This is a genomic window from Promicromonospora sp. NPDC050880 (genome assembly GCF_044456525.1).
In the GTDB taxonomy this organism is placed as follows: Bacteria; Actinomycetota; Actinomycetes; order Actinomycetales; family Cellulomonadaceae; genus Promicromonospora.
On record NZ_JBITFV010000003.1, the window covers coordinates 338362 to 395698 of the forward strand.

Annotated in this window: 51 protein-coding genes and 1 riboswitch (2 of these 52 running past the window's edge); of the genes, 31 read left to right on the forward strand and 20 right to left on the reverse strand. The window is 72.1% G+C overall.

Annotated features, from left to right (window positions below; genetic code table 11):
• Positions 1-545 carry the 5' portion of an ion transporter gene (locus ACIBBF_RS08230; protein WP_397412344.1) on the reverse strand. It extends 304 nt beyond the left edge of the window, so 545 of the gene's 849 nt are visible here — the first part of the coding sequence; its start codon is at positions 543-545; its stop codon lies off the left edge, out of view.
• A 204-nt stretch (positions 546-749) separates the two neighbouring features.
• Between ACIBBF_RS08230 and ACIBBF_RS08235 the strand changes: the two genes are divergently transcribed.
• Positions 750-1016: a GlsB/YeaQ/YmgE family stress response membrane protein gene (locus ACIBBF_RS08235; RefSeq protein ID WP_397412346.1), complete on the forward strand. Its 267-nt coding sequence runs from the start codon at positions 750-752 to the stop codon at positions 1014-1016.
• A gap of 53 nt (positions 1017-1069) precedes the next feature.
• A complete protein-coding gene (locus ACIBBF_RS08240; RefSeq protein WP_397412348.1) occupies positions 1070-2002 on the forward strand; it encodes a hypothetical protein in 933 nt (310 codons plus the stop codon).
• 97 nt (positions 2003-2099) lie between these two features.
• On the opposite strand, the gene ACIBBF_RS08245 is transcribed toward ACIBBF_RS08240, so the two are convergent.
• The gene (locus ACIBBF_RS08245) at positions 2100-2831 is read right to left on the reverse strand and encodes a C40 family peptidase (protein WP_397412350.1); all 732 of its coding nucleotides are present in this window, start codon (positions 2829-2831) and stop codon (positions 2100-2102) included.
• A 1-nt stretch (position 2832) separates the two neighbouring features.
• Positions 2833-3029: riboswitch (cyclic di-AMP (ydaO/yuaA leader) on the reverse strand.
• A gap of 165 nt (positions 3030-3194) precedes the next feature.
• Here ACIBBF_RS08245 and ACIBBF_RS08250 point away from each other — a divergent pair.
• Complete coding sequence (locus ACIBBF_RS08250; protein ID WP_397412352.1) at positions 3195-4088, forward strand: hypothetical protein; 894 nt, start codon at positions 3195-3197, stop codon at positions 4086-4088.
• Positions 4089-4242: 154 nt separating this feature from the next.
• Positions 4243-5304: a S8 family serine peptidase gene (locus tag ACIBBF_RS08255; RefSeq protein ID WP_397412354.1), complete on the forward strand. Its 1062-nt coding sequence runs from the start codon at positions 4243-4245 to the stop codon at positions 5302-5304.
• Between the two features lie 70 nt (positions 5305-5374).
• Here ACIBBF_RS08255 and ACIBBF_RS08260 read toward each other — a convergent pair whose 3' ends face one another.
• From ACIBBF_RS08260 to ACIBBF_RS08270, 3 genes are all read right to left on the reverse strand, one after another.
• Positions 5375-6040: a C40 family peptidase gene (locus ACIBBF_RS08260; RefSeq protein ID WP_397412356.1), complete on the reverse strand. Its 666-nt coding sequence runs from the start codon at positions 6038-6040 to the stop codon at positions 5375-5377.
• Positions 6041-6387: 347 nt separating this feature from the next.
• On the reverse strand, positions 6388-6840 hold the full coding sequence (locus ACIBBF_RS08265; RefSeq protein WP_397412358.1) for an SRPBCC family protein: 453 nt from the start codon (positions 6838-6840) through the stop codon (positions 6388-6390).
• Between the two features lie 1224 nt (positions 6841-8064).
• Positions 8065-8709 carry a SigE family RNA polymerase sigma factor gene (locus ACIBBF_RS08270; RefSeq protein ID WP_397412360.1) on the reverse strand — a complete coding sequence of 215 codons (645 nt, stop codon included), beginning with the start codon at positions 8707-8709 and terminating at the stop codon, positions 8065-8067.
• Positions 8710-8791: 82 nt separating this feature from the next.
• On the opposite strand from ACIBBF_RS08270, the gene ACIBBF_RS08275 reads away from it, so the two are divergent.
• The 3 genes from ACIBBF_RS08275 (at position 8792) to ACIBBF_RS08285 (ending at position 11770) form a co-directional block, all read left to right on the forward strand.
• Complete coding sequence (locus tag ACIBBF_RS08275; RefSeq protein ID WP_397412362.1) at positions 8792-9901, forward strand: DNA glycosylase AlkZ-like family protein; 1110 nt, start codon at positions 8792-8794, stop codon at positions 9899-9901.
• 67 nt (positions 9902-9968) lie between these two features.
• On the forward strand, positions 9969-10487 hold the full coding sequence (locus tag ACIBBF_RS08280; protein WP_397412364.1) for a GNAT family N-acetyltransferase: 519 nt from the start codon (positions 9969-9971) through the stop codon (positions 10485-10487).
• Between the two features lie 92 nt (positions 10488-10579).
• Positions 10580-11770 (forward strand): cytochrome P450, encoded by a 1191-nt coding sequence (locus tag ACIBBF_RS08285; RefSeq protein ID WP_397412366.1) that lies wholly within the window; start codon positions 10580-10582, stop codon positions 11768-11770.
• A gap of 45 nt (positions 11771-11815) precedes the next feature.
• Here ACIBBF_RS08285 and ACIBBF_RS08290 read toward each other — a convergent pair whose 3' ends face one another.
• Complete coding sequence (locus ACIBBF_RS08290; RefSeq protein ID WP_397412368.1) at positions 11816-13099, reverse strand: cytochrome P450; 1284 nt, start codon at positions 13097-13099, stop codon at positions 11816-11818.
• Between the two features lie 132 nt (positions 13100-13231).
• On the opposite strand from ACIBBF_RS08290, the gene ACIBBF_RS08295 reads away from it, so the two are divergent.
• Entirely contained in the window at positions 13232-13474 is a 243-nt protein-coding gene (locus ACIBBF_RS08295) for a hypothetical protein (protein WP_397412370.1), read from the forward strand.
• 93 nt (positions 13475-13567) lie between these two features.
• On the opposite strand, the gene ACIBBF_RS08300 is transcribed toward ACIBBF_RS08295, so the two are convergent.
• The 5 genes from ACIBBF_RS08300 to ACIBBF_RS08320 form a co-directional block, all read right to left on the reverse strand.
• Positions 13568-14074, reverse strand: coding sequence for an FBP domain-containing protein (locus ACIBBF_RS08300; protein ID WP_397412372.1), 507 nt, complete (start codon positions 14072-14074; stop codon positions 13568-13570).
• Positions 14075-14495: 421 nt separating this feature from the next.
• Positions 14496-15314: a MerR family transcriptional regulator gene (locus tag ACIBBF_RS08305; RefSeq protein WP_397412374.1), complete on the reverse strand. Its 819-nt coding sequence runs from the start codon at positions 15312-15314 to the stop codon at positions 14496-14498.
• A 38-nt stretch (positions 15315-15352) separates the two neighbouring features.
• Positions 15353-15889: a VOC family protein gene (locus ACIBBF_RS08310; RefSeq protein WP_397412376.1), complete on the reverse strand. Its 537-nt coding sequence runs from the start codon at positions 15887-15889 to the stop codon at positions 15353-15355.
• 88 nt (positions 15890-15977) lie between these two features.
• On the reverse strand, positions 15978-16340 hold the full coding sequence (locus ACIBBF_RS08315; protein WP_397412378.1) for a DUF3817 domain-containing protein: 363 nt from the start codon (positions 16338-16340) through the stop codon (positions 15978-15980).
• 65 nt (positions 16341-16405) lie between these two features.
• Positions 16406-17335 carry a DMT family transporter gene (locus ACIBBF_RS08320; protein WP_397412380.1) on the reverse strand — a complete coding sequence of 310 codons (930 nt, stop codon included), beginning with the start codon at positions 17333-17335 and terminating at the stop codon, positions 16406-16408.
• Here ACIBBF_RS08320 and ACIBBF_RS08325 point away from each other — a divergent pair.
• Positions 17334-18746, forward strand: a complete 1413-nt coding sequence (locus ACIBBF_RS08325; protein ID WP_397412382.1) for a PLP-dependent aminotransferase family protein — start codon at positions 17334-17336, stop codon at positions 18744-18746. The two genes, ACIBBF_RS08320 and ACIBBF_RS08325, sit on opposite strands and share 2 nt — an antisense overlap.
• A gap of 25 nt (positions 18747-18771) precedes the next feature.
• Here ACIBBF_RS08325 and ACIBBF_RS08330 read toward each other — a convergent pair whose 3' ends face one another.
• On the reverse strand, positions 18772-19101 hold the full coding sequence (locus ACIBBF_RS08330) for a TfoX/Sxy family protein (protein WP_397412384.1): 330 nt from the start codon (positions 19099-19101) through the stop codon (positions 18772-18774).
• Between the two features lie 10 nt (positions 19102-19111).
• Positions 19112-19603 carry a nitroreductase family deazaflavin-dependent oxidoreductase gene (locus tag ACIBBF_RS08335; RefSeq protein WP_397412386.1) on the reverse strand — a complete coding sequence of 164 codons (492 nt, stop codon included), beginning with the start codon at positions 19601-19603 and terminating at the stop codon, positions 19112-19114.
• A 166-nt stretch (positions 19604-19769) separates the two neighbouring features.
• Here ACIBBF_RS08335 and ACIBBF_RS08340 point away from each other — a divergent pair, with 166 nt between their 5' ends.
• From ACIBBF_RS08340 to ACIBBF_RS08375, 8 genes are all read left to right on the forward strand, one after another.
• A complete protein-coding gene (locus ACIBBF_RS08340) occupies positions 19770-22784 on the forward strand; it encodes a glycoside hydrolase family 2 TIM barrel-domain containing protein (protein ID WP_397412388.1) in 3015 nt (1004 codons plus the stop codon).
• 111 nt (positions 22785-22895) lie between these two features.
• Entirely contained in the window at positions 22896-24011 is a 1116-nt protein-coding gene (gene uxuA, locus ACIBBF_RS08345; RefSeq protein WP_397412692.1) for a mannonate dehydratase, read from the forward strand.
• 84 nt (positions 24012-24095) lie between these two features.
• The gene (locus ACIBBF_RS08350) at positions 24096-24704 is read left to right on the forward strand and encodes a DinB family protein (protein ID WP_397412390.1); all 609 of its coding nucleotides are present in this window, start codon (positions 24096-24098) and stop codon (positions 24702-24704) included.
• Positions 24701-25297 (forward strand): GNAT family N-acetyltransferase, encoded by a 597-nt coding sequence (locus ACIBBF_RS08355; protein WP_397412392.1) that lies wholly within the window; start codon positions 24701-24703, stop codon positions 25295-25297. Before ACIBBF_RS08350 ends, ACIBBF_RS08355 begins: the two co-directional genes overlap by 4 nt.
• A 112-nt stretch (positions 25298-25409) precedes the next feature.
• A complete protein-coding gene (locus ACIBBF_RS08360) occupies positions 25410-25826 on the forward strand; it encodes a VOC family protein (RefSeq protein ID WP_397412394.1) in 417 nt (138 codons plus the stop codon).
• Between the two features lie 31 nt (positions 25827-25857).
• Entirely contained in the window at positions 25858-26724 is an 867-nt protein-coding gene (locus ACIBBF_RS08365) for an alpha/beta fold hydrolase (protein ID WP_397412396.1), read from the forward strand.
• Positions 26725-26827: 103 nt separating this feature from the next.
• On the forward strand, positions 26828-27643 hold the full coding sequence (locus tag ACIBBF_RS08370; RefSeq protein ID WP_397412398.1) for a DUF1206 domain-containing protein: 816 nt from the start codon (positions 26828-26830) through the stop codon (positions 27641-27643).
• A 61-nt stretch (positions 27644-27704) separates the two neighbouring features.
• A complete protein-coding gene (locus ACIBBF_RS08375; protein ID WP_397412400.1) occupies positions 27705-28802 on the forward strand; it encodes an RDD family protein in 1098 nt (365 codons plus the stop codon).
• Between the two features lie 33 nt (positions 28803-28835).
• Here ACIBBF_RS08375 and ACIBBF_RS08380 read toward each other — a convergent pair whose 3' ends face one another.
• Together ACIBBF_RS08380 and ACIBBF_RS08385 are read right to left on the reverse strand one after the other, a co-directional pair.
• A complete protein-coding gene (locus ACIBBF_RS08380; RefSeq protein WP_397412402.1) occupies positions 28836-30002 on the reverse strand; it encodes an AI-2E family transporter in 1167 nt (388 codons plus the stop codon).
• A gap of 139 nt (positions 30003-30141) precedes the next feature.
• Positions 30142-30582 (reverse strand): ester cyclase, encoded by a 441-nt coding sequence (locus ACIBBF_RS08385; protein ID WP_397412404.1) that lies wholly within the window; start codon positions 30580-30582, stop codon positions 30142-30144.
• A 104-nt stretch (positions 30583-30686) separates the two neighbouring features.
• Here ACIBBF_RS08385 and ACIBBF_RS08390 point away from each other — a divergent pair, with 104 nt between their 5' ends.
• The gene (locus tag ACIBBF_RS08390; RefSeq protein WP_397412406.1) at positions 30687-31529 is read left to right on the forward strand and encodes a helix-turn-helix transcriptional regulator; all 843 of its coding nucleotides are present in this window, start codon (positions 30687-30689) and stop codon (positions 31527-31529) included.
• A 9-nt stretch (positions 31530-31538) separates the two neighbouring features.
• Here the strand turns inward: ACIBBF_RS08390 and dnaB are convergent, their stop codons facing one another.
• Positions 31539-32903, reverse strand: coding sequence for a replicative DNA helicase (dnaB, locus tag ACIBBF_RS08395; protein ID WP_397412408.1), 1365 nt, complete (start codon positions 32901-32903; stop codon positions 31539-31541).
• A gap of 372 nt (positions 32904-33275) precedes the next feature.
• Between dnaB and ACIBBF_RS08400 the strand changes: the two genes are divergently transcribed.
• Positions 33276-34619 carry an MATE family efflux transporter gene (locus tag ACIBBF_RS08400; RefSeq protein WP_397412410.1) on the forward strand — a complete coding sequence of 448 codons (1344 nt, stop codon included), beginning with the start codon at positions 33276-33278 and terminating at the stop codon, positions 34617-34619.
• 12 nt (positions 34620-34631) lie between these two features.
• On the opposite strand, the gene ACIBBF_RS08405 is transcribed toward ACIBBF_RS08400, so the two are convergent.
• On the reverse strand, positions 34632-35495 hold the full coding sequence (locus ACIBBF_RS08405) for a winged helix-turn-helix domain-containing protein (RefSeq protein WP_397412412.1): 864 nt from the start codon (positions 35493-35495) through the stop codon (positions 34632-34634).
• A 481-nt stretch (positions 35496-35976) separates the two neighbouring features.
• Between ACIBBF_RS08405 and ACIBBF_RS08410 the strand changes: the two genes are divergently transcribed.
• Entirely contained in the window at positions 35977-40020 is a 4044-nt protein-coding gene (locus tag ACIBBF_RS08410) for a S8 family serine peptidase (RefSeq protein ID WP_397412414.1), read from the forward strand.
• 77 nt (positions 40021-40097) lie between these two features.
• On the opposite strand, the gene ACIBBF_RS08415 is transcribed toward ACIBBF_RS08410, so the two are convergent.
• On the reverse strand, positions 40098-41189 hold the full coding sequence (locus ACIBBF_RS08415; protein ID WP_397412416.1) for an inositol-3-phosphate synthase: 1092 nt from the start codon (positions 41187-41189) through the stop codon (positions 40098-40100).
• Entirely contained in the window at positions 41186-41830 is a 645-nt protein-coding gene (locus tag ACIBBF_RS08420; RefSeq protein ID WP_397412418.1) for a PadR family transcriptional regulator, read from the reverse strand. The genes ACIBBF_RS08415 and ACIBBF_RS08420 overlap by 4 nt, the downstream gene beginning before the upstream one ends.
• A gap of 362 nt (positions 41831-42192) precedes the next feature.
• Between ACIBBF_RS08420 and ACIBBF_RS08425 the strand changes: the two genes are divergently transcribed.
• The 6 genes from ACIBBF_RS08425 (at position 42193) to rplI (ending at position 49493) form a co-directional block, all read left to right on the forward strand.
• A complete protein-coding gene (locus ACIBBF_RS08425; protein WP_397412420.1) occupies positions 42193-44784 on the forward strand; it encodes a transglycosylase domain-containing protein in 2592 nt (863 codons plus the stop codon).
• Positions 44785-44982: 198 nt separating this feature from the next.
• Positions 44983-47568 (forward strand): transglycosylase domain-containing protein, encoded by a 2586-nt coding sequence (locus ACIBBF_RS08430; RefSeq protein ID WP_397412422.1) that lies wholly within the window; start codon positions 44983-44985, stop codon positions 47566-47568.
• 202 nt (positions 47569-47770) lie between these two features.
• Positions 47771-48061: a 30S ribosomal protein S6 gene (rpsF, locus tag ACIBBF_RS08435; RefSeq protein WP_182485702.1), complete on the forward strand. Its 291-nt coding sequence runs from the start codon at positions 47771-47773 to the stop codon at positions 48059-48061.
• 110 nt (positions 48062-48171) lie between these two features.
• A complete protein-coding gene (locus tag ACIBBF_RS08440) occupies positions 48172-48711 on the forward strand; it encodes a single-stranded DNA-binding protein (protein WP_397412424.1) in 540 nt (179 codons plus the stop codon).
• 78 nt (positions 48712-48789) lie between these two features.
• The gene (rpsR, locus tag ACIBBF_RS08445) at positions 48790-49026 is read left to right on the forward strand and encodes a 30S ribosomal protein S18 (protein WP_020013532.1); all 237 of its coding nucleotides are present in this window, start codon (positions 48790-48792) and stop codon (positions 49024-49026) included.
• 17 nt (positions 49027-49043) lie between these two features.
• Positions 49044-49493, forward strand: a complete 450-nt coding sequence (gene rplI, locus ACIBBF_RS08450) for a 50S ribosomal protein L9 (RefSeq protein ID WP_397412426.1) — start codon at positions 49044-49046, stop codon at positions 49491-49493.
• 165 nt (positions 49494-49658) lie between these two features.
• Here rplI and ACIBBF_RS08455 read toward each other — a convergent pair whose 3' ends face one another.
• Positions 49659-51197: an MGH1-like glycoside hydrolase domain-containing protein gene (locus ACIBBF_RS08455; RefSeq protein WP_397412428.1), complete on the reverse strand. Its 1539-nt coding sequence runs from the start codon at positions 51195-51197 to the stop codon at positions 49659-49661.
• Between the two features lie 60 nt (positions 51198-51257).
• Between ACIBBF_RS08455 and ACIBBF_RS08460 the strand changes: the two genes are divergently transcribed.
• The 5 genes from ACIBBF_RS08460 to ACIBBF_RS08480 form a co-directional block, all read left to right on the forward strand.
• On the forward strand, positions 51258-52664 hold the full coding sequence (locus ACIBBF_RS08460) for an ABC transporter substrate-binding protein (RefSeq protein WP_397412430.1): 1407 nt from the start codon (positions 51258-51260) through the stop codon (positions 52662-52664).
• A gap of 59 nt (positions 52665-52723) precedes the next feature.
• On the forward strand, positions 52724-53617 hold the full coding sequence (locus ACIBBF_RS08465) for a carbohydrate ABC transporter permease (RefSeq protein WP_397412432.1): 894 nt from the start codon (positions 52724-52726) through the stop codon (positions 53615-53617).
• Positions 53617-54528: a carbohydrate ABC transporter permease gene (locus ACIBBF_RS08470; protein WP_397412434.1), complete on the forward strand. Its 912-nt coding sequence runs from the start codon at positions 53617-53619 to the stop codon at positions 54526-54528. The genes ACIBBF_RS08465 and ACIBBF_RS08470 overlap by 1 nt, the downstream gene beginning before the upstream one ends.
• A 53-nt stretch (positions 54529-54581) precedes the next feature.
• The gene (locus ACIBBF_RS08475) at positions 54582-55775 is read left to right on the forward strand and encodes an ROK family protein (RefSeq protein ID WP_397412436.1); all 1194 of its coding nucleotides are present in this window, start codon (positions 54582-54584) and stop codon (positions 55773-55775) included.
• 206 nt (positions 55776-55981) lie between these two features.
• Positions 55982-57337 carry the 5' portion of a hypothetical protein gene (locus ACIBBF_RS08480; protein ID WP_397412438.1) on the forward strand. 696 nt of this gene lie beyond the right edge of the window, so only the first 1356 of its 2052 coding nucleotides appear in the window; it begins with the start codon at positions 55982-55984; its stop codon lies beyond the right edge, outside the window.

A 57337-nucleotide genomic window follows, 5' to 3' on the forward strand; every position in this document is an offset into this window, starting at 1 on the left:
AACAGGGTGAAGAGCGTGGTCCAGAGGTTGCCGAAGTACTCCGGCGCCGCCTCGCCGAACAGTCCGGTCGCGATGACGGCGGACACGTACATCACCAGCACGAGCAGCGCCCCGACGGCGCCCATGCCCGGCACCGCCCGCAGCATGCCGTCGACCACGCGCCGCAGCGCCGGCACGGCCGTGACCACCCGCAGCACGCGCAGCACCCGCAGGGCACGCAGCGCGGACAGCGACTCGGTGGCCGGCAGCAGCGCGACGCCGACCACGACGAGGTCGAACACGTTCCACGGGTCACGGAAGAACCGCCGTCCCGTGGCGACCAGCCGCAGCGCCAGCTCGACCACGAAGAACGCGAGCATGGCGTGGTCGATCCCGCGCAGCACCTCGAACGCCGCGCCGGTCACCATCGTCTCGGCGCCGAGCACCAGGGCGTTGGCCAGGATCACGCCGAGCACCAGCCGGGTGAACCACCGCTGCTCGAGGAACGCCCTAAGCGCGTCCCGCCAGGTCCGCCGCCCGGCCGGCGCGCCGATCTCCCGGTTCATCCGTCGTCATCTCCTCGTGTGCCCGGAGCCCCCTGCCCCGGCCTTGCCCGCCGCGTGCCCGGCCGAACTATAGCCGCTGACGTATCACGATCTGATGCGCGTAATGTCCCGATATAGACCCGATTCGGCGGGTCCGGTGGCAAGTCGGCGGGATCAGTGCTGAGGTAGTCGCACGTAAGCCATACCACTCTGGAGGAAAACGCCATGGGCTTCTGGGCCTTTCTCATCCTCGGCCTGATCGCGGGCGTCATCGCCCGAATCATCCTCCCGGGCAAGCAGCCGGGCGGTTTCTGGGTCACGCTGCTGCTCGGCGTGCTCGGCGCCATGCTGGGCGGCTGGCTCGGTGGGCTCATCTTCAACATCAGCTTCGACGCGTTCTGGTCGTGGCAGAGCTGGCTGTTCTCGGTGATCGGCGCGATCATCGTGATCCTGATCGTCCAGGCGATCTTCGGTCGGCGTCAGAACGCTTGATCGCGGGACTCCGCACCGCGACGCACCGCGGCCGCGCCGGCACCGTCGTCCTCGTGGCGACGCTGATCGGCGCGGCCGCCGTCGCATGCACGTCCGGTGGCCCCGGGCCGTCGTCCACCCGGGGCCCTGTGCCCGACGACGTGGTCGGGCACCTCCGCGTCGCGGTGGCGCAGGGACGTGAGCAGTACGCGACCCGGGAGATCCGGCTCGAGGTCACCAACGACTCCGACGAGACCCTGACGCTGCTGTCCGGGGCGTTGCGTGCCGACGGCTTCGGGCCGTCCCACCCCACGAAGGAGGGGCGCACGCTGGTGCTGCGTCCCGGGACGACGCGCGCCGTCTACGTCGGGCTGGGCGAGGCACGCTGCACGGAGCCGGCGGGCACGCCCGCCCCGGCCGGCTCACCGCGACCGGAGCCGTCCCCCACGGTGAGCGGGGCGCCGTCCGCCACGATCACGCTCGCCCTCGGCGAGGGGGACGACGCGGGACCGCCCACGGAGGTCGTCGTCGACGACGTGGGCGACCCCGTGGGCCACCTGGCGCGCAACCACGAGGCGGACTGCGCGGTGGCCGCCGTGGCGGCGGGCGTGCGCCTCGCCGTCGACGACGAGGTGCGCGTCGAGACCCGTGACGGGGAGCTGACCGCCCTGGTCACCCTCCGGATCGAGCCGGTCGACGGCGGTCCCGCGGTCACCGTCGACCGGATCGCCGGCACCACCCTGATGAGCAACCCTGACCCGGCGGACGGCGCCTCCGGCTGGGTGGGACGTGACCTGGCGGGGCAGCGGTCCGGCGCCGTCGTGCTCGCCGTCGTCCCCGCGCGCTGCGACGTGCACGCCGTGGCCGAGGACAAGCGCGGCACGTTCCTGCCCGTGTCGGCCAGCGTCGACGGCGTCCCGCAGCGCACGGTCTACGTGCCGATGCCGGACACCGCGCGCTCCGCCTTCTACGACTTCGTCGGGGAGCACTGCGCCTGGCCCGGATGAGCCGGCCCGCCGGTGTGGCGGTGCGGGAACGCGTGAGGCGCCGCCTCCGGCACCGGGCGGGGACCCGGTACGGAGGCGGCGCCTCACGAGCGGAGCGTCAGACGACGCGGATGAAGGTCGGGCTGTTCTGCCACATCTCGGTGTAGCGGACCGGCATGCCGGCGGCCCAGGCCTCGATGATCATGCCGTCGCCCGCGTAGAGGGCCACGTGTCCGGGCGTCCAGACGATGTCGCCGGGCTCCGGGTAGGTGACCTGGTAGCCGGAGCCGAGCAGCGCGCCGGACTGGTGCGGCAGCGAGACGCCGAGCTGCGCGTACACGTACTGGATGAGGCCCGAGCAGTCGAAGCCCGCGGACGGCGAGGCGCCGCCCAGGACGTACGTGATGCCCAGGTAGTTGAAGGCGATGTTGACGGCCTGCGTGCCGACCGGGATCGGGTCCGGTGCGTCGACGGAGACGACGGCGGGGCCCTCGCCCTTCTCGCCGTCGGCACCCGTGGCACCCAGGGCTTCCATCTCGATCGGCATCTTCGCGTCGGCCGGGACGGTCACGGTGGGGGCTGCGGCCACGGCCTGCTTGGCCACGGCGGTGAGGGACTGCAGGTCGGTCGAGTTCAGCTTGGCCGTCTTGACGTCCGTCTTCAGGTCCATCGCGGGCGCCGCGTGCGCGGTGGTGGCGATGGTCGAGATGAGGACGCCGCCGGCGGCGGCGGCGATGGCGCCACGGCGGGCAACGGTGCCGGCGTTCTCGGTGGCGGTACGAGCGAGGATGGTCAGCGGTGTCTGAGCGGGCCGGCTGTCACGATGCCGGCCGCGGGTGGAGTTCGTCACCTAAGGTCTCCTGTACCGCCTGCGAGGTCAGCTGTCGGATTCGGGTGAGGAGTGCACACCCGGCCGCACGGCTACTGGGGGGTTTCCGTCCGGCTTCACCCCGAGGGCGACGATGGTGCTGTCGCCCGGAAGTGGGTCCCCCGCTCCTGTCTCGACGTCTGGTCATGAGCCGGTGACAGGATTCGGCGCCCGGCTCACGGCCCCACCGATGCGGTGGAGCAGAAGTCAAAGTACACACGTTCACCGAAAAAGTCACGATCGGGTTACGCATTACGGTCTGACCCAACGAAGGCGCAGATTTACGCCGTTTCGGTCTTCCTGCGTTATGACCGACATCACATAGATCCGCTACGGTTCGGCGGCATGGGCGACAGCGAGCATCGGATCTCCGCCTGGTGGGCCGTTCCCCTCAGCGCACTCGCCTGGTGGGCCGGAGGTTTCCTGCCGTGGATCGTGCAGGTCTCCTACCAGGTCACAGGCCTGGCCGAGGGTGTGGCGCCGGGGCCGGCCGGCTTTCTACCGCTTCCGTTCGAGGGTGACGACGGCGTGGTCGGCCTGGTCGTCATGGCCCTGATGGGCGGGCTCCTCGCGGGCGTCACCGCCCGCGTCCCGGCGTCCGCCGGCGCGGGTGCGTGCGCCGCGATCGCCGGCACCCTGCTCGCCATGGGGGCCGCGGGCAGCGCCTCCTGGTGGCTCGTCACCCGCGAGGGCCTGCCCGACGACGCCGCACCGCTCGGGATGCTCGTCGTCACCGGCGTGGCCGGTGTCGTGGGCCTCGGTGCGGGGCTGCTGGCAGGGCTCGGTCCCGGCCCTCTGCGCGGCCTCGCCCTGGCGCTGCCGGTGGTGCTCCTCGACGCCTGGGTGTGGGGCTTCGTCCCGGGCCATCCGGTGTCGCCGGTGGGCACGTGGTGGATCCTGGCCGTGGCGCTGGGAGTCGCGTTCGGCCTCGCCGTGGACAGCCGTCCCATCGAGCTGCTGGGGTGGCTGCCGACCGCCGGTGCCGTCTGGGTGCTGCAGGCGGCCGGGCCGGCCCTCCTGGCCGTGCAGGAGAACATCTGGCCGGGCTCGCCGCTGACCGAGGACCCGCTGCTGGCCGTGCGCATCGTCTGGCGTGAGATCGCACCGGCGGCGATCGACTCCGAGGGGCACCAGCTCGGCGCCTGGGTGGTCGCCCTGCTGCTGGGGGCGGCTGTCGCGGCACTGAGGCTGTCCCGGGAGGCGTCGGACGAGGCCGAGCTCACGGAGGCCTGGGCCTGACGTCGGCGCCGCGGCGGTCCCGGCCGCTACTGATTGCGATTGGGTAAATTTCACCCGCAGTGCCCGAACTGCCCTGTTCTATCCCGGTCTGCTGGCCCTAGGTTTGCCCCAGTTCGGGGGCAAACCAGTCCCTGTGCGAACAATGGGGGCATACATGAACAGGAAGTCACTCGTCGGCGCCGCCACCTCCGCGGCACTGGCCGTGGCGGCGCTGGTCGCCGTGGCGCCGGGTGCGCAGGCCGCCACCAACGACCCGTTCCGGGACAAGCAGTGGGGCCTGGACCAGATCAACGCGGAGGCCGCCTGGCCCGTCTCCACCGGCAAGGGCGCGGTGGTGGCGGTGGTCGACACCGGGGTCGACCTCAGGCAGCCCGACCTTGCCGGGCAGCTCCTGCCGGGCGCCACCTTCACCGGCTGCGCCGACGTCCGCCCCTGCGGGAACGGGGACTACCGGGGACCGGACGGGAAGAACGACGGGGACGAGCACGGGACGCACGTGGCGGGCATCGTCGCCGCCGCGGCGAACAACGGGATCGGCGTCGCCGGCGTGGCGCCGGGCGCCAAGATCCTCCCGGTCAAGGTGCTCGAGGCGGGTTCCGGCTCGTCCCAGGACATCGCGGACGGCATCCGCTGGGCCGCGGACCACGGCGCCGACGTCATCAACCTCTCGCTGGGCACCGCGCCGGGCGGGCAGCTGCTGACGATCCTGGGCGTCGACACCCTGATGCGGGACGCCATCGCGTACGCGCGCCAGCAGGGTGCGCTCACGGTGGCGGCGGCCGGCAACTCGTCGACCCCGCTCTGCAGCGACCCCGCGTTCACCAGCGTCGCACTCTGCGTCGGGGCCACGGACTCGGCCCGCGTGCACTCCTACTACTCGGAGCTCCCGATCAAGCTCGACCTGAAGAGTGTCTCGGCCCCGGGTGGCTCGGGCGGTCTCACGGGCTGCGACGGCGACGTGTGGTCCACGGTGCCGGTGGGCACGGGGTCGAGCACGTGCGGCGCGGGCAGCTACGACTCGTACGCGGGCACGTCGATGGCGACGCCGCACGTGGCGGGTGTCGCGGCGCTGCTGTACGGCCAGGGCCGGAGCATGCGCGAGGTCGAGAGCGCCATCCTGTACACCTCGCGCGACCCGCTCCTGGGGCTGGTCGGTGTGTGGACGCCGCTGTACGGCTACGGCATCGTCGACGCGGCGGCCGCCGTCGCGTACTGACGCGCACCGGTCGTGTCAGACGCCCAGGTCCCTCGCGGGGCCTGAGCGTCTGACATCACCGGGGGGTCGGTCAGTAGGGCCGGATGTAGACCGCGTAGTCCTGCCACTGGGCGGTGTGGCGCACGGGGGTGCCGTAGTTGGCGGCCTCGACCACCATGCCGTCGCCCGCGTAGAGCGAGACGTGGCCCTGGGTCCACACGATGTCGCCGGGGATGGGTGAGGCGACCTGGTAGCCCGCCGAGACCATCGAGGACGAGGAGTGCGGCAGCTCGACGCCGAGCTGCGCGTACACGTACTTGATCAGGCCGGAGCAGTCGAACCCGGAGGAGGGCGACTCGCCGCCGTACGTGTAGGCGATGCCGATGTACTGCAGGGCGATCGCGACGGCCTGGGCGCCGATGGAGCCGTCGGACGCGTAGTCCGGCGTGGCCGGCTCGGCCTCCTGGGCCACGGCCTCCGCCTCCGGCTCGGAGTACGTGGCGGTCTCCACGACGGGCTCGGGCTCGGGCTCCGGGGCGGGCGTGACCTTGACGGCCTTGCTCTCGATCCGCAGCTTCGCGTCGGTCGCGACCTGCACCGCGGGTGCCGTCGCGATCTCCGTCTTGTCGACGCTCGCGAGGCGGTGGGAACCGTCTCCCACGACGGCGTGTGCGCTGGGTGCGAGGGCCGTCGCGAGAAGTCCGGACGATGCCGCGATCAGCGCGCCCGAGCGGGCGGCCGTACGGGTCACGGTCATCAGGGGAGTGCTAGGAGCGTGAACGGCGCGGTGTCGACCGCGTCGGACGGTGGTACTCACCGAAGTTCTCCAAGTCGCCGGTTTCGCGGACCCGTACCGGTCTGGGGAATGGGGCCCGCGGCTGCGCCTCCGGTGGCGCAACGGATCCGACGCTACATACGGGTCCCCACCTTGTCTCGATCAGATAACGGTTGTTGTGAAGTATCGAGCTGTCCGAAACGCGCGTAACTTTTCGCCTCAATGCCTTTTCGCAGTTCAAGGGTCATTCTTGGTGCCGAAATGGCGTTCTGGGAGGCGTACGGAAACACCGGAGGAAATGATGTGACACGCCGGTAGCGAGCGGTGTGTCAGTCCTTTTCGCGGACTATGCGCTCCGACTCGGCCACCAGGCCGGCCAGCTCGGTGTCCACCAGCTCGCGCATCCGGGAGCCGAGGGCGAGGTTGGTCAGCCCGGCGAGCATCCCGCTCTGGGCGACGACGAGCGTCACCTCGCACGTCTCGCCGTCCTCGCCCGGCACCGGGGCGATCAGGTGGGCCGCGCCCGTGCGCACCCCGGGCGTGCTGCTCGACCAGGAGAAGCCGCGGCCCTCGGTCAGGCCGTCCACCTCCCACGTCGCGCGGGGCAGGCCGGGCTGCTCGATCTCGACCCGGGAGCCCACGGCCAACCGGGTCCCGTCGAGGATCGACACGCGCGTCATGGACCGCGTCCAGGCGGGCATGCGCTCGACGTCGGACAGGATCTGCCAGACGACGGCGGCGGGCGCGTCGACAGGGGCGCTGGTGCGGTAGGCGTGGGCCACGGGCCCAGGCTACGCGGAGACGAGGAGCGTCTCGCGCGGCCCGGGCCCGTGGCGGGCCTCCGCGTGGTCGGCCGGTCAGGGGCCGGTGGAGAGCACGATCGTGACGGGGGGCACCCCAGGTGACGAGCGCGCCCTGCGCCGGGTCGGAGGAGACGACCGTCCCGTCGGGCACGGTGTCCGACCGCTGTTCCTCGAAGGAGCAGGCGAGATGCTTCTGCAGGCAGACGACCTCGACGTCCTCGCGAGTCATCGCCGTGAGGTCGGGGATCTCGATGGCGCTGTCGGCCACGGCGTCGGGCAGGTGGGTGAGCTCGGTCGTCAGGTAGATGTCCGTGCCGTGCTTCGTGTCCCGTGTCTCGAGCGGCAGGTTGCGCGTCTCGTCGTAGATCACGGTCCGCGTCCTGTCGTCGTCGCCGTACTGGTACGTGGCGGCAGTGCCCCGGCGGTCCTCCGAGTCCCGGACGTCCTGCTCGACCTCGACGCCGTCGAGGTCGGTGAGCAGCTCCCACGCCGCGGCCCGCAGCTCCGGGGCGGCCGGTGCCTGGGTGGCCAGCCGGGCCGCGACGTCTCGCAGCTGCTCCATGCCGTAGCTCGACGGCGCGTCGACGTCGTCGTAGTGGGCGAGCAGGGCGTCGTGCAGGGCGTCCGGCTCGGTCGGGAGCGCCGCCATCTCCGCCCAGGAGTAGCTGCGGGCGTGCCCCTCGATGTTGATGTGGTCACCGAGGTGCATGAGTGCCGGGCCCTGCGCGGTGAGCTCGAAGCTGACGCCGTCGCCGTACCAGCTCTCGGTGCCCAGCACGCTGCCCAGCGGCGCCTCGGGCCCGGACCCCGCACCGGCCTGACCGGGTGCCCCTCGGGTCACGACGTGGAAGTACGTCGCCTCGCGCCAGCCCTCCGGCGGCACCACGGGCCCCATGGGCGGGTAGGTGGGCAGCTCGGGCAGGGGGTCGCCCTCGCTCGACGTGCGGGGCGGCCCGGTCGGCGACGGCGAGGGCTCGACCGGCATCGTCGTCGAGCCGCCGGGCAGGACGGTCCCCGGCTCCAGCGTGGTGGCCGCCCAGGCCCCGCCGCCGAGGGTCAGCGCCAGGGCCAGTCCGACGCCGCCCGCCCGGACGGCCCGGTGCCGCCGGGCGGCGGGGACGACGCGCGCGACGTCGACGTCGATCCGTGGCGCGACCCGCGCGACCTGCGCGCGCAGGTTCTCGGCGAACTGTTCCTCGTCGTTCATGACCCGCTCCTCTCGTGGTTCGTATGCCGTGGGGCCGCGTCGCCCGCGTCGCCCGCGCCGTCGGCCCGCAGGATCTCGCGCAGGCGGACGATGCCGCGGGACGCCGTGGACTTGACCGTGCCGACCGAGACGCCGAGCGCGTCGGCGACCTCGCGCTCCGGCAGACCCTCGAGGTGCCGGAGCACCACGATCCGGCGCTGCTTGGTGGGAAGCAGCCGGAGTGCGCGGACCAGCCGGTCACGTTCGGCGTGCACGTCGGCGGGGCTCCGGCCGTCCTGTGCCCGCTCCGGCAGGGTGTCCGCGGCCATGAGGACCTCTCGGCGCCGTCTGCGCCAGCCGTCGACCCGCAGGTTCGCCAGGACGCGCCGGGCGTAGGCGAGCGGTTCGCCGCTGCGGGCCTTGGGCCAGGCCAGATACGTCTTCATCAGGGCCTGCTGCACCAGTTCCTCGGCCTGGTGCGTGGCGCCGCACAGCAACCAGGCGGTGCGCGCCAGCGCCGGGGCGGACCGGGACATGAAGGCGGCGAACTCCGCCTCCTTGTCGCCGGCGACCACGACGTCGAACGGGCCGGCCACGGGGGCCGCCTCGCGACCGTGGACCGGGTCGGGGCTCGAGCGCCCCGCGACCATTGGCATGCTCATGCCTCCTTCACGGTCGGGGGTGGCGAAAGGTTGAGCGGGTCACCCGGCGCGGTGTGTCGGTGTGCTTCCGTATCCTCACCGCATGGCCACGCACCGGCTCACCGTCCAGCAGGCACGCCGCATCGTGCTGCGCGCCCAGCTGCTCGACGCGCACCGTCCGGTCGACCTGGTGCACCTGGTGGAGGACCTCACCTTCCTCGCCGTGGACCCGACGTCGGCCGTGGCGCCGGCGGTGGACCTCGTCGCCTGGTCGCGGCTCGGCGGGGAGTACTGGGTGGGCGCCGTCGACGACGCGATCACCGACCGCATGCTGTTCCAGCTCCGGGGCACCGTGCGGTCCATGGGCGACCTGCCGCTGTACCTGGAGCAGATGGCCCGGTGGCCGCAGAACGAGACCATGCGGCAGTGGCTCGCGGACAACGCCGGGTTCGAGCGGGAGGTGCTGGCGCTCGTCGAGGCGGAGGGCCCGGTGCTCGCCAAGGACGTGCCGGACACGGCACGCGTGCCGTACACGTGGGGCGCCGAGGGCTGGAGCAGCCGGCGCAGCGTGGCCGAGATGCTCGAGGCGCTGAACATGCAGGGCAAGCTCGCGATGGTGGGTCGCAAGGGCCGGCAGCGGTTGTGGGACCTGGCCGAGCGCGTCTACCCGCAGGTCGATCCGGTTCCGTTCGAGCAGGCGCTCACGGAGCGGGTGGAGCGGCGGCTCGCGGCCGAGGGGATCGCACGCAAGCGCGTGCAGGGGCGTTCGGGGGACGGCGCCTGGTGGGTGGACCTGCCCGGCGAGGTGGTCGAGGTGGAGGGCGTCGACGGGCAGTGGCGGGTCGACCCGGAGCTGCTGGACCGCGCGGACGACGAGATCGAGCCGCGCACCGCGCTGCTGTCCCCGTTCGACGCGATGATCGCCGACCGGACCCGGCTCCTGGACCTGTTCGACTTCGAGTACACGCTGGAGATGTACAAGCCGAAGGCGGCGCGGCGCTGGGGCTACTTCGCGCTGCCGATCCTGCACGGGGAGCGGTTCGTCGGAAAGCTCGACGCCAAGGCCGACCGCAGGAGGGGAGTGCTCGACGTGTTCGCGGTGCACGAGGACCTGCCGTTCGACGGGGCCACCATGGACGCCGTGCACGCCGAGATCGAGAGCCTCGCGTCCTGGCTGGGCCTGGGCCAGGTCGACTACGCCCGGGACTCCTGACCCCCGGTCAGGTGGTTGAAAGTTTCACAAACCACGGATGTCACGTCATGCGGCTATCATCCGCGAGGTGACGTCGCAGATGATGGTCGACCTCCTCCCCGTGGGAGAGGACGTGCTCGAGGACCTGCTCGCCGTGGCCGTGACCGAGGCGCAGCCCGGTGAGGTGATGCCGCCCACCGCGGGCGAGTCGGCGACCGAGGCCCGCACCGCCTGGACCGAGCCGCGCAAGGGCGCCTTCCGGGAGTACCACCGGCGGTGCCGGGTGAGCCTGGACGCCCCCGTGCCCGAGGTGACGTGGGCCGTCACGGCCGGCGGCAGGGTCGTGGGCGCCGCCCGGCTCGCCCTGGTCGACGGCGATCCCGGGGCGCGCGAGGTGGGTCTGTGGCTGGGCCGCTCCTCTCGCGGGCAGGGCATCGCGGGCGAGGTGGCCTACTGGGCGCTCGCCGCGGCGCGGACCATGGCCGCGGAGCGCCTGGTTGCCCGGTCGGCGCCGGGCAACGTCACGGCGCGCCGTTCGCTGCAGCGCATCGGCTTCGAGCTGGTGGAGCAGGACGGCGTGCTGATCGGGACCATCGCCGTGCCCTGATCTCCTCGCACGGTTCGACCGGGCATCATGGACAAAGCGGGCATCTCAGAAAAGACTGTGCCCCGACCGGTCGTTCGTCGTGAGGAGAGCTCGTGGAAACCCTGGTGCTGGACGCTGCCGGCAGGGCGCCGCTGGAGGAGGTGGCGCGGCTGCGTGCCAAGGGCCCCGTCACCCGGGTGGGGCTGCCGGGCGGCGTGGCCGCCTGGGCCGTGACCGACCTGGCCCTGCTGCGCCCGATGCTGGTCGACCCGCGGATCTCCAAGGACTCCCACCAGCACTGGACCGCCCTCGTCAACGGCGAGATCACGCGCGAGTGGCCCCTGTTCACCTGGGTCACCAGCAGGTCGATGTTCAACTCGTACGGGGCCGAGCACCGGCGCCTGCGCAAGGTCGCGGCGCGGGCCTTCACCGCACGGCGCACCCGTGCCATGCGACCCAGGATCGAGGCGGCGACCACTGGCGCCCTCGACCGGCTCGCCGCCGCGGGCGCCGACGGCGTCGTCGTCGACCTGCGCGAGCAGTTCGCCTACCCCATCCCGATCGAGGTGATCTGCGACCTGCTCGGCGTGCCCGACGGCCAGCGCGGCGACATGCGGCGGTACGCCGACGTCCTGATGGACACCAGCGCGACGGCGGAGCAGGCGCTCTCGACCCAGGTGGCGCTGCGCGCGCTGATCACCCAGCTCGTCGAGGCCAAGCGCGAGCAGCCGGACGAGGACCTGACCAGCGTGCTCGCCGCCGAGCTCCCCGCTGCCGAGGCCGCCGGCACGGCACAGCTCGCGCTGATCGCCGGCCACGAGACCACCGTGAACCTCCTGGCCTCGGCCGTACGGCTCCTGCTCACCCACCCCCACGTCCTGGCCGCGGCCCGCGCGGGCGAGGTGGCGTGGGCGGACGTGGTCGACGAGACCCTGCGCGTGGCCCCGCCGGTCGTCTACATCCCGCTGCGGTTCGCGGTCGAGGACCTGGAGCTCGGCGGCGTCCCCATCACCAAGGGCGACCCCATCATCGCGGCGTTCGGAGCCCCGGGCCGCGACCCCGGTCTGCACGACGAGCCCGCCCTCTTCGACCCGGCGCGCCGGGACCGTACCCACCTCGCGTTCGGCGCGGGCGCCCACCACTGCCCGGGGGAACCGCTCGCCCGGCTGGAGGCCGAGATCGCCCTGCCCGCCCTGTTCGACCGGTTCCCCGGCCTCCGGCTCGCCGACCCGGACGCCGACCTCGGCCAGGTCCCCGGCTTCGTCGCCAACGGCCCCGTGCGGCTGCCGGCCGTCCTGGGCTGACGGGTGTCGCCGTCCGGCCACCACGCCGGGCTCACCGGCAGGCGCTCACCCGTCGACGTCGCCGTACGCCGTGGCCCGCCGGTACGTGACCGGCATCCGCGCCGGGTGCCGCACCCACGGCGACGGCGCCCACGGCAGGCCCTCGTCGGGCACGTGCAGCGTCACGTCCATGTTCCGCAGGAGCTCGTCCACGGCGACGCCCGCGATCAGCCGGGCCTGGCGCGGCGCCGGGCACCGGTGCAGCCCGGTGCCCCAGGACAGGTGGGCCCGGTTGTCCACCTGGTCCCACGGGTCGTCGCTGTGCACGGCGGGGTCGGCGTTCGCCGCGGCGATCGACAGCACCAGGGCGTCGCCCTTCCTGATCAGGCGCCCACCCAGCTCGACGTCGTTCCGCGCGAACCGCAGCGCCGGAGACTGCGCGATCGGCGACTCCCGCCACAGCACCTCGTCCAGGGCGCCGTCCAGCGTCAGCCGTCCGCCCGCGACGCGGGCGGCGAGCGTGCGGTCCGACAGGACCAGGTGCACCGTCTGCGTGATCCACGCCGTCAGGAAGATCGCCGCGGCGTGCATCGGCACCACGGCGCTCGCCGCGATCTCTCCGTCGTCCGCGAAGTTGCGGTGCACCGCGAGGTGCGCGATCAGGTCCCGGCCGCCGTGGGCGCGGCGCTCGCGGATGTGCTGGAGGATCGTCCCGGCCACCCGTGCCTGCGCGGCGGCGACCTCCTCCCCGTCGCCGACGACGACCTTCGCCGAGTCGGTCATGAGCCGGCCGCCCGTCTCCAGGTCGAAACCGAGCAGCGTGGTCATCGCGAGGAACCCGGCGGGCTGGCAGTACGTGCGCACCAGGTCCACGGTCCCGGACTCGCCCATCCGGTCGATGATCCGCTCGCACATGTCCTTGGTCTGGTCGCGCACACGGCGTTCGTCGAGCGCCTCCAGCGCGTCGTCCAGCGGTGTGCGCAGCCGGCGGCGCTCCTCGCCGTCGTGATGGAACGACGCCGGACGCGGTTGCGCGGGAGCGAAGGTGGCGATGGCGGTACCCGTGGGCAGCAGGTCCTCGGAGTTCCAGCGCCAGGTGCGCGGGTCCTTGGCGAACTGCGCCTCGGAGCGCATCACGTGGCAGTTCTCCTGGTGGCCCATGACCAGCCACCCCGGTACCACCTGGTCGCCGGCGCTCTCGATCTCGACGGGGGCGACGGGTCCCCACCGCGCCTGCAGGGCGGCGTAGGCCCCCGCCTGGTCCGGGCTGCTGGTGAGCTCTGTCAGGGAGACGAGTCCCGACAGCTCCTCCAACACGACCGTCTCGTCCTGAATTGTCCGGTGAGCCATGGCTGCATCCGACCACAGCCGCCCCGGATCCGGAAGGGTCGCGGGGCCCATCGGGAGACGGACACTTCCGCGACGTGAAAACTCGGTCCCCGAAGTGCTGTGACATCCGCGCGACCGCCGCGTCTGCAGGGCATGACGCAGACAACGAGCAGGACCTACGGCCTCGCCTCGAACCCCGCGGAGTGGGCGGCGCACCGTCGCGCGGTCGTCTTCTCGGTGCACCGCATGTTCCCCGGTGTCGACGCCGAGCGGGCGGCGACCGAGGGCCTGGGCGAGCTCTGCCGGCAGATCGTGGTGCACGGCGCCGTCGACCGTCCGGCCGTCGTGTGGTGCGAGGCAGCCATCGCCGCGGCCGCGCGGCTGCGCACCGCATGAACCGGCGGTGGTGCGTCCCGGCCCCGGCCCTGCGGCCGCACGCACGCCTGTCGGACGCACAGGCCACGGGGACCTGTGCGCCCGACGCGAAGGTCAGCGCGTGCTGCCGACCTCTGCCACGAACCGCGCGGCGCGTTCGCGCAGACCGGCGATGCGGCGGTCGGTGATCAGCTCACGCACAGCCGGGTCGTTGCCCGCCTCCGTGAACGTGGGCGTGCGCCGCACGTTGCGCGAGCACACGAACTCGGTGCAGATCAGCGTGCCGATCGTGTTGCCGTTGCGGCCGGACGCGCCACCGCGGCGGGCGACGTACATCGAGACCTCGTCGGTCACGACCACGTCCTCGCACCACGCGCACACGCCCTTGGCGCGGGCGCGGCCCGTCTTGGCGTCGGTGGAGCGCAGCAGCACCCCGGTCGGGGTGCCGTCGAGCTCGAGCACCACGTACGAGGACAGCGGCGCCTTGCGGTCGTGCCAGCCCAGGTAGTCCAGGTGCTCCCAGTCGAGGGTGTCGAGGTCGGGCAGGGTGGCCTGCGCGGCCTCCCGCTTGCTCGCGTTCAGGAAGGACGCGCGGATCTGCTTCTCGGTCAGGGGGTTCATCAGGTATCGGCTTCCGGTCGTTCGGAGCCGCCGCCGGCATCAAGCCGTCGGCACGGACGTGCACGACGACGCCGCGGTCACCTCGACACGGAGGCCACCGGGCCGGCGGGCGGCAGGGCAGGGGACGACGCCGCGCCCGCCCTCCGACGTCCCGCCGAGACGCACACGACCGCTGAACGGTCGGTGGGTGCGCGGCAGGGAAGCTCAGAGAGTCGTGACGCGGGTACGGGTGCTGCCCGAGCAGGCCTGGACGGCCGCCCCGCATCCCGCGGTGAGTTCCCGCATCTCTCGCTCCTGTGTCCGGTGGAGCCGGCCGGGCGAGACGCCACGGGGCCGACCGTTCGATGCTACGACACACGCCCCGCGAGGGACACGTGCTTTTGCCCACAGGCCAGTCCGGGTGCCGGTCCCAGCTCCACCCCTAGGTCCACGTAGCAGTCTCCGGGTCGACGCCGTGCGCCCGGGCGTTGGCGTCCACCGCGTCCCGGAGCCACCCGGCCAGGCCCGGTGCGATGCCGTCGTAGAACGAGCGGTAGCCGGGATCGGTGACGTACGTGCGGCCGAGGCAGACGTGCATCGAGTGGGTGCAGTCGAAGTAGGCGCCGACCGACGCCCGGTGCCGCTCCGCGAGCGCGCGGGCCCGCGCGCCGTCCGGTGGCACGCCCTCCCGGACGGCGGCGCCGAGGTCGGCGTGCAGCACCTCCAGGTCGGCCACGATCCGGCGGTAGTCCTCCGGGCCACGGTCGGCCGCGCGCTCGGCGTACTGCGCCCACTGCGCGGTGTCGCCCCAGCGCTCGCGGGCCTCGGCGGTCCAGGCGGGCTGCCAGTCCGCGCCGAAGATCTTCGCCTGCTCCTCGGGCGTGAGCAGCACGCCGGACCGGCGGGCCTCGATCAGCCGGTCCAGGGCCTCGGCGGACCGCTCCAGGTGGCGGATGCGGTCCCGTACCTGGTCGCGCTGCCGCAGCAGCGACTCCTCCGCGTGCTCGGCCGGCGCGTCGAGCAGGGCCGCGACGTCGGAAAGCGGTACGCCGAGCTCGCGGTAGAGCCGGATCCGGTGCAGCCGGGTCACGTCCGCGGCGTCGTACAGGCGGTGGCCGCCCGTGGTGCGGCGGGACGGGCTGGCCAGGCCCAGCTCGTCCCAGTGGTGCAGGGTGCGGACGGTGACGCCGACGGCGGACGCGGCGCCGCCGACGGTCAGGCCGTCCGGCGGCACCGCGCCGGCAGCGCGCACGTGGGTCATCCGACCCAGTCTCGCAGCCGGGACCGCGGCCCGCGGTGTCACTCCGCGGGCGCGTCGATGCCCACGTCGATGCCCACGTCGCGCAGGTTCCGGGCCGCGGCGCTGTCCGGGTCCCAGGGCTGGGCCGCGGTCATGGTGACGCGGACGTTCTCGGGGGTGACCACGTCCACGTCGACGGTGCCCCACGGCATGGGGCGAGGGCCGGTGGTGCAGCCGGGCACGAGCTCCTCGCAGGCCGTGGCGATCTCGCCGGCCTGGCCGAGCACGCACGAGAAGCTCACGCTCAGGGCCGGCCCGGTGCCCGGAGCGGGTGCACCCGCCGCCGGGTCCGCGGGCACCAGCAGCACGTCCTGGAACATCCAGCGGCGCAGGTGCACGACCTGGCCCGGCGCCGAGTAGAACTCGAAGAAGCCGAGCCCGCGGACCCAGAAGTCCGTGGACGCGGCCAGGTCGGTGGTGGGCACGGTCACGAACATCGGCATGCCGTAGATGCCGCGGAAGAGCTCCGGAGCACGGGCGTCCGGTCCGGGCACGGGGACGGGGCTGACGTCGAAAGCGGGGTAGATGTCGGTCATGCCGTCAGGCTGCCCCCTCACGTCGCGTGAGGTTCAAGTCGGCCCCCACGTCTTCTTCGCGAGGCCGGGGCCCGGGGCCGGCGTCGAGCTAGCGCGTGAGCTGCGGCTCCGCGGGCTCCTGCGTGGCCGCCGCACGATCCGCGGGTTCGGCGAGGTGTCCCGTGCGCTTCAGCCACCACTCGGCGAGCAGCGTGGTCAGCGGGGGCACCGACGACGCCAGCGCCACCAGCGTGCGGAACCAGCCCCAGCGCAGCCGCACGGCGACGACCAGCGTGACCACGACGAACAGCACGAACGCCCCGCCGTGCAGCCGCCCGAACAGCCACACCCCCGCCTCGGTGGTCTCGGTGACGTACTTGAGGAACATCCCGACCAGCAGCCCGGCCCAGGTGAACGCCTCGATCCAGGCGACGACGGCGAACAGGCGGCCCAGACGGGACATCGGGGGCATGCGGGGTTCCTTCCGGAGGCGGGACGGGACGTGCGCCCCAGTCTGCCCGACGCCGGCGGTGCGCCTCAGCCGGGCTGCCGCAGCCGGGACCGCACGGCGACGCCCGCGCAGACGATGACCGCCGCTCCGCCGAGCACCGTGGGCCAGCCCACCTGCTCGTGCAGCAGCAGCGCCGCCCAGCCGATACCCAGCACGGGCTGGACCAGCTGCACCTGGCTGACCTGCGCCATCGGTCCGATCGCGAGCCCGCGGTACCAGGCCACGAAGCCCAGGAACATGCTCACGGTCCCCAGGTAGCCGAACAGCGCCCAGTCGAGCAGGCTGCCCGACGGCGGCTGCCGCACCACCGAGACCGCTGTGAGCAGCGTCATCGGCACGGCGGCGAGCACGAGCGCCCAGGAGATCGTCTGCCAGGAGCCGAGCTCACGGGAGAGCAGCCCGCCCTCCGCGTAGCCGAACCCGCACGCGAGGACGGCGGCGAGGAGCAGCAGGTCGGACCCGTGCAGCCCGCCGAGCCCGCCACCCTGGACCGAGGCGAAGGTGATCGCCGCGACCGCGCCCAGCGCCGCCATGACCCAGAACGAGGCGCGGGGCCGCTCGTGCCCGCGCAGCACCACCAGCACCGCGGTCACCGCGGGCAGCAGCGCGACCACCACCGCGGCATGGCCGGCCGGTGCCGTGGTGAGCGCGAACGACGTCAGCACCGGGAAGCCGACCACCACCCCGCCCGCGACGACCGCGAGCCGGGCCCACTGCGTGCCACCCGGCCGGCGCTGCCGGGTGATCGCGAGGGCGGCCGAGGCCAGCACCGCCGCGACCACGGCCCGCCCGCAGGACACGAACAGCGGCGACATGGCGCCGCCGCCGACCACCACGCGCGTGAAGGGGAGGGTGAACGAGAACGCCAGGACCCCGAGGAGCCCCCACCAGAGCCCGGCGCCCGGGGTCGATAGCGGCCTGCGCACCGCGAGGGTAGCGCTACTGTTGGCTGTCATGTATGACGATAGCAGCGGTCGCATCGTCGCCGGGCTGCGCGAGTGGATCGCGGACGCCGCACCGGGCGCGCGGCTGCCGTCCAGCCGGGAGCTGGTGACGCGGTACGGCGCGAGCCCGCTCACCGTGCAGAAGGCGCTGCGCACCCTCGTGGCGCAGGGAGTCGTGGAGACCCGGCCCGGCGTCGGGGCGTTCGTGCGAGCCGTGCGGGTGGCCCGCCCCCACGACTTCGGCTGGCAGACGGCGGCGCTCGGGCCCCGGCCGAAGCCCGCCCAGCAGCTCTCCCGCGCACAGCACACCGTGCCGAACGACGTCGTCGCGCTGCACTCCGGCTATCCGGACCGCGAGCTCCTGCCCGAGCGCCTGGTCCGCGCCGCCTTCATCCGGGCGGCGCGCACCGACGCCGCGGTGACCCGGTCGCCCGCGGCGGGCGAGCCGGCGCTCCAGGCCTGGTTCGCGGCCGAGGTGGGTGGTGCCGCACCCGTCGGCGTCGCACCGCCCGCGCCGAGCGACGTCGTCGTCTTTCCCGGTAGCCAGAGCAGCCTGAGCATCACGTTCCGGGCCCTGGTGGGCGAGGGTCGCCCACTGCTGGTGGAGTCGCCCACCTACTGGGGTGCCCTGCTGGCCGCCGAGCAGGTGGGCGTGCAGGTGGTGCCGGTGCCCAGCGGCCCCGGCGGCCCCGACGCGGAGGCACTCGCGCGTGCGTTCGAGCAGACCGGGGCACGGGCCCTGTACGCGCAGCCGCACTTCGCCAACCCGAGCGGGGCGCGCTGGACGGCGGCGCTGTCCGACGAGGTGCTGCGGCTGGCCCGGCAGCACGGCGCGTACGTGATCGAGGACGACTGGGCGCACGACTTCGGCCTGACCGAGGACGTGGTGCCGCTCGCCGCCCGCGACGACGCCGGGCACGTGGTCTATGTGCGCTCGCTGGCCAAGAGCGTGTCGCCGGCGGTGCGGGTGGCCGGGCTCGTCGCGCGCGGGCCCGCGCGCGACCGCATCCTCGCCGGCGCGCAGGCCGAGTCGATGTACGTGAGCGGCATGCTCCAGGCCGTGGCGCTCGACGTCGTGACCCAGCCTGCCTGGCGCACCCACCTGCGTGGTCTGCGTCAGCAGCTCGCGGGGCGCCGTGACCTGCTGCTCGCGGCGCTGCGCGAGCACGTGCCGGAGGCGCAGGTCGAGGCGGTGCCGCAGGGCGGCCTCAATCTGTGGGTACGGCTCCCCGACACGACGGACCTCGCCCGGCTGGTCCGGGACTGCGAGGCGGCGGGCGTGGTGGTCGCGGCGGGTGACGAGTGGTTCCCGGCCGAGCCGACGGGGGCTTTCCTGCGGCTCAACTACTCCGGCCCGAACCCGGGGGCGTTCCCCGAGGGGGCGCGCGTGATCGGGGAGATGCTGGCGCGGCAGCGGGGCTGACCGGCGTCGGGCACTGCCGGTAGCACTACGTGGCCGGCAGCGTCCGGGCCCAGGCCACCCCGCGACCCACCCACGCGGTCACCTCCGGCTCGGAGCCGAGCGCGTCCGCCGGGACGTCCAGCCAGCCCGCCATGGTCCGGGCGCCCATCACGGCGCGGCGGGCGGCCGTGGTGCCGGCCAGCTCCTCGGCGGCGTCCGCGCCCACCCGGACCAGCAGCCCGTCGCCGCGCACCGCCACGGCGAGGGTGCCGTCCACCAGGAACGACAGCCCGCCGAACATGCGCTTCTCGGAGAGCCCGGGCTCACCGGCCAGGGCGTGCCGCACCTCGTCGGCGAGGGTCTGGTCGTAGGCCATACCTCCGAGGTTACGTCCGGGGCAGCCGCTCCAGGCGGAACAGGCGCACCACGCGGCCGGACGTCCGTTCGTACTGCCGGTACCCCGGCCACTGCCGCTCGATCTGCGCCCAGACGGCGTCACGCTCGTCGTCGCTCACGAGCGTGGCCCGGACGGGGATGCGACGGCCGTGCACGCTGATGCTCGCCTCCGGGTGGGCCAGCAGATTGTAGGTCCAGGCGGGGTGCCGATCCTGGGCGAACGCCGAGCCCGCGACGATCGCGCGCCCCGGTCCGTCGGGGGTGTACATGAGGTACGTGTCCCGCTGCCGGCCCGTCCGCGCCCCGGTCGAGTGCAGCACGAGGGAGGGCACGAGCAGCGCGCTCACCTGCAGGCGCCCGCCGGAGCACCAGGCGACCGCCCGTTCGAGGGGCGGCAGCAGCACCGGGCCGACGGCACGGAAGGCCCGTGTGCGCGTCAGCGGCGCGATCAGGGAGCGAACGGTGTCCAGCAGGCCGGCCATCTGCTCATGGTGGGTCCGGACGGCCTCGGTCGCCTGCGGAGCCGGTGTCCCGCGAGCGGGCGACGGCCGGTGATCACGGCCTGCAACGTTGAACACCCGCGGGTGTAGCGTCTCGACCGGCGCTCCCGCTCGTGCGCTTCCCCGACCGACGTCGCCTGGAGGAGTCATGACCATCACCCACGAGACCGTTGCCGTGCCGGACGGCGTGGTCGCGCCGCGGTTCCGCCCGCCGGCCGGAGCGTCGAGCGCCGTGACGGTGTCGCTCGACGGGGAGTGGCGGTTCCGGCTGTTCCCGCACCCCGACACGGGCGTGGACCGTGCGGAGCCGGGGGACGGCTGGGACCGTCTGGCCGTGCCCGGCCACTGGCAGCTCGCGCAGGCCCCGCACGCCTGGCCGTACGGCGTGCCCGAGTACAACAACGTGACCTTCCCGTTCCCGATCGAGCCGCCCCACGTGCCCGACGACAACCCGACCGGCGAGTACCGCACCACGCTGCGGCTCCCGGCGGACTGGCCCGAGGGCGGCCGCACCCTGCTGCGCTTCGAGGGGGTGGACTCGTGGTTCCAGGTGGCGCTCGACGGCGAGCTGCTCGCGACGTCGCACGGCTCCCGGCTGCCCACCGAGGTGGACCTGACCGGCCGGCTGCGGCCCGGCACCGACCACCTGCTCGCGGTACGGGTCACCAAGTGGTCGGCGATGTCGTACGTCGAGGACCAGGACCAGTGGTGGCTCTCGGGCATCTTCCGCAGCGTGTCGCTGGAGCACCGTCCCGACGGCGCGCTCGACGACGTGCGCGTGCAGGCCGCCTACGACCACACGACCGGCACGGGCACGCTGCGCGTGGACGCCTTCACCGTGGACGCCTTCCCCCTGGACGGCCGCACCGCGGGCGACGGCCGGGACGCCGTGGCCGCCCGGGTCGCCGTGCCGGAGCTCGGCGTCGAGGCGGTGTCGGGCGAGGAGGTCCAGGTGGCCGTCGAGCCCTGGAGCGCCGAGCGCCCGCGGCTCTACGACGTCGTGGTCACGACCGAGACCGAGACGGTGACGCTCGCCGTCGGCTTCCGCACCGTCTCGATCGAGGACGGCGTGTTCCTGGTCAACGGCCGGGCGGTCACGCTGCGCGGCGTGAACCGGCACGAGTTCGACCCGCTGCGCGGGCGGTCGGTGAACCCGGAGCGGATGCTCGAGGACGTGCTGCTCATGAAGCGGCACCACATCAACGCCGTCCGCACGAGCCACTACCCGCCGCACCCGCACTTCCTGGACCTGTGCGACCGGTACGGCCTCTACGTCATCGACGAGAACGACCTGGAGACGCACGGCTTCACGGACGACCGGGGCTGGGAGGGCAACCCGGTCGACGACCCGGGCTGGACCGAGGTGCTCGTCGACCGCGTCACCCGGATGGTGCGCCGCGACGGCCACCACGCGAGCATCGTCCTGTGGTCGCTCGGCAACGAGGCGGGCAGCGGCATCAACGTGCCCGCCATGGCCGCCGCCGTGCGCGCGCTCGACCCGAGCCGCCCGATCCACTACGAGGGCGACTGGTCCAGCGAGCACGTGGACGTCTACTCGCGGATGTACGCCGAGACCGAGTACGTGAACCTCGTCGGGCAGGGCATCGAGCCCGAGCTGGAGCGCGCCGACGCCGACGCCCGCCGCCGGGGCATGCCGTTCCTGCAGTGCGAGTACGCGCACGCCATGGGCAACGGCCCGGGCGGCCTGTCCGACTACGACGCGCTGTTCGACCGGTACCCCCGCCTGATGGGCGGGTTCATCTGGGAGTGGATCGACCACGGCCTGACCCGCACGGACGCCGAGGGCAACCTGTTCTCGGCGTACGGCGGCGACTTCGGCGAGCGGTTCCACGACGGCACGTTCATCGCCGACGGCCTGCTCCTGCCCGACCGGACCCCTTCCCCGGGTCTGCTGGAGACGGCGGCGGTGTTCTCGCCGGTCCGGATCGACGCACAGCCGGACGGCTCCCTGCTGGTGCGCAACCGGTACGTGTTCCGGGACACGAGCCACGCGGAGCTGTGCTGGACGCTGCACCGCGGCGACGAGGAGCTGGCCACGGGCACTCTCGACCTGGTGCTGGACGCCGGGGCCGAGGCCGTCGTCCGCCCGCCGGCCGACCTGACCCTGCCGGAGCCCGGCGCCGCGCCGGTCTGGTGGACGCTGCGGGCCGTGCAGGAGAAGGCCGACGCGCTGGAGGAGGCGTGGCTGGAGCCCGGGTTCGTGCTCGGGTCGGGGCAGCTCCTGCTCGTGGAGCCGGCGCCGCTGCCCGCGCCGTCCGGCCGGGTGGCCGTCGAGACCGACGGCGGGTACTCGGCGGGCCCGGCGCGCTTCGACCGCCGCGGCGGCCTGCGGTCGCTCGCGGGCCGCGAGGTGCACGCCTTCCGGGTGGACGCCTGGCGCGCACCCACCGACAACGACCGCCGCGCCGGCATGTGGCGCGGCCTGTCCGACGCCGACGTGTGGCGCAGCGCCGGCCTGCACCTGCTGTCCGAGCGCAAGGCCGGGGTCGTGGTGCGGGAGGACGGCGCGCTGGAGATCGACGCGCGCGTCGCGGGCCCGACGACGCGCGCGGGCTTCGCCACGCGCTCCACGTGGCAGCCGGTCACGGACGCGCCGGACGCCGTCGACCTGCTCCTGGACGTGCGCCCGGAGGGGCGCTGGCCGCAGAGCGTCGCGCGCCTCGGTCTGCTGCTCGCGCTCGACGAGCCCCGGGCCGCCGACGCCGGGGTGCGCTGGACCGGTCTCGGCCCGGACGAGTCGTACGCGGACTCCAGGAAGGCGGCGCTCGGCGGGGCGTGGGAGCACACGGTCGCCGGCTGGCAGACCCGGTACACGCACCCGCAGGAGAACGGCGCACGACGGGGCGTGACCAGCGCCGTCCTGTCCTTCGCGGACGGCTCGGGCCTGCGGGTCGACTCGGGCGGGACGAGCGTCGGGGGTCGTCCGCAGGTCGGCTTCGAGCTGTCCCTGCGCCCGTGGTCCGACGAGGCGCTCGACCGGGCGGCGCACCCGCACGAGCTCGTGCCGGACGGCCGGCTGTGGCTGCACCTCGACGTCGCGCAGCACGGCGTCGGCAGCGCGGCGTGCGGTCCGGGCGTGCTGCCGAACGCTCAGCTCCACGCGGCACCCTTCCGGATGCGCCTGCGCTTCACCGCGCTCTGAGCCGCGCCCGGCCAACCACTCCGTGAGCACGATGCCCGCCCCGCTCGCCGGGGCGGGCATCATGTATACAAGAGCGGCTGGACAACGACGACGAGGAGAACCGCTGTGAAGATGGGCTTCCGCTGGTACGGCGAGGGCAACGACACCGTGACGCTGGATCACGTGCGCCAGATCCCTGGCGTGGAGACCATCGTGTGGAGCCTGCACCACAAGCAGGCCGGCGAGGTGTGGGAGCAGGCCGAGATCGACGCCGAGATCGCCAAGATCCAGGGCCTGTCGGACGCGGCGCGGGCCCAGGGCATCACGAAGACGTTCGATGCCGAGGTGGTCGAGTCGGTCAACGTGCACGAGTCGATCAAGCTCGGCCGCACCGTGCTCGGCCTGAGCCGGGACGAGGCGATCGAGAACTACGTGACCACGATCCGCCGGCTCGGCCGGGCGGGTGTGAAGGTGGTCTGCTACAACTTCATGCCCGTCTTCGACTGGCTGCGCACCGACCTGTGGCACCCGCTGCCCGACGGTTCGACCGCCCTGTACTACGAGAAGGCAGTGGTCGACCAGATGTCGCCCGAGAGCCTGATCGCCGACATGGAGGCCAACACCCACGGCCTCACCCTGCCGGGCTGGGAGCCCGAGCGGCTAGCGAGCTTCCACGAGCTCAACGCCGCCTACGAGGGCGTCACGCACGACGACATGTACGTCAACTACAAGTACTTCCTGGACGCCGTGATCCCCGTGTGCGAGGAGGTCGACGTGAAGCTCGGCGTGCACCCGGACGACCCGCCCTTCGACGTGTTCGGCTGGCCGCGCGTGGTCTCCACCACGGAGGGCATCGCCCGCGTGCTCGACCTGAACCCCAGCCCGTACAACGGCCTGACGCTCTGCCTGGGCAGCTTCTCCGCCAACCCGGAGCACGACGCCGTCGACGCGGTGCGGACGTTCATGGACCGCATCCACTTCAGCCACGTGCGCAACATCAAGCACTTCGACAACGGCGACTTCACCGAGGTGGCGCACCGCGCGTGCGAGGGCAGCGTCGACACCACCGGGATCATGAAGGCGTACGCCGAGGCGGACTACCAGGGGTACATCCGGCCCGACCACGGCCGGCACCTGTGGGACGAGAACACCACCAACAAGCCCCGCCCCGGCTACGGCCTCTACGACCGGGCGCTGGGCATCCAGTACCTGCTCGGCGTGTGGGACGCGTACCGCTACCAGGCGTGACCGGCAGCCCTCGCCCGCTCGCGGCGGGCGAGGGCGGCCGTATTCCCGTGGCGGCCGGTCCTGCCGCGGGGCCACTCTGGTGGCATGGAGCCACAGGAACGGGCCGAGGAGCCCGAGACGACCCGCTGGACCGACGCCACGGTCTTCCCTGACATGTGGACCGACCCCGACGACGACCCGCGCGAGACCGACACCCCGCTCACCGACGAGCGCGGCATGCTGCTCGAATACCTCCGCTACTACCGGCTCACCCTCGAGATGAAGTGCGCAGGGCTCGACGCCGAGCAGCTCGCCCGCCGCTCCGCGCCGCCGTCCACCATGTCCCTGCTCGGGCTGCTGCGGCACCTCACCGACGGCGAACGCCACATCCGGCGTGTCCTGGCCGGCGAGGACGCGCCGGCGATCTACCGGACCGACGAGGACCGCGACGGCGACTGGAACGGCGCCGTGGCCGAGCAGTCTGTGGTCGACGACGCCTGGCGCCGCTGGCGTGCCGAGACGGCGGCCACCGACCGGTACCTCGACGGCGTCACCGACCTCTCGGCGTGGAACGCCGGAGCCTCCGACCTCGGCCCGGAGGGCGCCGACCTCCAGCTCCGGGACGGCATCATGTCGCACGTCGTGGAGTACGCGCGACACTGCGGCCACGCGGACATCCTTCGCGAGCGCGTCGACGGCCGCGTGGGCCAGTGATCACCGTCCGGCCCGCCAACGAGGTGTCCTGGGACGACCTTCAGGTGGTGCTGGGCGACCGCGGGGCCCCGGAATGGTGCCAGTGCCAGTGGTTCAAGGCACCCAGCGCTGAGTTCGACGCCCTGGACGGACCGGAACGCCGGCGGCGGTTCGCGGAGCAGACGGCCTGCGGGCGCCCGGCCGCGTCGTCGACCAGCGGGCTGGTCGCCTACCTGGACGACGAGCCCGCCGGATGGTGCGCGGTCGAGCCGCGCACCGCGTACCCACGGCTGCGTACGTCGCGGCTGGTCTGGGCCGGCCGGGACGAGGACCCGGAGGACCCGTCCGTGTGGTCGGTGACGTGCTTCGTCACGCGGAAGGGCTACCGGCGCCAGGGCATCGGTACCGCGCTCGCCCGCGCCGCCGTCGACCACGCCCGCGGGCACGGCGCGACGGCGGTCGAGGGCTACCCGCTGCTGCCGCGGGCCGACCGGAAACCCGGCAGCGATGAGCTGTTCGTCGGCACGGTAGGCATGTTCGGGTCCGCTGGTTTCGTGGAGGTGAGCCGGCCCACGGACCGCCGGGCGGTGATGCGCGCCGAGACCTGGGGGTGAAGTCCCGGCCGACGGCTCCCGGCCCCTTGCGCCCGAGCCGGGCGGTGCCAACCTGGAAGTGTCCGGCGCGCAGGGGGCCACCTCGCCGGCGGTCACGAAGGAGTGAGACGACATGGTCACCACACGGCGCGGGTTCTCCAGCTTCTCGGCGGACGACCTCGACGCGGCACGCACTTTCTACGCGGACACCCTCGGGCTCCCCGTCACGGTGGTCGGCGACGGCGGCGGCCTCGTGCTGCACCTGCCCCACGACATCCCGGTGTTCGTCTACCCCAAGGAGAACCACCGGCCGGCGACGTTCACGGTCATGCACCTGCTGGTCGACGACGTCGACCCGGTCGTGGACGAGCTCGCCGCCCGCGGCGTGACCTTCGAACGGTACGAGGGGTTCGACCAGGACGAGAAGGGCATCGCCCGCGGCTTCATGGAGGGCGGTGACGGTGCCTGGTTCACCGACCCGGCGGGCAACATCATCGGCCTCGCGGACGGGACCAGCATGGACCGGCTCGTCAGGGGGACGAGCGACTGACCGTCCCCGGCCTCGGCTAGCATCGGGCCCCATGTCTCCGACCTTCGTGCTGGTCCACGGCGCGTTCGCCAACTCGTTCTCGTTCGCGCCCCTCCAGGCGGAGCTCGCGCTGCTCGGCCACCGTTCGGCCGCCGTCGACCTGCCGGGCCACGGGTTCGAGGCGACCTACCCCGCCGCCTACCAGGCCCCGCAGGACGGCGCGGCTCTCGCGACCACGCCCGGCAGCATCAAGGGGGTGACCCTGGCGGACAATGCGGCACGCGTGATCGAGGTGCTCGAACGCGCTCGGCGCAACGGGCCCGTCGTGCTGGTGGGCCACAGCCGGGGCGGGATCACGCTGACCGCCGTCGGCAACGCCCGCCCCGACCTGGTCGACCGGATCGTGTACGTCTCCGCCTGGGCCCCGGTGGACCTGCCCGTGGGCGACTACTACGCCGAACCGGAGATGGCCTCGGTCGACGCCGCGGCGCTCGCGGGCGCGCTGGCCGCAGACCCGGCCGCCGTCGGCCTGCTGCGGTCCAACTTCCGCACGGCCGAACCGGCCGTGCTCGCCGGTCTCAAGGAGGCGTTCCTCGCCGACGGCACCGACGACGAGTTCCGGGTGTTCCTCAACTCCTTCCAGCCGGACGAGAACCTGGACGTGGGCTCGTCGGCGGACCGGGCTCGGGCGGACACCTGGGGCACGATCCCGCGGACCTACGTGCGTCTGAGCGCGGACACGAGCATCCCGCCCGCGATGCAGGACCGGATGATCCGCGAGGGGGACGTGCTCACGCCGGGCAACCCGTACGACGTGCACACCCTGGAGTCGAGCCACCTGATGTGGCTGGTGCGGCCCCGCGCAGCGGCGGAGCTGCTGGCAGGGCTGACGGTCGGCGAGCCGGCCGCAGCGGACTGAGCCGGCGTCCCGCCCTCACCGGCGCGGGCGTCGCGTGCGAATTCAGCCGAAATGCGCGACTGTTGATCGCGTCGCGACCCATGCGGCCCACGGAGGTGTCGACGTGTCCCAGAGTTCCTTCGCCGACGGCGCGGACGCCGTGCGACGGGCCCGGGCGAGCGGTACCGTCCGTGCCCTGGCCCGCGCGGGTTACGTGGCCTCGGGTGTGCTGCACCTGCTGGTCGCGTGGCTCGCCGCGCAGATCGCGCTCGGTCGTCCGGCCGGTGAGGCGGACGAGTCGGGTGCCTTCCGGACGCTCGCCCGGGCGCCCGGCGGCGACGTGCTGCTCTGGGCCGTCGCCGTGGGCTTCGCCGCGCTCGCCCTGTGGCAGCTCGCCACCGCTCTCCTCGGTGCGCCCACCGTGCGGAACCAGGTGGGCGCCCGCACCAAGAGCGTGGCGAAGGCCGTGCTCTACGGCGCGCTGGCGACGAGCGGGGCCCGGATCGCGCAAGGTGCCGGCGGATCCGGCAGCAGCGAGGAGAGCCTGACGGCCCGGGTGCTGGCGGTGCCGGGCGGGGTGCTGCTGGTGGGCGCCGTGGGCCTGGCGATCGTCGGCGTCGGTGCGTACCACGTCGTCAAGGGGGCCCGGAAGACGTTCCTGCGCGACCTCGTCGGGACGGGCGGGAGCGCGGTGGCCCCGGTCGTGGTGCGGCTCGGACAGACGGGGTACGTCGCCAAGGGCATCGCACTCGGCGTGGTCGGCGCCCTGGTGGTGGCCGCCGCCGTCACGACCGACCCGGAGCAGGCCGGTGGCCTGGACGAGGCCCTGCGCACCCTGCGCGACCAGCCGTTCGGCCCGGTGCTGCTGCTGGTGACCGCCGTGGGGATCGCTGCGTACGGCGGGTACTCGTTCGCGCGGGCGCGCCTCGCACGCCTCTAGCGCGGAGGGAGCTCCTCGCCGTGGCCTGGGCCTGGCCCGGTCGATCTGCCAGGATTCGGGCATGAACAGCCCGGACACGTCCCCGAGCCGGACGGGCGGCCACGTAGTGTCCGACGTCGTGCCGGACACCGCTCTCCTGCCGACGGGCGACCCGCGGCCGACCTACGCGGCGTGGTGGCAACGTGTCCTGGCTGCACTGCTCGACGACGCCGTCCTGGCCGGCGTCACGTGGTTGGCGCTCGGCACGGGTGTCGCTCAGCCGACGCTCACGCCGTACCTCGGGCCGGACGGCGACGGCTGGCCGAGCAGCCCGCTGGTCCTGGTTCCCGTGGGTGCCGTCGCGCTCCTCCTGGTGCTGCAGGGCACCACCGGGTGGACGCCGGGCAAGCTCGTCGTCGGTATCCGTGTCGTCGACGAACGGTTGGCCGGCCCGGCCGGCGTGTGGACGACCCTGGCGCGGTGGGCGCTCCACCTGCTCGACGCGCTGCTGCTCATCGGATACCTGCGCCCTCTCTGGCACCGGAAGCGGCAGACGTTCGCCGACGCGATCGTCGGCACCGTGGTGGTACCCGCGCTTCCCGACCTGCCGCACAGGCCCCGGGTCCTCGTGCACGCGGCGGCGCTCGTCGTCGTCGTGCTGGGGCTGGGGTACGGGTGCGTGCCGCTGAGCAGCGCCAGCGTGTCGACCGTCGTGGAGCCCGCCGCGTGCGACGCGGACGGCGCCGGGCCCGCGTTGACGACGGGCGAGATCCGGCTGGGCGGGTCCGTCGCGGTGGACCAGGAGCGCCGGCTGTGGACCGTGCGGGAGCACCGCACGGCCCTCCCTGGTGCGATGCTCACCTGGGTGAGTGCTCCGTCGGCACGCGACGTCAGGTACCGCGTCGAGCTCGACGCCCGCCCCGCCTCGGGCGACGGTCCCCGGGTGTCACGCTCCTGGAACCTCGGCACCGGTGAGAGGGCCGACCTGTCGGAGTCCGGTCAGATCACGCACAGCCGCCGGCTCGCGCCGGACGGCGACCTCCACGAGGCACAGGTCGAGGTCGCCGAGGCCGCTGGTCTGCCCGGCCCCCGCAGCACGGAGCTGTGGATCCGGGTGCGCCTGCTCGCCGACGGCGCGGTGGTGGCGGACTGCGAGCGCCCGGTCGGCTACGCGCACTGAGCTGAGCCCCCCGGCGCGTCGGGGCAGGCGCCGTCAGACCGTCTCGGCCCGCTTCTGCCGGGCGAACTTCGCCGGCAGGTCGGGCCCGTCCCACACCTGGATCGCGCGCCAGAGCGACGCGGCGATCGGCACCGCGAGCACCGCACCGGTGATGCCCGCGAGCACCGTGCCCGCCGTCAGGGCGAACAGGATGACGAGCGGGTGCAGGCGCAGGGTGCGGCCCATGACGATCGGCTGGAGGAAGTCGCCCTCGAGCTGGTTCACGGCGACGACGATCGCGACCACGATCAGCGCCTCGATCGGCCCGACCGCCACCAGCGTGACCAGGGCCGCGAGGATGCCGGCCACGGTGGCGCCGACCAGCGGGATGAAGGCGAGCAGGAAGACCAGCACGGACAGCGGGATGACGAGCGGCACGCCCACGATCGCCAGGCCGATCCCGATGCCGACCGCGTCGACCAGCGCCACGATCGCCGTCCCGCGCACGTAACCGCCCAGGGTGCTGACGGTGGCCGCCCCGACACGCTGTCCGCGCTCGTACCGGTGGCCCTCGAACGGCCGCAGCAGGAACTCCCACATCGCCGGGCCGTCCTTCAGGAAGAAGAACAGGACGACGATCATGATGAAGAACCCCGCGACGAAGTCGGCGGTCTGGGAGACGCCCGCGATGGCGCCGGAACCCACGGCGTCGGACTGCAGGAAGCTCACGGCGGTCTCGCGCAGCGACGCGATCTGCTCGTCGCCGATGTCGAAGGGCAGGTCCTGGACGTAGGTCTGCAGCGAGTCGAAGCCGTCGAGAGCCTGCGTCTGCAGCTCGTCCCACTGGTCGACGACGGCGCGCACCACGAGCCAGACGATCGCCGACAGCAGTGCGACCAGCGCCAGGAGCGAGACCCACGTCGCGAGCAGCGACGGCCAGCCGTGCCGGCGGAGGAACGAGACCAGCGGGAAGATCGCGGCCGCCAGCACCAGCGCGATGAGCACGGGGATCACCACGAGGGTCAGCCGGGTGCCGACGAACACGACCACGGCGACGACCGCGAGGACGGCGAGGATCTGCAGCGACCGTGTGCCGACCCGGCCGAAGCCGTCCGACCACAACCGGGACGACCTGCTCTCGGCGGGCACGACAGGTCCCGTCGTCGGTGCGTTCTCGGCGCTCGGTCGGGGGCCGCGCGTGCCTCGGCGGAAGAGACCCATCGTTCGTCCTCCTCGTGCAGGTCCAGCGGGTGCCTGACGTGCCGACGTTAGTGTGCCGCGGCCTCGGTCGCGCGGCGGCGGGGCCGGCCCGGGCCTGTGCCCGGACCGGCCCCGCAGTGTCACGCCGGCGGTCCCCCGGTCATCCCTGGGCGGTGAGCTGGGCCTGCAGTGCGACCCCGTCCATCAGGTACCACATGTGCTTGAAGCGGCCGTCGACGACCTCGTAGAACGCGGTCTCGGCGAAGGTGACGGTCGCTCCGGTGGGCGCGAGGCCGTTCCACTCGGCGACCGGTGTGCCGGTGTCGACGAGCCGGGCCGCCACGTGGGTGCCGTCGACCAGCAGCTCCTGGACCTCCCAGGAGAGGTCCGGGACGGCGTCCGTGTGCCGGCGGAACTCCGCCACCATGTCGTCCCGGGAGACCGGGGTGCCGTTCATGATGACCTCGTCGTGCGCGAACTCGGCCATGCGGTCGAAGTCGCGGTTGTTCGCCAGCTCGATGTACCGGCGGTAGAAGTCGCGCAGCTCGTCGGGGGTCATCCCTGCGGTCTGCGGAGCCGTTCCTGTCGTGTCAGTGCTCATGCCGACGAGTCTTGTTGCGTGCCCGCCGCGGCAAAAGGGACCGCACGAGGGGCGCACTGACAGGGCTACCCTGCGCGGCACCGCCGCGTGGTACGACTGGTGCTGTGGTCGTGAACTCCCGGGAGCTTGCCGGCAGCCTGCGTGTGTGGCGCGACAGGGTGTCGCCGGCCGAGGCGGGTCTGACCGCGGGGCCGCGCCGCCGCGTACCGGGCCTGCGCCGTCAGGAGGTCGCGGAGCTCGCAGGTCTCTCGGTCGAGTACCTGGCACGCCTGGAGCAGGGGCGCGCCGGGCAGCCGTCGGGCTCGGTGCTGATGTCGCTGGCCCGTGTGCTCCGGCTGTCCGACCAGGAGCGCGCGCACCTGTTCCGGCTGGCGGACCAGGCCGAACCGCTGCCGGGGCAGATCAAGCGGCACATCACGCCGAGCGTGCAGCGCATCCTGGACCGGCTGACCGACACGCCCGTCACCGTGGTCGACGCGTCGTGGCAGTGCGTGGTCTCGAACGCCATGGGCTACGCCCTGACCGGTGACACGACGATGCTGCCGCTGCGGGAGCAGAACCTCGCGTGGACGACGTTCATGAACACGCCCACCCGGTACGTGCGGACCGACGAGGAGGAACGGCTCCTGCGGCTGGAGGTCGTCGCCGACCTGCGTGAGGCGTGGGTGCGCTACCCGCAGGACACCCTGCTGCGCGGCCTCATCGCGGAGCTGCAGGAGGTGAGCCCCGACTTCGCGCAGCTGTGGGAGCAGCGGGTGCCGCCGCAGCCGGCGCCGGTCAGCCGGACCTTTCTGCACCCCGACATCGGGCCGATCACCCTGGAGTGCGACATCCTCACCGTCCGCGACAGCGACCTGCGCCTGCTCGTCTACACGGCCGCGCCCGGCAGCGAGGCCGCCGGACAGGTCGAGCTCCTGGCGGCGATCGGTCTCCAGCAGTTCAGCTGACGCCGCGGGTCACACCTGCATGTCGACGAACCGCTGGTAGTGGCCCTGGAACGCCACGGTGATCACGTCGGTGGGGCCGTTACGGTGCTTGGCCACGATCAGGTCGGCCTCGCCGGCGCGCGGCGACTCCTTCTCGTAGGCGTCCTCGCGGTGCAGCAGGATCACGACGTCGGCGTCCTGCTCGATGGAGCCGGACTCACGGAGGTCGGACATCTGCGGCTTCTTGTCGCTGCGCTGCTCGGCGCCACGGTTCAGCTGGGAGATGGCGATCACGGGCACCTCGAGCTCCTTCGCGAGCAGCTTGAGCGACCGCGAGAACTCGGAGACCTCCTGCTGGCGGGACTCGACGCGCTTGCCGGACGACATGAGCTGGAGGTAGTCGATGACCACCAGCTTGAGGTCGTGCTTCTGCTTGAGCCGCCGGCACTTGGCTCGGATCTCCATCAGCGACATGTTCGGCGAGTCGTCGATGAACAGCGGGGCGTCGGAGACCTTGCCCATGGTGGCGGCGAGCTTCTGCCAGTCGCCGTCGTCCATGTTGCCGCTGCGCATCTTGGTGAGCGGCACGCGGGCCTCGGCCGCGAGCATACGCATGACGATCTCGTTGCGGCTCATCTCCAGGGAGAAGATGACCGAGGCCATGTTCTGGTGGATCGCCGCGTGCGAGGCGACGTTGATCCCCAGCACCGACTTGCCCACGGCAGGCCGGGCCGCCACCACGATCATCTGGCCCGAGTGCAGGCCGTTCGTCAGCCGGTCGAAGTCGGAGTACCCGGTGGGCACGCCGGTCAGGCCCTCGCCGCGGCCCTGTGCCGCGTCGATCTCGTCGAACGTGGGGCCGATGATGTCCGCGAGCGGCAGGTAGTCCTCCGCCGCGCGGCGCTCGGTCACGGCGTAGACCTCGGCCTGGGCGTTGTTCACGACGTCGTCCACGTCGCCGCCGTCGGTGGCGTAGCCCATCTGCACGATGCGGGTGCCGGCCTCGACGAGGCGCCGCATGATCGCGCGCTCCCGCACGATCTTGGCGTAGTACCCGGCGTTGGCCGCCGTCGGCACACCCGCCATGAGGTCGTGGATGTACGGGGCGCCGCCGACCCGGCCGAGCTCGCCGCGGCGCTGGAGCTCCGCCACCACGGTGATGGCGTCCGCCGGCTCGCCGCGGCCGTAGAGGTCGATGATCGCGTCGTAGACGGCCTCGTGGGCCGGGCGGTAGAAGTCGTTGCCGCGGATCTGCTCGATCACGTCGGCGATCGCGTCCTTGGACAGCAGCATGCCGCCCAGCACGCTCATCTCGGCGGCGACGTCCTGCGGCGGTGTGCGGTCGAAGCCGGGGCCGCCCCCGGAATAGCTCGACTCGAGCTCTTCGATCGACATCCGGCCCTCCAGCTTTCGTCAGTTCATGACACCGTCGCGCACGCCGCGCGTACGCACCGCCGTCCTACACCCGTTCTACCCTCGACCACTGACACCCTGCGGGACGTCGGCTCCGACACGCCCTCGTGCCGCACGCCACAGCCCCGCCGGGCACCCGGCCGGTCGGCAGGCTCCGCTGACGCTAGGCCCCTGCGCTACCGAGCGCAACGAGACCTGTGGACGGGCCTGTGTACAGCCATGTGGAAAGGTGGCCCAGGGCTGTGCACAGCGGGTGGACAACCCTGTCCCCAGATGTGGATAACCCCTGTGTAAAACATCGACATGCCTCTTGACCTGCATCGACGCTAATCCCAGCCTGTGGAGGAAAGAAAGTTGGGCGAGCCTCGCCACACCCCGGTCCAGCGCCGGTCCATCGACCGGGAGATCCTCGCGCTGGCGGTCCCGGCGCTTGGTGCGCTCGTCGCCGAACCCGTCTTCGTGCTCGTCGACAGCGCCGTGGTGGGCCACCTCGGCACCGCCGAGCTCGCCGGCCTCTCGCTGGCGAGCAACGTGCTGCTCACGCTCGTCGGGCTCTGCATCTTCCTCGCCTACACGACGACGGCATCCGTGGCCCGGCTGACCGGCGCCGGCAAGGAACGCGCGGCGCTGCAGTCAGGGATCGACGGGATGTGGCTCGCGCTCGGCATCGGGGTCGTCCTGGTCGTCGCCCTCCTGCTCGCCGCCCCGCTGACCGTGACCGCCCTGGGGGCGCAGGGCGAGGTCGCGCGGCAGGCCGTGACGTACCTGCGGTGGTCGGCGCCGGGCCTCGCCGGGATGCTCGTGGTGCAGGCCGCGACGGGTGTGCTGCGCGGCCTGCGCGACACCCGCACGCCCCTGGTCGTCGCGGCAGCGGGCGCGCTGCTCAACACGGTGCTCAACATCGCGCTCGTGTACGGCGCGGGTCTGGGGATCGCGGGCTCGGGTCTGGGGACGGCCGTCACGCAGCTCCTGATGGCCGTCGTGCTCGGGGCGATCGTCGTGCGCGGTGCCCGGGCCCGCGGCGCGAGCCTGCGCCCGCACCGGGCGGGCATCCTGTCGGGAGCGCGGGCCGGCCTCCCGCTGGTGATCCGGACCCTGAGCCTGCGCGCCGCGATCCTCGTCACCGTGGTCGTGGCCACCGACCTGGGCGCGGTCGCGCTCGCGGGACACCAGGTCGTCAGCTCGCTGTGGGGTCTCGCGGCGTTCGCGCTCGACGCCCTGGCCATCGCGGCGCAGGCGCTGGTGGGTCACGGGCTCGGCGCGGGCGACGTCGGGCACGTGCGCTCGGTGCTGGGCCGCTGCCTGCGGTGGGGCGTCGGGGCGGGCGCGGCGATCGGCGTGGTGCTCGCGGCCGCCGGGTGGTGGATCGCGCCGCTGTTCTCGCCCGACCCGCAGGTGCGCGTGGCCATCGCGCTCGGCATCGCCGTGTGCGGCGTGCTGATGCCGATGGCCGGCTGGGTCTTCGTGCTCGACGGAGTGCTCATCGGGGCCGGCGACGGGCGCTACCTCGCCTGGGCCGGCATGGCCACGCTGGTGGTGTACCTTCCGTTCGCGGCGGCCGTGTCCGCCTGGGCGCCCGACGGCGCGCACGGTCTGGCCTGGCTCTGGCTCGCGTTCGCGGGCGTGTTCATGGCGGCCCGCGCCGTCACGACGGGCTGGCGGGCCCGGGGCGACCACTGGCTGGTGACCGGCGCCTGACGCCGGTCGGCGTCACCCCTGCACCGTCAGCCGGTAGCCGACGCCGCGTACCGACGCGACCTCCACGTCCCGGACCGGCGCTAGCCGCTTGCGCAGGCGCTTCACCGCGGAGGTCACGGGGTCGGAGTCGCCGAGGTAGGGCAGCTGCCAGACCTGCGCCGTGAGCTCGGCGAACGACCACACGCGCCCGGCCTCCAGCGCGAGCGTCGCGAGCAGGTCGAACTCCCGCGCGGACAGGTACACGCGCCGGCCGCGTGCCGTGACCTCGCGGCCCGCGAGGTCCACGAGCAGCGGTCCGGCGACCAGCGGTTCCGGGGTGGGCGGGGCGACCATGGGGATCGCACCCGTGACGACGGGCACGGCGCCGCTCGTCGGGACGACGCCGGAAGACGCCGCAGGGCGGCCGGCCCGGCGACCGCCCGCCGCCCACCGGGTCGCGGGGGCGACCTGCGCCAGGACGCCGGTCGTCGGCCGGAAGCGTCGGCCAGGGGTGGTGGCCGCGGCGTCGGGTGCCGTCGAGAGTGCGACCGGTACCAGGTCCAGCGGCGGGCGGGACGGGAGGCCCTCGTTCCCGGGCTCGCCGGGACGGTCGGGCATGTGACGGCCGTAGCCGGGCTCGTCCGGCGGGCCGGGGTTGGTGAACCGGCCCGGCGTCTCGCCGCGCCCGCGCCCGGCCGTTCCTGGCAGCGGGCCCGGGTGCTGGGCCGGGGCGGGGTTCGGGTTCGCGAGGACGGCGCGGGCGCCCTCGGCGTCGGGGGTGGCGAGCACCGTGGCGCGACCGCGCAGGAGGTGCGCTATCTCGATGATCTGGTCGGACGGGAGGCCTACGCACACGACGAGGCCGGAGGCGGAACCTGGTGCGGGGTCGAGCGTCACGTGCGTCACCCTCCATGGGTCGGCCGTTCGAGTGCCTACCGGGTTAAACCTGGACAGCGGCGACAGTTTGCTCCCGGGGCGTACCGGTTGGGTCAATTTTTCGTTACCTGCCCGTTGCGTGCATGAAATGACACATTCCCGCCGAGTTGACGCTTTTATGCCAGGCAAGGACCCCATAGGGTGAATTTCAGGAGGGTTGGGGTGAAATGTAATCGAACCCATTGACACGGGCAAGGTCCGACCTCCGGCCGTGTTTTGACCGAGAAATGACCGAGTCCTGACCGTGAACCGACCTTGTTCCGCCGACCCGCGCACCCGACGGTTGGAGGCGGTCCACAGCAAGTGGATCGCCGTCGCGCGCTCCCGTGCCATCGCTACGGGGACGCCCGAGCATGGAGGCCCCATGTACCGTCGCAGGAAAATTGCAGGGAGGGCGACGACTGCCGTCACAACGGCACTCGCGCTCCTGGCAACCTCAGCGGTGACCGTTGCGCCAGCAGCGTTCGCAGGAACATCCCCGACAACAGCGCTCCCTTCCACCACGACGAAGAGCGTCGCGTCCGACCCCGACGACAAGTTCACGAGCTTCGCCCGGGAGATGCTGACCGAGCGCAAGACCGCGGACTTCTGGGTCGTGCTCGCGGAGGAGGCCGACCTGACGGCCGCCAAGAAGATCGCCGACTGGGACGAGCGCGGCCAGTACGTCTACGACACGCTCACCACCACGGCCAAGACCTCGCAGGCCAGCCTGGTCAAGGAGCTCAAGGCCGCCGACGTCGACTACGAGAGCTACTGGATCAGCAACCGCATCCTCGTCGAGGACGGCACGCTGGAGCTGGCCAACGAGCTCGCGGCGAGCACCAAGGTCGAGGCGATCCGCGAGACCGTGAAGCTCGACCTGGTCGACCCGGTCAAGCGCACCCCGGTCGGCGACAAGGCGCCGCAGGCCGTCGAGTGGGGCCTGGACTTCATCAACGCCCCCGAGGCGTGGGAGCAGGGCTACACGGGTCAGGGCATCGTCGTGTCGAACATCGACACCGGCGTGCAGTACGACCACCCGGCGCTCGCCCAGCAGTACCGCGGCCTGCAGTCCGACGGCTCGGTCGTGCACGACTACAACTGGCAGGACACCAGCGGCTCGGCACCCGCGCCGTTCGACAACAACGGCCACGGCACGCACACCATGGGCACCATGGTGGGCGACGACGGCGCCGGCAACCAGATCGGTGTCGCCCCCGACGCCGAGTGGATCGCCACGAACGGCTGTGACAGCTGCTCGGACTCCGCGCTGCTCGAGTCCGGCCAGTGGATCGTCGCCCCGACGAAGGTCGACGGCAGCGACCCCGACCCGTCGAAGCGTCCGAACATCGTCAACAACTCGTGGGGCTACACCGCCGCGGGCTTCATCGACGACTGGTACACCGAGACCACGGCTGCCTGGGCCGCCGCCGGCGTGTTCGGCGCCTGGGCCTCCGGCAACGCCGGCTCTGGCTGCCAGACGACCTCGTCGCCGGGTGCCAACACCAGCTCGTACTCGGTGGGCGCCTTCGACTCGTCGGGCAACATCGCATCCTTCTCGTCGCGTGGTGCCGGCGAAGACGGTCTGATCAAGCCCAACATCGCCGCTCCCGGCGTGAACGTCCGCTCGTCGGTCCCCGGCGACGGCTACGCCGCCTTCAACGGCACGTCCATGGCCACCCCGCACCTCGCGGGCGCCGTCGCCGTGCTGTGGAGCGCCGCTCCCGCGCTCGTCGGTGACATCGAGGGCACGCAGGCGCTGCTCAACGAGGCCGCCGTCGACACCGACGACACCACCTGCGGTGGTACCGCCGAGAACAACAACGTGTGGGGCGAGGGCAAGCTCGACCTCGCCGCGCTCATCGACGCCGCGCCGATCGGCGCTACCGGCTACGTCACGGGCACCGTGACCGACGCTGCCGGCGACCCGATCGCCTCGGCCGACGTCACCATCGACGGCGAGCGGGACCGCACCGTCTCCACGGACGCCGACGGCACCTTCTCCGCCCGCGTCGCCACCGGCGACTACACGGTGTCGGCGTCGGCCTTCGGTTACCTCCCTTCGGCACCGACCTCTGCGGTCGTCACCGAGGACGGGACCACGGACGTGTCCATCGCGCTCGAGGCCGCTCCGTCGCACGCCGTGACGGGCACCGTCACCTACGCCGGGTCGGGCGACCCGGTCGTGGGCGTCCCGGTCAGCCTCGGCAGCCACTTCGAGGACGTCGCCACCGGCGCGGACGGCACCTTCGCGTTCGCCGACGTGCCCGAGGGCACCTACACCCTGAGCGTCGAGACGGGCGGTTGTGCCGCTCCGTACGAGGGTGACGTCGTGGTCGACGGTGCGGAGGACGTCCCGGTCGAGATCACCGCGGTGACCGACGACTTCGGCTACTCCTGCTCCACCTCCACGGGTGACTACCTGCAGGGCGACACCGAGTCCTCGCTCACGGGCGACGACGTCCAGACGTCGCTCGACCTGCCCTTCACCTTCCCGTACTACGGCGAAGGCTACGACTCCGCGTTCGTCACGTCGAACGGCCACCTGAACTTCCTGGCGGCCAGCACGTCGTACGCGAACGGGGCCATCCCGAACAGCGCGGTGCCGAACGCGGCACTGTTCCCCTTCTGGGACGACCTGGTCCTCGACGGTGAGTCGGGCCTGTACACGGGTGAGACGACGGTCGACGGCGAGGACGCGTTCGTCGTCGAGTGGCGCAACGTCCGCAAGTACAGCCCGGCCACGGACCGGCTGAGCTTCTCGGTCACGCTCGTCGCCGACGGCACCGTGCTCTTCGGGTACGGCGACGTCACCGACACCAGCTCGGCCAAGGGCGACTCGGCCTCGGTCGGCATCGAGAACGCGACCGGCACCGTCGGCCTGCAGTACTCGAACGGCACGCCGTCGATCTCGTCCGGTCTCTCGATCACCTACACGGCCCCCGTGCTCTCCTTCCTGGAGGGGACGATCACCGACCAGAACACCGGTGACCCCGTCAAGGGCGCCACGGTCACGGCCACGTCCGACGCGGCGACCCGCACCGCGACCACCGGGGAGGACGGCACCTACTCGGTCATCGCCCTCCCGGGCGACTACACCGTCGACGTCACGGCGCCGGACTACGAGTCCGCGTCGGGCACGCTGAGCCTCGCACCCGAGGCCACCGGCACGTTCGACGCGTCGCTCGCGGCCGGTCTGGTCACCGTCAGCACCGAGTCCCTCGCCGCCACGATTCCGATGGGTAGCACCACGACCAAGCGGTTCACCGTGAAGAACGAGGGTTCGGCCCCGGCCGACGTCGAGCTCGCCGGCTCCGGTGGCGGCTTCGACATCCTGGGCACGGACGGCCTCGCGGCCATCCAGCACCCGCAGGGCGAGGTCACCACGGTCAAGTCCACCAAGCCGTCGGTCAAGCTCGGTGGATCCGGCATCGGCGGGTCCAGGACGCAGCTCCAGGCCGCCGGCAAGGGCACCGCGAGCGAGGGCGTCACGCCCGAGTCCATCCCGGTCGCGCCGAACGCCACGACGATCACCCACTCGGCGTCGCAGGAGATCGTGGCCGTCAACTCCGCCTCGTGCGGTGGCCTGGCGGGCACCACGGAGAACCGCTTCCTGCGGACCTTCACGCTGAGCGACTTCGGCATCGAGGACGACTTCGAGGTCTCGGAGGTGTCCTTCGGTATCGAGGAGGCCACCGCCCAGACCCTGACCGTCAACCTCTACACGCTGGACGGCGCGTTCACCTACGCCAACCTGACCGAGATCGGGACGGCGGACCTGACCATCCCCGCGTCGACCTTGACGATGGTCTCGGTGCCCGTGACGGGCGAGGTGCCCGCGGGCGCCACGCTCGTGGTCGAGGTCGTCTCGCCCAACCAGCAGTCGAACGGCGGCGTGTTCTACATCGGGTCGAACGGTGCGGGCCAGTCCGCGCCGTCGTACCTGGCCGCCACGGACTGCGGGATCTCGGAGCCAGCGACCACCGACTCCATCGGCTGGCCCGACATGCACATCGTCATGAACGTCTCCGGTGACACCGCCGGCGGCGACCTGACCTGGCTCACGGTGGACCCCTCGGAGTTCACGCTGCAGCCGGGTCAGAGCAAGACGATCACGGCGTCGCTGAGCGGCGTCGTGGCGCAGCCGGGCACCTTCACAGGCTCGCTCCTGGCCAAGGCGGAGACGCCGTACGAGACGCCGTCGATCGACCTCTCGCTGACGGTCAACCCGCCCAAGAGCTGGGGCAAGCTCTCGGGCACCGTGGGTGGCTTCACGCCGGACGGCGCCGTGCCGCTCGACGACTCCGTGGTCCAGATCAACGGGAAGCTCTCGTCGGTCACCCTGGTCACCGGGGCCGACGGGGTCTACGAGTACTGGTTCGACAAGTCGGAGCGCACGGCACAGATCATCGCCACGGCCAGCGGGTACGTCCCGCAGGTCGGCTCCGCGAAGGTGACGGCGGGCACCAACGTCGTGACCGACTTCGAGCTGGACCCGATCAAGTAGCGGGTCCCGCCTGACAGGTCAGGCCCCCAGGTCACTGCGGTGACCTGGGGGCCTGGCACGTCAGGCAGAGGTGCCGGTCAGCGCTCGACCTCGCCGCGGATGAAGGCCTCCAGCTGGGCCCGCCCCGCGGTGTCCTCCATCTGCACCGGCGGCGACTTCATGAAGTACGTCGCGGCCGACAGGATGGGCCCGCCGACGCCGCGGTCCTTCGCGATCGCCGCCGCGCGCACGGCGTCGATGATGATGCCCGCCGAGTTGGGCGAGTCCCACACCTCGAGCTTGTACTCCAGGTTCAGCGGCACCTCGCCGAACGCGCGACCCTCCAGCCGCACGTACGCCCACTTGCGGTCGTCCAGCCAGGCCACGTAGTCCGACGGGCCGATGTGGACGTTGCGGTCCTCCTTCTTGCCGGCCAGGGGGCCGGTGAGGTTGGACGTCACCGCCTGCGTCTTGGAGAGCTTCTTGGACTCCAGGCGGTCGCGCTGCAGCATGTTCTTGAAGTCCATGTTGCCGCCCACGTTGAGCTGGTACGTCCGGTCGAGCACGACGCCGCGCTCCTCGAACAGCTTGGCCAGCACGCGGTGCGTGATGGTGGCACCGACCTGCGACTTGATGTCGTCACCGACGATCGGCACGCCGGCCTCCTCGAACTTCGCGGCCCACTCGGGGTCGGACGCGATGAACACGGGCAGTGCGTTGACGAAGGCGACGCCCGCGTCGATGGCGCACTGCGCGTAGAACTTGGCGGCCTCCTCGGAGCCCACCGGCAGGTAGCAGACGAGCACGTCGACCCGGGCCTCGCGCAGCGCGGCCACGACGTCGACGGCGTCCTTGGTGGACTCGTCGATCGTCGCGCGGTAGTAGTCGCCCAGGCCGTCGAGGGTCGGGCCGCGCTGGACCGTCACGCCGGTCGGCGGGACGTCCGCGATCTTGATGGTGTTGTTCTCGGACGCGTTGATGGCCTCGGCCAGATCGAACCCGACCTTCTTCGCGTCCACGTCGAACGCCGCGACGAACTCGAGGTCCGACACGTGGTAGTCGCCGAACTGCACGTGCATGAGGCCCGGCACGGTGCCCGCCGGGTCGGCGTCACGGTAGTAGTGCACGCCCTGGACCAGGGACGAGGCGCAGTTGCCTACGCCGACGATGCCCACGCGGATGGAGGTCATCCTCGCTCCTTCTTCGGTTGTTCCTGCTGGGGCGAGCGGTGCTGCGCCACGGCGCGGCCCCGCTCGGTGGAGATGAGGCCGTCGAGCCAGTGCACCTCGCGCTCGACCTTCTCGAGCCCGAAGCGCCGCAGCTCCAGCGCATATTCGTCGAGCCGCGAGCGCGGGTGCGCCGTGGACTCGCGGATGGCCTCCAGCCGCTCGGTCAGCCGGGTGCGCCGGCCTTCCAGGACGCGGAGGCGCGTCTCGGCGTCGGTCTGCCCGAAGAGCGCGAACCGCACGTCGAAGTTGTCGTCCTCCCAGGCGGCCGGGCCGGCGGTGGCCAGGACGGTCTGGAGGTGCTCCTTGCCCTCGGCGGTCAGCTCGTAGACGACGCGGCGCCGTCCGAGGGGCTTGGGCTTCGCGGTCCGGCCCGGTATCCCGGCCTTCGCCTTGCGGGCGGACGGCGGCGGCTCGCTCTCGGTCGTCGCGATCAGGCCGCGGGTGACGAGCCCCTTCAGGGCCGGGTAGAGCGTGCCGTAGGAGAAGGCGCGGAACGAGCCGAGCACCAGGTTGAGGCGCTTGCGGAGCTCGTACCCGTGCAAGGGGGACTCGTTGAGCAGACCGAGGACGGCGGTCTCCAGCACGTCGGACCGGCTGCGCACGGTGGCCTCCTCCCGGGCTCCGCCGCGGGGACGCGGACGGCTCGGTGTCGATCGATGTATCGAGTCGATACATCGAGAGCATAAACATGCCCGTTCCGGCGGCGCAACACCCCGGAGGTGACGTCGTCGTCGGCCCGGATGCGGCGGGTGAGCCGCCGTCGTGGCGGCGAGAACGTGGACAAAGTGTGAAGCAGGGGCAGACGGTCTGGGCTGACCCTGGGTGAAATGTCCTAGGGTGCGGTCCGTGCGCCGCTGGTGTGACAGAGCTATCAGCCCGATCCCCTATGGTTTCGGGTGGTTTGCCGTGGCTAGTGCGTCAACCGTGGCGGCAGGCCCAAGTCCGAACCGAGGAAGAGGCTGACGTGTCGAACTGGAGTCCCCCTCCGATCTGGCCGCACACGCCCCGACGCAGGCAGGGAATCTGGAACTATCCCCGTCCGTACCGCACCGGCATCCGCGCGTGGATCCCCTCGTGGCGGTTCGTGGTCGGGTCGATCCTGACGGGCACGTCGCTCGTGGCCGGTGTGGTCATCTCGGCCTGGTTCGACATGGACGTGCCGGACGAGCTGGGCAGCGTGCACTCCGAGACCACGACCGTCCTGTACGCCGACGGCAAGCCGCTGGGCAAGTTCGCGGCCGAGAACCGCACGATCGTGGCGCTGGCCGACGTGCCGGCCCACGTCCCGGCCGCGATCATCGCATCCGAGGACCAGTCGTTCATGACCCACATGGGCATCAACCCCCTGGGCATCGTCCGGGCGGCGCTGAACAACGTCACCGGCGGCGACCAGCAGGGCGCCTCCACGCTGACCCAGCAGTACGTCGAGAACTACTACATCGGCGTGGGCGAGGCGACCTACGCGGACAAGTTCCGCGAGGCGATCCTCGCGCTCAAGGTGACGCAGGAGCAGTCCAAGGAAGAGGTGCTGGAGGGCTACCTCAACACCATCTACCTCGGGCGTGGTGCGTACGGCATCGAGGCGGCCTCGCAGGCCTACTTCGGGCACTCCGCGAAGGAGATGACCATCTCCGAGTCGGCCTTCATCGCCGGGATCATCCCGAACCCCACGTACTGGGACCCGCGTCAGGGCGAGGACGCGCGTGCCCAGGCCGAGGCGCGATGGAACCGCACGCTCGACTTCATGGTGGAGCAGGGGGCGATCTCGGCGCAGGACCGGGCCGGCGTCCAGTTCCCGAAGCTGAAGAAGTACACCCAGGGCAGCGGCAACGCACAGAGCGCGTACCTGCTCCAGGAGGTGGCCAAGGAGCTCGCCCGGGAGGGGATCTCCGAGGACCAGCTCACCAAGGGCGGCTACACGATCAAGACCACCCTCGACTCGAAGATGCAGGCCGCGGCCGCGGAGTCGATGAAGCTCCCCGAGGACGCCGACCCCCGCATCCGCGCCTCGCTCACCTCGATCGACCCGGCCACGGGCGCGATCAAGGCGCTCTACGGCGGCCCCGACTACGCCAAGTACCAGACCAATGCCGCCACCCAGGACATCGCCCAGGCGGGTTCGACGTTCAAGCCGTTCACGCTGGTGGCCGCGCTGGAGCAGAACGTCTCGCTGTACAGCCGGTGGGACGGCACGTCGCCCCAGGAGATCGAGGGCTACACCAACTGGAACGACGAGACGCAGGAGGAGGAGCAGGCGACCCTGACCAACTTCGGCACCCCGCCGTACGGCGAGAGCTACCCGAACGTCACCCTGCTCGACGCCACCGCCAACTCCGTGAACACGGCCTACGTGCACCTCAACAAGGAGGTGGGTCCCGATGCCACGAAGGACGTCGCCACGCGCGCGGGCATCCCGGAGACCGACGCGAAGGGCAACGAGATCGTCGGGTCCAACCTGGCGAACGTGCTCGGCACGGCGAGCGTGCACAACATCGACATCGCGCACGCCTACTCGACGTTCGCGGCGCAGGGCATCCGCACGACCCCGCACCTGGTGCAGGAGGTCAGCGACGGCGACAAGCTGCTCTTCCAGGGCAGCACCGAGGCGACGAAGGCGTTCGAGCCCGAGGTCATGGCCGCCACGACGTACGCGCTGGAGGGCGTGGTCGAGGACGGCTCCGGTGAACCCGCCTCGCACCTGGTGGGCCCGGACGGCTACACGGAGCGCCCGGTGGCCGGGAAGACCGGTACGTCGAACAGCAACCGCTCGGCCTGGTTCGCGGGGTACGTACCGCAGCTCGCGACGGTCGTGGGCATGTACCAGTACGACCTCGAGTCAGGCCAGTACATGCAGATCACGCCGTTCGGGGAGTGGAAGGAGATGGGCCTGACCGGCATCACCGGCGGCAGCTGGCCCGTCACCGCCTGGGCGGACTACATGGCCAAGGCGACCGAGGGCATGGACGTCGAGGAGTTCCCCGAGTACGAGCCGCCCGCCCCGCCGTCGCCCACCCCCTCGCCCACGCCGTCGCCGTCGAGCAGCCCGTCCGAGTCGGCGGAGGTGTTCACCGTCCTGGTGCCCGAGGGGTTGATCGGCCAGCAGTACGTCGCCGCGGCGTCGGCCCTCGCCGGTGTCCAGCTGGTCCCGCAACAGATCAGTGTCGACAGCGAGGAGCCCGTGGGCACGGTGCTCTCGCTCGACCCGGGCGAGGGCACGGAGGTCGAGGTGAACTCGACGGTCCGGGTCGAGGTCTCGAACGGCTCCGCCGCCGAGGAGGAGGAAGAGGAGACGACGACGGTGCCCTGGGGCCTGACCAACCAGGACCAGGGCGACGCCGAGGCGGCGCTCCAGGACGCGGAGCTGACGCCGGTGGTCCAGGAGGCGCCGTCGGACACCGTGGCCGAGGGCCGGGTGATCTCCGTGGACCCGGGTGAGGGGACGGAGGTGCCGGTCGGCAGCGAGGTGACGCTCGTCGTGTCCACCGGCCCTGAGGAGGGTGGCGGCGGCGACCCGTCGCCCGACCCGTCCGACGACGGTGGCGGCATCTTCGGATAGGTCGCGCGGCTTCGACGGGTTCTGCCGGTAGCGGGTGAATGTCACCATCTGCGCTGGTAGAACCCGTCGTGGCCCCGGTCACGAACACGGGGCGTACACAGAGAAACCGCGTTTGTGCTACTTGCCGCGGACATCGATCCTCTATCGTTTCGACGGTTCAGTGCCCTCACTGAACGGATTTCGAGGAACGAGGAAGACGTGGCGAACAGGAGCCCTTCTCCGATCTGGCCGCACACGACCCGGCGTCGGAAGGCCGTGTGGAACTACCCCCGGCCGGACCGCACGGGGATCCGCGCGTGGATCCCGTCGTGGCGCGTCGTCGTCGGCACGCTGCTGACCGGGACGTCGCTCGCGGTCGGTGTCTTCACCGCCGGGTGGATCGGCTGGTCGGTCCCGGCGGAGCGTGGGGACATCGGGTCGGAGTCGACCACCGTCTACTACGCGAACGGCCAGGTCATGGGCAAGTTCGCGGCGGTCGACCGCACCATCCGGTCGCTCGACGAGCTGCCCGACTACGTCCCGGAGGCCGTGCTGGCGTCCGAGGACCAGAACTTCCGCAACCACATGGGTGTCGACCCCCTGGGCATCGTGCGCGCGTTCGTCAGCAACGTGACCGGTGGTACCCGGCAGGGCGCGTCCACCCTGACGCAGCAGTACGTGGAGAACACCTACTTCGAGCCGGGGCAGACGTCGTACGCGGACAAGTTCCGCGAGATCATCCTCGCGCTCAAGGTGGACCAGCAGAAGTCGAAGGACGAGATCCTCGAGGGCTACGTCAACAGCATCTACCTCGGCCGCGGTGCCTACGGCTTCGAGGCCGCGGCCAAGGCGTACTTCAACAAGCCCGCGGCCGAGCTGACCGTCTCCGAGACGGCGATGCTCGTGGGCATCATCCCGTCGCCCTCCTACTGGGACCCCCGCTTCGGTGAGGAGTCGCGCGCCGTCGCCGAGGAGAAGTGGGCGCGCGTGCTGCGCAACATGGCGGAGATGGGCACCATCACCGAGGAGGAGCGCGCGTCCGCGAAGTTCCCCGAGCCGATCGAGTACAAGCAGGCGTCGCGTGCGGGTCAGGCCGGGTACCTGCTGGAGGAGGTCCGCAAGGAGCTCGCCAAGGAGGGGATCGCGGAGGAGGACCTCATGACCAACGGTTACGAGATCCAGACGACGATCAACCCGAAGTGGCAGCAGGCGGCGGTCGAGACGGCGAACACCATCCCGTACAAGGGTGAGGGCGCGGCGTCCAAGCGGCTCGGCGTCTCCATCGTGTCCATCGACCCGAAGGACGGCGCGATCCGTGCGCTGTACGGCGGCAAGGACTACTCGAAGGTCCAGTTCAACTCCGCGACCGACGGCAAGGCGCAGGGTGGCTCGACGTTCAAGCCGTTCACGCTCATCGGGGCGCTCGAGGAGGGGCACGAGCTCAACGAGTACTACACCGGGAACAGTCCGATGCAGATCCCGGGCTGGAGCGTGCTCAACCAGGAGACGGGTGTCGAGGAGGAGGTGGAGCTCACCAACTTCGGTACCGAGGAGGGTGGTGAGTCGTTCGGTGACATCGACCTGGTCAAGGCCACGGCGCACTCCGTGAACACGGTCTACGCCCAGCTCAACGTGGAGATCGGCCCCGAGAAGGCTCAGGACGTCGCCATCCGGGCGGGCATCCCGAAGGAGTCGACCAACGCCGAGCTGTCCAACGTGCTCGGCACGTCGACCGTGCGCCCCGTCGACCTGGCCGGTGCCTACGCGACGTTCGCAGCCCAGGGCACGCGCACCATCCCGCACATGGTCACGTCGGTGAAGAACGGCGAGAAGCTCGTCTACGAGTGGGACAGGCTGCCGCAGAGCGGTGTCATCCCGCCCGACGTGATGACGAAGGCGACGTACGCGCTGCAGCACGTGGTCACCGAGGGATCGGGTGCGCCGGCGCAGGAGCTGCTCGCCCCGGACGGCACGCCGCGACCGGTCGCCGGCAAGACGGGGTCCACGAACGACAACAAGGCAGCCTGGTTCGCCGGGTACATCCCGCAGCTCACCACGGTGGTGGGCCTCTACCAGACCGCCGAGGGCGGTGGCGAGGAGACGATCACCCCCTTCGGCGAGTGGGCCAACTACAGCCTGACCGGTGGTACGTGGCCGGTCACGGCCTGGACCCACTACATGCAGAAGGTCACGGAGGGCATGCCGGTCGAGAAGTTCCCGGACTACGAGCCGCCGGCCCCGCCGGAGCCGTCCTTCTCGCCGTCGCCGTCGACCAGCCCGACGCCGTCGGAGACGCCGGACGACAAGGTGATGGTGCCGAGGGGCCTGGTGGGGCAGCAGATCGCCTACGCCCTGTCCCAGCTTGCCGGCGCCGGGCTGAGCCCGGTCATCGACGAGGTCGAGAACGAGGCGCCGCAGGGCACGGTGCTCTCCGTGCAGCACGAGGGCCAGGAGGTGCGCCGCGGTACGGAGATCAGGGTCGTGGTGTCGACCGGGCCGGGAGAGCAGACGGTGCAGGTGCCCGGTGGCCTCGTGGGCGGTGACGAGGGCAACGCCCGCGGCCAGCTCCAGAGCGCGGGACTCCAGCCGGTCGTGGAGTACCAGGAGTCCAGCGACTACGCCGAGGGCATCGTCATGCAGGTCGAACCCGGTGAGGGCAGCGAGGTGCCCGCCGGGAGCCAGGTCCGGGTCATCGTGTCGTCCGGGCCCGGGGAGATCACCTTCCCGAGCGGCGAACCGACGGGCGGCAACGGCGGAGGCGGAGGCGGAGGCGGCGGTGGTGGCGGCGGTGGCACCGGCGGCTAGCCCGCGCCGTCCGTGAGCACGTGACCGAGGGGTCGTCTCCACACCGGAGACGGCCCCTCGGCGCTGCTCCGAACGTTGTGAGGGGTCTCTCGCCCGCTCGATTCCGCCGATTCGCGCAGGGCAGGTAGGCTTGGCCCTTGCTGTGAACCCTCCTGTCACGGAACGACCGTGACCGCTGAGACCAGAGGAGGTGGGTATACACATGCGTCAGTACGAGCTGATGGTGATCCTGGACCCGGAGGTCGAGGAGCGCACCGTGGCCCCGTCGCTCGACAAGTACCTGTCGGTCATCACGACCGAGGGTGGCTCCGTCGACAAGGTGGACATCTGGGGGCGCCGCCGTCTCGCCTTCGACATCGCCAAGAAGTCCGAGGGCATCTACGCCGTGGTCGACTTCACCGCGACGTCGGACACCGCCAAGGAGCTGGACCGCCAGCTCGGCCTCAACGAGGTCGTGCTCCGGACCAAGATCCTGCGCACCGGCGACAAGTGAGTCGTCCGAACTGAGCTCTCTGCGCCCGCGCGAGTGTCAGTGTCTCGTGGTTGCATTCACCGCGAACCCGGATACCGCGTACGGAACGTCGACTGAATCGAGGAATTGGCATGGCTGGTGAAACTGTCATCACAGTGATCGGGAACCTCACCGGGGACCCGGAGCTGCGCTTCACCCCTTCAGGTGCTGCGGTCGCCAACTTCACGGTGGCATCGACCCCGCGGACCTTCGACCGCCAGAGCAACGAGTGGAAGGACGGGGAGACCCTGTTCATGCGCTGCTCGATCTGGCGCGAGGCCGCGGAGAACGTCGCGGAGTCGCTGACCAAGGGCACGCGCGTCATCGTGCAGGGCCGCCTGGTCCAGCGCTCCTACGAGACCCGTGAGGGCGAGAAGCGCACCGTCGTCGAGCTGCAGGTGGACGAGATCGGTCCGTCCCTGCGCTACGCCACGGCCAAGGTCACCCGGGCCCAGCGGTCCGGTGGTGGCGGCGGCTTCGGTGGCGGCGGCGGTGGTGGCTTCAGCGGCGGCGGCCAGCAGGGCGGCGGAGGCTTCAGTTCTTCCGGTGGCGGTCAGAGCAACGACGACCCGTGGGCCACGGCAGGCCCGGCGTCGTCCGGTGGTTCGTTCTCGGACGACCCGCCGTTCTGATCGGCACCCCCCAAGTTCACACTTTTGCTCGTGCGGCCCGCCAGGCCGACGGGCAGCACCTGACGAAGGAGCAACACCATGGCGAAGCCTGTGGTGCGCAAGCCCAAGAAGAAGATCAACCCGCTGAAGTCCGCGAAGATCGCCAACATCGACTACAAGGACACGGCGCTGCTGCGCAAGTTCATCTCCGACCGCGGAAAGATCCGTGCCCGTCGCGTCACCGGCGTCTCCGTGCAGGAGCAGCGTCAGATCGCGAAGGCCGTGAAGAACGCCCGCGAGATGGCCCTGCTGCCGTACACGTCGACGGCTCGCTGAGGAAGGGATCGAGAACCATGGCAAAGCTGATCCTGACCCACGAGGTGACCGGCCTGGGCGAGCCCGGCGACGTGGTCGAGGTGAAGGACGGGTACGCCCGTAACTTCCTCATCCCGCGTTCGCTGGCGACCCCGTGGACCAAGGGCGCCGAGTCCGACATCAACGCGATCCGCAAGGCTCGCAAGAGCCGCGAGATCGCCTCGCTCGACGAGGCGAAGGCCCTGGCCGACTCGCTGTCCGCGAAGCCCGTGACCGTCACGGCGAACGCCGGCCCCGGTGGCCGTCTGTTCGGTGCCGTGACGACGGCGGACATCGCCGGTGCGGTCGCCGAGGCCGGCGGCCCGTCGGTCGACAAGCGCAAGATCGAGATCGGTCAGTCCATCAAGACGACCGGTGACTACACCGTGGCGATCCGCCTGCACCCCGAGGTGTCGGCGAAGATCGGCGTGAAGGTCGTCGCCGGCTGAGCGACTGCTCGACGGTGAGCAGGCCCCGGTTCCCCGCGTGGGGACCGGGGCCTCGCTCTGTCCGACGGCGGTCGGCTGCCTCCGACGGCGGTCAGGCCGCTGTCAGACAGCGATCCGGCCGAAGGTTGCCTTCTACCCAGCGATTACGCCCACAATCGGCCTGGTTCATGGGCGTAATGACTGGGTAGAAGCATGTGGAAGCAGCACCGCCTCCGTCGAGAGGTGGGTGTCCAGCGTGAGGGCTGCGGTCCAGGAGAACTGGCGGGTGCCACGTCCGGCTCCCGTGTCCGGGTCCGTGTACTCGGGAAAGCCCTGTGGCGCGGTGCTGAAGTGCTCCCGCAGGCGCGCGTCCAGGTCGTCACGGCCCAGTGCCCGGACGGCGCGCAGCAGCAGCCAGGACATGTTGAACCACGACGGCCCGCGCCAGTACAGCGCCGGGTCGAACGCGGGGTCGGCCCGCGACGTGCTGGGCAGGAACGGACCGCCGCCCAGGAATCCCGGACCGGTCAGGGTCGTGAGCAGCCGGTCGGTCCTCCTCGCGTCGTACGCCGCGGACGTGTCCAGACCGGACAGGAGCAGCGGGACCAGACCGTTCACCGTCGCACGGCGGACGCGTTCCCCCGCCGTGAGGTCGAGCGCCACGTAGAGCCCGAGGTCCTCGTCCCACAGGTGCTCGTCCATCGCGGCGATCACCCGGTCGGCGGCCCTCCGGTGCTCGAGTTCTGCGGCCGACGGGGCGAGGACGTCGTCGAGCGGCCCCGGCTCGCCCGTGGGCGGGCTCGGTTCGTCCGTGGGCGCCGCCGGCCAGCCGTCGCGATCCCCGCCCGCACCGCTACGCAACCCGCCCGCACCGCCACGCAACCCGCCCGCACCGCCACGAGCCTGGCCTGCCCCGCCACGAGCCCCGCCCGCACCAGGCCCGTTCCCCTCGTCGGCCAGCGCCGCCACGATGCGCCCCAGAGCGATCTCCGAGACCGCCAGCAGCGTGCTGAACAGCGGGCACACCATGGCGAAGCCGATCGGCACGTCGTCGGCGCAGCCTGCGTCCCGGTAGTTCTCGGCGAGCCGGTAGTAGCGCCGGTAGTCGCGGCTGCCGGGGCGCTCACCCGCGCCGGCGTGCTGGAGGTCGGGGCGCCGGATGGGCGTCCGGGCCTCGGGCGGAACCCGTTCGAGGGCGGTGTCCCACAGCGGCGAGTTGTCCGTGCCGGTCTCCCACGGATGCTTCGCCACCGGTAGGCCGACCCGGCCCGAGCGCCGCCCGTGCAGGTACGCGTGCCAGCGGGTCAGCCGGGGGTACACCCGCGCGAGAAACCCTTCCTGCGCGGAGCCGACAGGGTCCGCGCAGTGCACCAGCCACGCGGCCCAGGCGTGCACGGGCGGCTGCATCAGCCCGGAGGTGGCCGGCCCCGCGTGCGGCCCCGACTGCCAGAACTCCGCACCCGGCGCGTAGTCGTCGTCGCGCCCCACGTCGTACACGATCTGCGGTACCCGCCCGTCGGTCCACTGGGCCTCCAGGAGCGCGACCAGCTCTCTCCGGGCACGGGAGGGCTCGCGGTGCCGGTTCCCGATCGCGACGAACGCCGAGTCCCAGCTCCACTGGTGCGGGTACAGGCCGGTCGCGGGCACCGTGTAGCTGCCGGTCCAGTTGGTGTCGAGCACACGGGCGGCGGCGTCGGCGGCGTCTTCCCGTAAGTCCTTGTGCATCTTTCGACAATAGGCTAGACATAAGTGCCCGATCCACTCACTCGACGACGAGGAGAAGCCATGAGGCTCCGGCACGGCTGGGCGCCCGCCGCCCGCCTGACGATCGCGGCGTCAGCGGTGACCGCCGCGGCCCTGACGCTCACCGCCTGCGGCAGCGGCGGACCCGAGTCCGACGGCACCATCACCGTCTGGACGGTCGAGACCCAGCCCGAGCGGCTGGCCATCCAGCAGGCGGCGATGGACGCGTGGGCCGAGGACTCGGGCCTCGAGACGGAGCTGGTCCCGGTCGAGGAGGACCAGGTCTCCCAGCTCCTGTCTGCCGCGGCGCTCTCGGGCGACGACATGCCGGACGTCGTGAACGCGATCAGCCCCGGCCTGGTGCGGTCCTTCGACCGGGACGGCTACCTCGACCGCGACGCCGCCACCGAGGTGGTCGAGGCGCTCGGCGAGGACACGTTCTCCCCGGTGGCGCTCGACCTGAGCAGTGACGGTGACGAGCTGCTCGCCGTGCCGTCGGACGCCTGGCCGATGATGGTCTACTACCGCACCGACCTCTTCGAGGAGGCGGGCCTGGCGCCCCCCGCCACGTACGACGACCTGCGCACCGCCGCCGAGGAGCTCACGGCCGACGGGCGCTACGGCATCACGCTGTCCACGGACGCGGCCGACCCGTTCACCCAGCAGACCCTGGAGTTCCTGGCCCAGGGCAACGGCTGCGAGCTGGTCGACGACGCGGGCGAGGCCACGCTGGACAGCCCCCAGTGCACGGAGACGATCGAGCTCTACGGCGACCTGGCCGCCGACTTCTCGCCCGACGGCACCGAGGGTGTCGAGTCGACGCGTGCCTCCTACTTCGCGGGGCAGGCGGCGATGACCGTGTGGTCCTCGTTCCTGCTCGACGAGCTGGCCGGGCTCCGGGAGGAGTTCACGCCGTCGTGCGACGAGTGCGCCGACGACCCGGCCTGGCTCGCCGAGAACACCGGCGTGGTGCCCGTGGTCGAGGGGCCGTCCGCGGGCGGGGACGCCGCCGGGTACGTCGAGCTCGTGTCCTGGGGCATCACCGACGGCGCGGACCCCGAGGTGACCGACTTCGTCGAGTACATGATGTCCGACGCGTACGTGGACTGGCTGTCGATGGCGCCCGAGGGCAAGGTGCCGGTCCGCACGGGGACGGCTGAGGCGCCCACCGAGTACACCGACGCCTGGACGGACCTGCAGATCGGCATCGACGAGAAGGCGACGTTCTCCGACGTCTGGCCCGCCGAGGTGACCGACACGCTCGCGGCGGCACCCGAGTCCGCGAACCGGTGGGCGCTCCCGCAGGGGCAGGGCGCCATCCTCGGCCCGCTCACGAGCGAGCTGCCGCTCGCCAAGGCCGCCGCCGACCTGGGTTCCGGCAGCACCGACGCCGCCGGGGCGCAGGCGACGATGCAGGACGCGGTGTCGGAGATCGCCGGGCGCGAGTAGCCGTTCGTCCCGTGCGCGGCCGTGCCGGTCGCGCCCGGGAACCGGGAGGGAGGTGTGGTGTGGGGTCCAGGCTCCGGGGATACGAGAACCGCGACGGGATAGCGCTGGTCGTGCCCGTGACGCTCGTCGTGGCCGCGATCATCGTGGTGCCGATCGTGTGGACGGTGGTGCTGTCGTTCCAGGACGCGCGGTACGTCGACGTGGCACGCAACGGCCTGTTCAACGAGCTCACGCTCGACAACTACGCCGCCGTGCTCACCGCGCCCGCGTTCTGGCGGTCGCTGCTCACCACCGTCGAGTACTCGGTGGCGACCACCGTCGGCTCGATCGCGGTGGGCCTGGTGGCGGCCCTCGCGCTGCGGGACCGGTTCCGGTTCCGTGCGCCCGTGCGTGCCGTCATGCTGCTGCCGTACGTGGCGCCCGTCGTGGCCACCACGTTCGTGTGGCAGGTGGCGCTGAACCCGCAGTACGGCGTGGTCAACGCGTTCGGCACCCAGGTGCTCGGGTGGGAGCACCCCGTCAACTTCCTCTCGTCCGCACCCACGGCGCTCCTGACCGTGATCGTCTACGACATCTGGCGGTACTTCCCGTTCGCGTTCATGTTCCTCGGCGCGGCCCTGACGGGCCTCCGCCGTGAGATCGAGGAGGCCGCGGTGGTCGACGGCGCCACCCCGCTGCAGAAGTTCTGGTTCGTGGTGCTGCCCCAGCTCCTGCCGACGGTGGGCCTGCTCGTGCTGTTCCGCATGGTCATGGCGTTCAACGAGTTCGACGACGTCTATCTGCTCACCGGCGGCGCCGCGGGCACGCAGGTGGCGTCGGTGCGGGTGTTCGAGCAGCTCACCGGGTCCAGCGACATCGGCGGCGCGAGCGCGACGGCCGCGGTGATGGCCGTGTTCCTGGGCGTCGCCCTGGCGGTCTACCTGCGGCTGACGGCCCGGCGGAGGGAGTCGTGATGACCACGGAGACGACCGGCCGCCGTGCGACGACCCGGCGCGGGCCGAGCGCCGTCGTCGTGCAGACCCGGGTGCTGCGGGTGCTGCGCGTGGTGGTGATCGTGGCGCTCGTGCTGGCCACGGTGCTGCCGTTCCTCTACATGCTCAGCCTCAGCTTCGTGCGGATCGACGACCTGCTGCGCGATCCCTTGCGCGTGCTGCCCGCGCTCGACCGCATCACCACCGAGACGTACCGGGAGGTCCTGGCCCCGGAGCAGGAGGGCGGCTACGGGTTCGCGCGGTTCATGCGCAACTCGGCGGTCGTCGCGGTCGCGGCGTCGGCGCTGACTGTGGTCCTGGTGGTGCCGGCGTCGTACGCGCTGACGCGCCTGCGGTTCGCGGGGCGCAGGCAGGTGTCGTGGCTGTTCCTGGCCGTGTACCTGTTCCCGACGATCATCATCGCGGTGCCGGTGTTCGTCGGGTTCCAGGTGCTGGGGCTCGGGTCGTCGCTCGTGGGCCTGGTGATCGCGTACGTCGCGCTCACGGTGCCCGTCTCGGTGCACATGCTGCGCAACTACCTGTCCGGCATCCCGGAGTCCATCGACGAGGCGGCGGTGATCGACGGCGCCTCCCGGCTCCAGATCCTGACCCGCATCACGGTGCCGCTCGCGATGCCCACCATCATGTCGACGGCGCTCTACTCGTTCATGATCGCGTGGAACGAGTTCCTGTTCGCGCTCCTGTTCCTCTCGGCGAAGCAGGACCTGTGGACGGTGTCGCTCGGGCTGACCCGGCTCGCCGACGGGCAGGAGGTGTCCAAGACCGTCCTCATGGCGGGCAGCGTGCTCCTCACGGTGCCGATCGTGATTCTGTACGGGATAGCCGAGCGCGCCCTCACCGAGGGGCTGACCGCCGGGGCCGACAAGGGCTGACCGCCGACCGACCGGTGCCGACGCAGGCAGAGAAGAAAGAACCGAGGAAGAACGTGGCAGCAGGCGCGGGCGAGATCCTGCAGCTCATCCGGACCGGGCGTGCGACCACGCGGACGCAGGTGCTCGACGTGACCGGGCTGTCCCGTGTCACCGTGGCACAGCGGATGGACGCGCTCCTCGCGGCGGGCATCATCCGCACGGCGGGCGACGCCGGGGCCACCGGCGGGCGGCGGGCCGAGCGGTTCGTGTTCGACCCGGAGGACTCGCTGGTGCTCGTGGCGGCGCTGGAGCTGGCCGAGCCCGTCCCGGCGCCCGGCGGCTCGCGTGCCACCGACACGGCGGCGCTCGCCGTCGTCGACCCGCACGGGGCACTGGTGGCGCGCGCGTCCCTGGACGTGCGTCTCGCGGACGGTCCGGAGACCGTGCTGCCACGGCTGCTCGACGCGTTCGACGCCCTCCTGGCTGACGCGGGGATCAAGCCGGCCGCCGTCGGCGGGGTGGCGCTGTCGGTGCCGGGCCCGGTCGACCCGCACGACCACCGGCTCTCCGACCCGCCCGTCATGCCCGGCTGGGGGGCGTGGCCGGTGGTGGAGACGGTGCGTGCCCGGTTCGACGTGCCCGTGCACCTGGAGAACGACGCCGACGCGACGGCCTACGGCGAGTACACCGAGCTGGCCGCCCGGCACGAGGGCCCTCCGCAGCCGTTCGTGCTGGTCAAGGCATCGGGATTTCTCGGGGCAGGGCTTGTCGTCGACGGCCGCATCTACCGGGGGACCGACGGCGGGGCGGGCGACATCGGCCACGTCGACGTGGGCGGTGACGCCGTCTGCCGGTGCGGCCGCCGCGGGTGCCTCGCGGCGGAGGCGGGCGGCGCGGCGCTGCTGCGGCGGCTCGCGGAGGCGGGGGCCGACGTCGGCTCGCTCGCCGGGCTGCGCGCGCTCGCCGAGCGAGGGGACCCGCTGGTGACGGCGGAGCTGGACCGGGCTGCGGCCCTGATCGGCCGGGTGCTGGCCGTGCTGGTGGGGGTGCTCAACCCGGCCGACCTGGTGGTGACCGGTGAGCTCGCGGTGCCGGCGGTGATGGCGGGGATCCGCGCCGGCGTCTACGCGGGTGCCCAGCCCCGGGCCACGGCGCGGCTGCGCATCCGGCCGGCGGTGCTGGGGCCGGACGCCGTGCTCGTCGGGCTGGCGCGGGTCGCCGTCGACGAGCGGTTCTCGGCCGAGGCGGTGGACGCCCGGCTGGGCTGACCGCGTCCCGTCGGGCGGGCGGGTGATCTTCGTGCACTTTACTGAGTTGTAATCAGTAGAAGCGTTTCGCGTGGTCCCGCCGCGGGTACCTTCGGCCCAGACGCCCGCGATGTCGGGCTTCGTGCCCGCCAACGGCGGCGGGCCCGGCGGACGCCGGTCGGACAACTTTCGCGGGTGACGACGCCCGCGGAGCGAGAGGTGAACCGATGACGCAGTTGCACGCATCACCGAGACCACGATCAGGACCTGGACCCACCATCCTCACGGCGGTCGGCGTCGCCATGCTGCTCGTCGGAGCGATCGTGGCCACCGCCTTCCTGCTCCTGTTCCAGAGCAGCGTGGCCGACGGCGCCGTCCGGCTCTCCGACGGTGCCGGCCGGCTGAACGACGGCGTCCAGGCCGACCTGGTCTCCGGCGTCGGCGACCTCAGCGCCGGGGCGACAGAGCTCAACGACGGCGTGCAGAACGAGGTGGTGCCCGGCGTCGAGGCGCTCGCGGACGGGGCGGGGCAGCTCGACTCCGGGGCGGCACGGCTGCGCGAGGGCGTGATCAAGCTGCACGACGGGTCCAAGAAGATCGCGGACGGGACGGCGGAGACGGCGTCGGACGTGGCTGATCTGGCGGACGCGTCGCTGCTGCTGACGGCGGGGTCGACGAAGCTGGAGGACGGGCTGGGGAGGCTGGACTCGGGGCTCGGCACGCTGAGCACGGCGGCGCCCGACCTGGCGGACGGTGCCGCGCGGCTGGCGGACGGTGCACACCAGTTGCAGGGCGGCGTGTCGCTGCTCAGTGAGCGCGCAACCCCGCTGGACGACGGCGCGAAGCGGCTTGCCGACGGTTCCGCAAAGGTCCACGCCGGGACCCAGGAGCTCAACGGCGGACTGTCGCGGCTCGCTGCTAACAACGGTCTCATCCTGGGTGGTACCAGCGACGTCCGGTCCGGTGCCGCGAGGCTGGCCGCGGGTGCCGTCTCGCTGGACGACGGCGCCGACCAGCTCGAGGCCGGGGTGCAGCAGCTCGACGCGCAGGCTCCGGTGCTCGCCGCCGGAGCCCAGAAGGTGGCTGCGGGTGCGAAGAGCGTCGCTGACGGCGCCGCTCCGGTGGCAGCCGGCGCGGGCGCGGCTCAGGCCGGCGCCGCGGAGCTGGCGACCAAGCTCGGTGGCCTCGTCGACGGTGCCAGGCAGGTACAGGGCGGAAACGCTGCGCTGAAGCAGCAGCTCGCTGCTTTGGCCGAGGCCACCGAGGACCCGGCGCTCAAGGAGAAGCTCCAGGCCCTGGCGGGCGTCGCGGGAGGTCTCGAGACAGGCGCGGGACAGGTCGTGGGCGGAGCCACTCAGGCGCAGGGGGGTGCGGCTCAGCTCAGCGAGAGGCTGGAGCAGCTCTCGGTGGGCGCCGCGCGGGTCGCCGCCGGTTCGGCCGAGGTGGCGGCAGGCGCCACGGACGTCTCGGGTGGCGCACAGGCGCTGACCGGCGGCATCGACACCCTGGCGGCCAAGGTGCCCGGCCTCACCGCGGGAACCGAGCAGCTCAGGTCCGGAAGTGCCGACCTGCAGGCCGGGCTC

Bases quoted from the DNA above. Each gene is read 5' to 3' on its own strand.
- ACIBBF_RS08275 (WP_397412362.1), top strand. From the start codon at position 8,792: ATGGCCACGCACCGGCTCACCGTCCAGCAGGCACGCCGCATCGTGCTG.
- ACIBBF_RS08365 (WP_397412396.1), top strand. From the start codon at position 25,858: ATGTCTCCGACCTTCGTGCTGGTCCACGGCGCGTTCGCCAACTCGTTC.
- ACIBBF_RS08470 (WP_397412434.1), top strand. From the start codon at position 53,617: ATGACCACGGAGACGACCGGCCGCCGTGCGACGACCCGGCGCGGGCCG.
- ACIBBF_RS08270 (WP_397412360.1), bottom strand. From the start codon at position 8,709: ATGAGCATGCCAATGGTCGCGGGGCGCTCGAGCCCCGACCCGGTCCAC.
- ACIBBF_RS08320 (WP_397412380.1), bottom strand. From the start codon at position 17,335: ATGACAGCCAACAGTAGCGCTACCCTCGCGGTGCGCAGGCCGCTATCG.
- ACIBBF_RS08235 (WP_397412346.1), top strand. From the start codon at position 750: ATGGGCTTCTGGGCCTTTCTCATCCTCGGCCTGATCGCGGGCGTCATC.
- dnaB (WP_397412408.1), bottom strand. From the start codon at position 32,903: ATGTCGATCGAAGAGCTCGAGTCGAGCTATTCCGGGGGCGGCCCCGGC.
- rpsR (WP_020013532.1), top strand. From the start codon at position 48,790: ATGGCGAAGCCTGTGGTGCGCAAGCCCAAGAAGAAGATCAACCCGCTG.
- ACIBBF_RS08330 (WP_397412384.1), bottom strand. From the start codon at position 19,101: ATGGCCTACGACCAGACCCTCGCCGACGAGGTGCGGCACGCCCTGGCC.
- rpsF (WP_182485702.1), top strand. From the start codon at position 47,771: ATGCGTCAGTACGAGCTGATGGTGATCCTGGACCCGGAGGTCGAGGAG.
- ACIBBF_RS08460 (WP_397412430.1), top strand. From the start codon at position 51,258: ATGAGGCTCCGGCACGGCTGGGCGCCCGCCGCCCGCCTGACGATCGCG.
- ACIBBF_RS08255 (WP_397412354.1), top strand. From the start codon at position 4,243: ATGAACAGGAAGTCACTCGTCGGCGCCGCCACCTCCGCGGCACTGGCC.
- ACIBBF_RS08360 (WP_397412394.1), top strand. From the start codon at position 25,410: ATGGTCACCACACGGCGCGGGTTCTCCAGCTTCTCGGCGGACGACCTC.
- ACIBBF_RS08250 (WP_397412352.1), top strand. From the start codon at position 3,195: ATGGGCGACAGCGAGCATCGGATCTCCGCCTGGTGGGCCGTTCCCCTC.
- ACIBBF_RS08340 (WP_397412388.1), top strand. From the start codon at position 19,770: ATGACCATCACCCACGAGACCGTTGCCGTGCCGGACGGCGTGGTCGCG.
- ACIBBF_RS08310 (WP_397412376.1), bottom strand. From the start codon at position 15,889: ATGACCGACATCTACCCCGCTTTCGACGTCAGCCCCGTCCCCGTGCCC.
- uxuA (WP_397412692.1), top strand. From the start codon at position 22,896: ATGGGCTTCCGCTGGTACGGCGAGGGCAACGACACCGTGACGCTGGAT.
- ACIBBF_RS08325 (WP_397412382.1), top strand. From the start codon at position 17,334: ATGTATGACGATAGCAGCGGTCGCATCGTCGCCGGGCTGCGCGAGTGG.
- ACIBBF_RS08315 (WP_397412378.1), bottom strand. From the start codon at position 16,340: ATGCCCCCGATGTCCCGTCTGGGCCGCCTGTTCGCCGTCGTCGCCTGG.
- ACIBBF_RS08440 (WP_397412424.1), top strand. From the start codon at position 48,172: ATGGCTGGTGAAACTGTCATCACAGTGATCGGGAACCTCACCGGGGAC.
- ACIBBF_RS08300 (WP_397412372.1), bottom strand. From the start codon at position 14,074: ATGAACCCCCTGACCGAGAAGCAGATCCGCGCGTCCTTCCTGAACGCG.
- ACIBBF_RS08375 (WP_397412400.1), top strand. From the start codon at position 27,705: ATGAACAGCCCGGACACGTCCCCGAGCCGGACGGGCGGCCACGTAGTG.
- ACIBBF_RS08350 (WP_397412390.1), top strand. From the start codon at position 24,096: ATGGAGCCACAGGAACGGGCCGAGGAGCCCGAGACGACCCGCTGGACC.
- ACIBBF_RS08305 (WP_397412374.1), bottom strand. From the start codon at position 15,314: ATGACCCACGTGCGCGCTGCCGGCGCGGTGCCGCCGGACGGCCTGACC.
- ACIBBF_RS08455 (WP_397412428.1), bottom strand. From the start codon at position 51,197: ATGCACAAGGACTTACGGGAAGACGCCGCCGACGCCGCCGCCCGTGTG.
- ACIBBF_RS08380 (WP_397412402.1), bottom strand. From the start codon at position 30,002: ATGGGTCTCTTCCGCCGAGGCACGCGCGGCCCCCGACCGAGCGCCGAG.
- ACIBBF_RS08295 (WP_397412370.1), top strand. From the start codon at position 13,232: ATGACGCAGACAACGAGCAGGACCTACGGCCTCGCCTCGAACCCCGCG.
- ACIBBF_RS08290 (WP_397412368.1), bottom strand. From the start codon at position 13,099: ATGGCTCACCGGACAATTCAGGACGAGACGGTCGTGTTGGAGGAGCTG.
- ACIBBF_RS08335 (WP_397412386.1), bottom strand. From the start codon at position 19,603: ATGGCCGGCCTGCTGGACACCGTTCGCTCCCTGATCGCGCCGCTGACG.
- ACIBBF_RS08415 (WP_397412416.1), bottom strand. From the start codon at position 41,189: ATGACCTCCATCCGCGTGGGCATCGTCGGCGTAGGCAACTGCGCCTCG.
- ACIBBF_RS08385 (WP_397412404.1), bottom strand. From the start codon at position 30,582: ATGAGCACTGACACGACAGGAACGGCTCCGCAGACCGCAGGGATGACC.
- ACIBBF_RS08260 (WP_397412356.1), bottom strand. From the start codon at position 6,040: ATGACCGTGACCCGTACGGCCGCCCGCTCGGGCGCGCTGATCGCGGCA.
- rplI (WP_397412426.1), top strand. From the start codon at position 49,044: ATGGCAAAGCTGATCCTGACCCACGAGGTGACCGGCCTGGGCGAGCCC.